The sequence below is a fragment of the Pelomonas sp. Root1217 genome (assembly GCF_001425705.1).
Classification (GTDB): domain Bacteria; phylum Pseudomonadota; class Gammaproteobacteria; order Burkholderiales; family Burkholderiaceae_C; genus Pelomonas.
In genome coordinates this window covers 345,252-399,658 of sequence record NZ_LMDC01000027.1, presented here as the reverse complement: position 1 = coordinate 399,658, position 54,407 = coordinate 345,252, and the positions used below count along the sequence as shown (strand labels likewise).

Annotated in this window: 58 protein-coding genes (2 of these 58 cut by a window edge); 31 read left to right on the top strand and 27 right to left on the bottom strand. The window is 67.1% G+C overall.

The window, feature by feature from the left end; translation table 11 throughout:
- The 3 genes in view from ASC95_RS19520 to ASC95_RS19510 are tightly spaced (at most 13 nt apart) and all read left to right on the top strand, a layout consistent with a single transcriptional unit that may run on beyond the window.
- A protein-coding gene (locus ASC95_RS19520; protein WP_057299358.1) for an ABC transporter ATP-binding protein crosses the window boundary here: on the top strand, window positions 1–417 show its 3' portion. The gene continues 354 nt to the left of window position 1, outside the view; 417 of the gene's 771 nt are visible here — the last part of the coding sequence; its start codon lies off the left edge, out of view; the stop codon is at window positions 415–417.
- A 5-nt stretch (window positions 418–422) separates the two neighbouring features.
- The gene (locus ASC95_RS19515; RefSeq protein WP_057299357.1) at window positions 423–791 is read left to right on the top strand and encodes a YbaN family protein; all 369 of its coding nucleotides are present in this window, start codon (window positions 423–425) and stop codon (window positions 789–791) included.
- Window positions 792–804: 13 nt separating this feature from the next.
- Window positions 805–2,046, top strand: coding sequence for a serine hydrolase (locus tag ASC95_RS19510; protein WP_057299356.1), 1,242 nt, complete (start codon window positions 805–807; stop codon window positions 2,044–2,046).
- A 45-nt stretch (window positions 2,047–2,091) separates the two neighbouring features.
- Here ASC95_RS19510 and ASC95_RS19505 read toward each other — a convergent pair whose 3' ends face one another.
- Complete coding sequence (locus ASC95_RS19505; protein ID WP_157256405.1) at window positions 2,092–2,997, bottom strand: LysR family transcriptional regulator; 906 nt, start codon at window positions 2,995–2,997, stop codon at window positions 2,092–2,094.
- A 119-nt stretch (window positions 2,998–3,116) separates the two neighbouring features.
- Between ASC95_RS19505 and ASC95_RS19500 the strand changes: the two genes are divergently transcribed.
- The 5 genes from ASC95_RS19500 to ASC95_RS19480 are packed head-to-tail and all read left to right on the top strand — an operon-like array spanning window position 3,117 to window position 7,858.
- Window positions 3,117–4,433 (top strand): NAD(P)/FAD-dependent oxidoreductase, encoded by a 1,317-nt coding sequence (locus tag ASC95_RS19500; protein ID WP_057299354.1) that lies wholly within the window; start codon window positions 3,117–3,119, stop codon window positions 4,431–4,433.
- 12 nt (window positions 4,434–4,445) lie between these two features.
- The gene (locus ASC95_RS19495) at window positions 4,446–5,228 is read left to right on the top strand and encodes a 3-hydroxybutyrate dehydrogenase (protein WP_057299353.1); all 783 of its coding nucleotides are present in this window, start codon (window positions 4,446–4,448) and stop codon (window positions 5,226–5,228) included.
- Window positions 5,229–5,268: 40 nt separating this feature from the next.
- Window positions 5,269–5,769: a cupin domain-containing protein gene (locus ASC95_RS19490; RefSeq protein ID WP_157256404.1), complete on the top strand. Its 501-nt coding sequence runs from the start codon at window positions 5,269–5,271 to the stop codon at window positions 5,767–5,769.
- Between the two features lie 53 nt (window positions 5,770–5,822).
- Window positions 5,823–6,944, top strand: coding sequence for a patatin-like phospholipase family protein (locus tag ASC95_RS19485; RefSeq protein ID WP_057299352.1), 1,122 nt, complete (start codon window positions 5,823–5,825; stop codon window positions 6,942–6,944).
- The gene (locus ASC95_RS19480) at window positions 6,941–7,858 is read left to right on the top strand and encodes a YeeE/YedE thiosulfate transporter family protein (RefSeq protein WP_057299351.1); all 918 of its coding nucleotides are present in this window, start codon (window positions 6,941–6,943) and stop codon (window positions 7,856–7,858) included. Before ASC95_RS19485 ends, ASC95_RS19480 begins: the two co-directional genes overlap by 4 nt.
- Window positions 7,859–7,862: 4 nt before the next feature.
- Here ASC95_RS19480 and ASC95_RS19475 read toward each other — a convergent pair whose 3' ends face one another.
- The 3 genes from ASC95_RS19475 to ASC95_RS31455 form a co-directional block, all read right to left on the bottom strand.
- The gene (locus ASC95_RS19475) at window positions 7,863–8,894 is read right to left on the bottom strand and encodes a hypothetical protein (protein ID WP_057299350.1); all 1,032 of its coding nucleotides are present in this window, start codon (window positions 8,892–8,894) and stop codon (window positions 7,863–7,865) included.
- Between the two features lie 63 nt (window positions 8,895–8,957).
- On the bottom strand, window positions 8,958–10,997 hold the full coding sequence (locus ASC95_RS19470; protein ID WP_057299349.1) for a M3 family metallopeptidase: 2,040 nt from the start codon (window positions 10,995–10,997) through the stop codon (window positions 8,958–8,960).
- Between the two features lie 79 nt (window positions 10,998–11,076).
- Window positions 11,077–11,739 (bottom strand): hypothetical protein, encoded by a 663-nt coding sequence (locus tag ASC95_RS31455; protein WP_200960169.1) that lies wholly within the window; start codon window positions 11,737–11,739, stop codon window positions 11,077–11,079.
- A gap of 115 nt (window positions 11,740–11,854) precedes the next feature.
- Between ASC95_RS31455 and ASC95_RS19460 the strand changes: the two genes are divergently transcribed.
- From ASC95_RS19460 to argG, 3 genes are read left to right on the top strand one after another with little or no spacing between them, the layout of a single operon-like run.
- A complete protein-coding gene (locus ASC95_RS19460) occupies window positions 11,855–12,415 on the top strand; it encodes a YaeQ family protein (RefSeq protein WP_057299347.1) in 561 nt (186 codons plus the stop codon).
- Window positions 12,412–12,675 carry a GNAT family N-acetyltransferase gene (locus tag ASC95_RS19455; protein ID WP_057299346.1) on the top strand — a complete coding sequence of 88 codons (264 nt, stop codon included), beginning with the start codon at window positions 12,412–12,414 and terminating at the stop codon, window positions 12,673–12,675. Before ASC95_RS19460 ends, ASC95_RS19455 begins: the two co-directional genes overlap by 4 nt.
- A 12-nt stretch (window positions 12,676–12,687) precedes the next feature.
- On the top strand, window positions 12,688–14,001 hold the full coding sequence (gene argG / locus ASC95_RS19450; protein WP_057299345.1) for an argininosuccinate synthase: 1,314 nt from the start codon (window positions 12,688–12,690) through the stop codon (window positions 13,999–14,001).
- Window positions 14,002–14,161: 160 nt separating this feature from the next.
- On the opposite strand, the gene ASC95_RS19445 is transcribed toward argG, so the two are convergent.
- Window positions 14,162–14,980 carry a DNA ligase gene (locus ASC95_RS19445; RefSeq protein ID WP_057299344.1) on the bottom strand — a complete coding sequence of 273 codons (819 nt, stop codon included), beginning with the start codon at window positions 14,978–14,980 and terminating at the stop codon, window positions 14,162–14,164.
- Window positions 14,977–16,050 (bottom strand): UDP-N-acetylmuramate dehydrogenase, encoded by a 1,074-nt coding sequence (murB, locus tag ASC95_RS19440; RefSeq protein ID WP_057299343.1) that lies wholly within the window; start codon window positions 16,048–16,050, stop codon window positions 14,977–14,979. The genes ASC95_RS19445 and murB overlap by 4 nt, the downstream gene beginning before the upstream one ends.
- Before the next feature lie 74 nt (window positions 16,051–16,124).
- On the opposite strand from murB, the gene ASC95_RS19435 reads away from it, so the two are divergent.
- The 10 genes from ASC95_RS19435 (at window position 16,125) to ileS (ending at window position 28,950) form a co-directional block, all read left to right on the top strand.
- Window positions 16,125–16,613 (top strand): YajQ family cyclic di-GMP-binding protein, encoded by a 489-nt coding sequence (locus ASC95_RS19435; protein ID WP_057299342.1) that lies wholly within the window; start codon window positions 16,125–16,127, stop codon window positions 16,611–16,613.
- Window positions 16,614–16,615: 2 nt separating this feature from the next.
- Window positions 16,616–17,284, top strand: a complete 669-nt coding sequence (locus ASC95_RS19430) for a TIGR02281 family clan AA aspartic protease (protein ID WP_057299341.1) — start codon at window positions 16,616–16,618, stop codon at window positions 17,282–17,284.
- Window positions 17,285–17,359: 75 nt separating this feature from the next.
- Complete coding sequence (gene prsT, locus ASC95_RS19425) at window positions 17,360–20,146, top strand: XrtA/PEP-CTERM system TPR-repeat protein PrsT (RefSeq protein ID WP_235537977.1); 2,787 nt, start codon at window positions 17,360–17,362, stop codon at window positions 20,144–20,146.
- 174 nt (window positions 20,147–20,320) lie between these two features.
- Window positions 20,321–21,229 (top strand): PEP-CTERM sorting domain-containing protein, encoded by a 909-nt coding sequence (locus ASC95_RS19420; protein ID WP_057299339.1) that lies wholly within the window; start codon window positions 20,321–20,323, stop codon window positions 21,227–21,229.
- Between the two features lie 154 nt (window positions 21,230–21,383).
- Window positions 21,384–22,583: an acyl-CoA dehydrogenase family protein gene (locus ASC95_RS19415; RefSeq protein WP_057299338.1), complete on the top strand. Its 1,200-nt coding sequence runs from the start codon at window positions 21,384–21,386 to the stop codon at window positions 22,581–22,583.
- A gap of 14 nt (window positions 22,584–22,597) precedes the next feature.
- Window positions 22,598–23,725 carry an acyl-CoA dehydrogenase family protein gene (locus ASC95_RS19410; RefSeq protein WP_057299337.1) on the top strand — a complete coding sequence of 376 codons (1,128 nt, stop codon included), beginning with the start codon at window positions 22,598–22,600 and terminating at the stop codon, window positions 23,723–23,725.
- A 16-nt stretch (window positions 23,726–23,741) separates the two neighbouring features.
- Entirely contained in the window at window positions 23,742–24,287 is a 546-nt protein-coding gene (locus ASC95_RS19405) for a DUF3617 domain-containing protein (RefSeq protein ID WP_057299336.1), read from the top strand.
- Window positions 24,284–25,021, top strand: a complete 738-nt coding sequence (locus ASC95_RS19400) for a pseudouridine synthase (RefSeq protein WP_057299335.1) — start codon at window positions 24,284–24,286, stop codon at window positions 25,019–25,021. Before ASC95_RS19405 ends, ASC95_RS19400 begins: the two co-directional genes overlap by 4 nt.
- 5 nt (window positions 25,022–25,026) lie before the next feature.
- The gene (locus tag ASC95_RS19395) at window positions 25,027–26,043 is read left to right on the top strand and encodes a bifunctional riboflavin kinase/FAD synthetase (RefSeq protein ID WP_057299334.1); all 1,017 of its coding nucleotides are present in this window, start codon (window positions 25,027–25,029) and stop codon (window positions 26,041–26,043) included.
- An 84-nt stretch (window positions 26,044–26,127) separates the two neighbouring features.
- On the top strand, window positions 26,128–28,950 hold the full coding sequence (ileS, locus tag ASC95_RS19390) for an isoleucine--tRNA ligase (RefSeq protein WP_057299333.1): 2,823 nt from the start codon (window positions 26,128–26,130) through the stop codon (window positions 28,948–28,950).
- Window positions 28,951–29,104: 154 nt separating this feature from the next.
- Here the strand turns inward: ileS and ASC95_RS19385 are convergent, their stop codons facing one another.
- Window positions 29,105–29,611, bottom strand: coding sequence for a hypothetical protein (locus tag ASC95_RS19385; RefSeq protein WP_057299332.1), 507 nt, complete (start codon window positions 29,609–29,611; stop codon window positions 29,105–29,107).
- A gap of 113 nt (window positions 29,612–29,724) precedes the next feature.
- Between ASC95_RS19385 and lspA the strand changes: the two genes are divergently transcribed.
- Window positions 29,725–30,219 (top strand): signal peptidase II, encoded by a 495-nt coding sequence (gene lspA, locus ASC95_RS19380; protein WP_057299331.1) that lies wholly within the window; start codon window positions 29,725–29,727, stop codon window positions 30,217–30,219.
- A gap of 82 nt (window positions 30,220–30,301) precedes the next feature.
- Entirely contained in the window at window positions 30,302–31,771 is a 1,470-nt protein-coding gene (locus ASC95_RS19375; RefSeq protein WP_057299330.1) for an ATP-binding protein, read from the top strand.
- Between the two features lie 6 nt (window positions 31,772–31,777).
- On the opposite strand, the gene ASC95_RS19370 is transcribed toward ASC95_RS19375, so the two are convergent.
- The gene (locus ASC95_RS19370) at window positions 31,778–32,767 is read right to left on the bottom strand and encodes a quinone oxidoreductase (RefSeq protein WP_057299329.1); all 990 of its coding nucleotides are present in this window, start codon (window positions 32,765–32,767) and stop codon (window positions 31,778–31,780) included.
- Window positions 32,768–32,830: 63 nt separating this feature from the next.
- Between ASC95_RS19370 and ASC95_RS19365 the strand changes: the two genes are divergently transcribed.
- From ASC95_RS19365 to ASC95_RS19340, 6 genes are all read left to right on the top strand, one after another.
- Complete coding sequence (locus ASC95_RS19365) at window positions 32,831–33,733, top strand: DMT family transporter (protein WP_057299328.1); 903 nt, start codon at window positions 32,831–32,833, stop codon at window positions 33,731–33,733.
- Window positions 33,733–34,323: a pseudouridine synthase gene (locus tag ASC95_RS19360; RefSeq protein ID WP_057299327.1), complete on the top strand. Its 591-nt coding sequence runs from the start codon at window positions 33,733–33,735 to the stop codon at window positions 34,321–34,323. The genes ASC95_RS19365 and ASC95_RS19360 overlap by 1 nt, the downstream gene beginning before the upstream one ends.
- Window positions 34,324–34,325: 2 nt before the next feature.
- The gene (locus tag ASC95_RS19355) at window positions 34,326–35,030 is read left to right on the top strand and encodes an SDR family NAD(P)-dependent oxidoreductase (RefSeq protein ID WP_057299326.1); all 705 of its coding nucleotides are present in this window, start codon (window positions 34,326–34,328) and stop codon (window positions 35,028–35,030) included.
- Between the two features lie 57 nt (window positions 35,031–35,087).
- Window positions 35,088–35,936, top strand: coding sequence for a Tim44 domain-containing protein (locus ASC95_RS19350; protein WP_057299325.1), 849 nt, complete (start codon window positions 35,088–35,090; stop codon window positions 35,934–35,936).
- Window positions 35,937–36,018: 82 nt separating this feature from the next.
- Window positions 36,019–38,031 carry a prolyl oligopeptidase family serine peptidase gene (locus ASC95_RS19345; protein WP_082567929.1) on the top strand — a complete coding sequence of 671 codons (2,013 nt, stop codon included), beginning with the start codon at window positions 36,019–36,021 and terminating at the stop codon, window positions 38,029–38,031.
- A 7-nt stretch (window positions 38,032–38,038) separates the two neighbouring features.
- Complete coding sequence (locus tag ASC95_RS19340) at window positions 38,039–39,238, top strand: acyltransferase (protein ID WP_082567928.1); 1,200 nt, start codon at window positions 38,039–38,041, stop codon at window positions 39,236–39,238.
- Here ASC95_RS19340 and ASC95_RS19335 read toward each other — a convergent pair.
- The 9 genes from ASC95_RS19335 to rpsP all read right to left on the bottom strand — a co-directional run bounded on the left by ASC95_RS19335 (window position 39,208) and on the right by rpsP (window position 45,597).
- Entirely contained in the window at window positions 39,208–39,723 is a 516-nt protein-coding gene (locus ASC95_RS19335; RefSeq protein ID WP_057299324.1) for a histidine phosphatase family protein, read from the bottom strand. The genes ASC95_RS19340 and ASC95_RS19335 overlap by 31 nt on opposite strands.
- Before the next feature lie 5 nt (window positions 39,724–39,728).
- Entirely contained in the window at window positions 39,729–40,490 is a 762-nt protein-coding gene (gene cobS / locus ASC95_RS19330; protein ID WP_057299323.1) for an adenosylcobinamide-GDP ribazoletransferase, read from the bottom strand.
- Window positions 40,491–40,494: 4 nt separating this feature from the next.
- The gene (cobT, locus tag ASC95_RS19325; RefSeq protein WP_057299322.1) at window positions 40,495–41,520 is read right to left on the bottom strand and encodes a nicotinate-nucleotide--dimethylbenzimidazole phosphoribosyltransferase; all 1,026 of its coding nucleotides are present in this window, start codon (window positions 41,518–41,520) and stop codon (window positions 40,495–40,497) included.
- Between the two features lie 168 nt (window positions 41,521–41,688).
- The gene (locus ASC95_RS19320; RefSeq protein WP_057299321.1) at window positions 41,689–42,678 is read right to left on the bottom strand and encodes a CobD/CbiB family protein; all 990 of its coding nucleotides are present in this window, start codon (window positions 42,676–42,678) and stop codon (window positions 41,689–41,691) included.
- A 23-nt stretch (window positions 42,679–42,701) separates the two neighbouring features.
- Window positions 42,702–43,385 (bottom strand): CoA pyrophosphatase, encoded by a 684-nt coding sequence (locus ASC95_RS19315; RefSeq protein WP_057299320.1) that lies wholly within the window; start codon window positions 43,383–43,385, stop codon window positions 42,702–42,704.
- Window positions 43,386–43,505: 120 nt separating this feature from the next.
- Window positions 43,506–43,859: a 50S ribosomal protein L19 gene (gene rplS / locus ASC95_RS19310; protein WP_056201923.1), complete on the bottom strand. Its 354-nt coding sequence runs from the start codon at window positions 43,857–43,859 to the stop codon at window positions 43,506–43,508.
- Between the two features lie 134 nt (window positions 43,860–43,993).
- Entirely contained in the window at window positions 43,994–44,734 is a 741-nt protein-coding gene (gene trmD, locus ASC95_RS19305; RefSeq protein WP_057299319.1) for a tRNA (guanosine(37)-N1)-methyltransferase TrmD, read from the bottom strand.
- An 8-nt stretch (window positions 44,735–44,742) separates the two neighbouring features.
- Window positions 44,743–45,333 (bottom strand): ribosome maturation factor RimM, encoded by a 591-nt coding sequence (gene rimM, locus ASC95_RS19300; protein ID WP_057299318.1) that lies wholly within the window; start codon window positions 45,331–45,333, stop codon window positions 44,743–44,745.
- 6 nt (window positions 45,334–45,339) lie between these two features.
- Window positions 45,340–45,597 carry a 30S ribosomal protein S16 gene (rpsP, locus tag ASC95_RS19295; protein ID WP_056201913.1) on the bottom strand — a complete coding sequence of 86 codons (258 nt, stop codon included), beginning with the start codon at window positions 45,595–45,597 and terminating at the stop codon, window positions 45,340–45,342.
- A gap of 180 nt (window positions 45,598–45,777) precedes the next feature.
- Here rpsP and ASC95_RS19290 point away from each other — a divergent pair, with 180 nt between their 5' ends.
- Together ASC95_RS19290 and ASC95_RS19285 are read left to right on the top strand one after the other, a co-directional pair.
- The gene (locus ASC95_RS19290; RefSeq protein WP_057299317.1) at window positions 45,778–46,326 is read left to right on the top strand and encodes a GNAT family N-acetyltransferase; all 549 of its coding nucleotides are present in this window, start codon (window positions 45,778–45,780) and stop codon (window positions 46,324–46,326) included.
- Entirely contained in the window at window positions 46,323–46,751 is a 429-nt protein-coding gene (locus ASC95_RS19285) for a hypothetical protein (protein ID WP_057299316.1), read from the top strand. The genes ASC95_RS19290 and ASC95_RS19285 overlap by 4 nt, the downstream gene beginning before the upstream one ends.
- Here the strand turns inward: ASC95_RS19285 and ASC95_RS19280 are convergent.
- From ASC95_RS19280 to murJ, 10 genes are all read right to left on the bottom strand, one after another.
- Window positions 46,745–47,755, bottom strand: a complete 1,011-nt coding sequence (locus tag ASC95_RS19280) for an inorganic phosphate transporter (protein WP_056201908.1) — start codon at window positions 47,753–47,755, stop codon at window positions 46,745–46,747. The two genes, ASC95_RS19285 and ASC95_RS19280, sit on opposite strands and share 7 nt — an antisense overlap.
- A gap of 90 nt (window positions 47,756–47,845) precedes the next feature.
- Window positions 47,846–48,493 carry a DUF47 domain-containing protein gene (locus ASC95_RS19275; RefSeq protein ID WP_056201905.1) on the bottom strand — a complete coding sequence of 216 codons (648 nt, stop codon included), beginning with the start codon at window positions 48,491–48,493 and terminating at the stop codon, window positions 47,846–47,848.
- A 48-nt stretch (window positions 48,494–48,541) separates the two neighbouring features.
- The gene (locus tag ASC95_RS19270) at window positions 48,542–48,898 is read right to left on the bottom strand and encodes a DMT family protein (protein WP_056201903.1); all 357 of its coding nucleotides are present in this window, start codon (window positions 48,896–48,898) and stop codon (window positions 48,542–48,544) included.
- Between the two features lie 15 nt (window positions 48,899–48,913).
- The gene (gene folK, locus ASC95_RS19265) at window positions 48,914–49,390 is read right to left on the bottom strand and encodes a 2-amino-4-hydroxy-6-hydroxymethyldihydropteridine diphosphokinase (RefSeq protein WP_057299315.1); all 477 of its coding nucleotides are present in this window, start codon (window positions 49,388–49,390) and stop codon (window positions 48,914–48,916) included.
- Entirely contained in the window at window positions 49,387–50,922 is a 1,536-nt protein-coding gene (pcnB, locus tag ASC95_RS19260) for a polynucleotide adenylyltransferase PcnB (protein WP_057299314.1), read from the bottom strand. The genes folK and pcnB overlap by 4 nt, the downstream gene beginning before the upstream one ends.
- Window positions 50,919–51,587, bottom strand: coding sequence for an HAD family phosphatase (locus ASC95_RS19255; protein ID WP_057299313.1), 669 nt, complete (start codon window positions 51,585–51,587; stop codon window positions 50,919–50,921). The genes pcnB and ASC95_RS19255 overlap by 4 nt, the downstream gene beginning before the upstream one ends.
- Window positions 51,584–52,282, bottom strand: coding sequence for a DnaA ATPase domain-containing protein (locus ASC95_RS19250; protein WP_057299312.1), 699 nt, complete (start codon window positions 52,280–52,282; stop codon window positions 51,584–51,586). Before ASC95_RS19250 ends, ASC95_RS19255 begins: the two co-directional genes overlap by 4 nt.
- 7 nt (window positions 52,283–52,289) lie before the next feature.
- Window positions 52,290–53,351 carry an AI-2E family transporter gene (locus tag ASC95_RS19245; protein WP_369820623.1) on the bottom strand — a complete coding sequence of 354 codons (1,062 nt, stop codon included), beginning with the start codon at window positions 53,349–53,351 and terminating at the stop codon, window positions 52,290–52,292.
- Between the two features lie 26 nt (window positions 53,352–53,377).
- Window positions 53,378–54,235 carry a SirB1 family protein gene (locus tag ASC95_RS19240; protein WP_057299311.1) on the bottom strand — a complete coding sequence of 286 codons (858 nt, stop codon included), beginning with the start codon at window positions 54,233–54,235 and terminating at the stop codon, window positions 53,378–53,380.
- On the bottom strand, window positions 54,235–54,407 hold the 3' end of the coding sequence (gene murJ / locus ASC95_RS19235; protein ID WP_057299310.1) for a murein biosynthesis integral membrane protein MurJ. 1,390 nt of this gene lie beyond the right edge of the window; the window shows 173 of its 1,563 coding nt (coding positions 1,391–1,563); its start codon lies beyond the right edge, outside the window — the gene reads right to left on this strand; its stop codon occupies window positions 54,235–54,237. Before murJ ends, ASC95_RS19240 begins: the two co-directional genes overlap by 1 nt.

Here is a 54,407-nt window from a genome sequence, read left to right as displayed (position 1 = left end):
CACGTGCTGGGCAAGCCCAAGGCCGAGGCCACTGAGCGCGCGCAGGCGCTGCTGGCGCGTGTCGGTGTCTCGCATCGTGCCAACGTCTACCCGGCCCAGCTGTCTGGCGGCGAGCAACAGCGCGTGGCCATCGCCCGGGCGCTGGCGGTCGATCCAGAGGTCATGCTGTTCGACGAGCCCACGTCGGCGCTGGACCCGGAATTGGTCGGCGAGGTCCTCAAGGTCATGCGCGACCTGGCGGCGGAAGGCCGCACGATGATCGTCGTGACCCATGAAATGGGCTTTGCGCGCGAGGTCTCCAACCACTGCCTGTTCCTGCACCAGGGCAAGGTCGAAGAGGAAGGCAACCCCAAGGAGATGTTGCTGCGCCCGCAGTGCGAGCGGCTGCAGCAGTTCCTCAGCGGCGGGTTGAAGTAGGCGGCATGCACCGCACGCTGGCCCGGCTGCTGTGGCGCGCGCTGGCGGTGCTGAGCCTCGTGCTGGCCCTGATCGGCGTCGTGCTACCGGTGCTGCCCACGGTGCCCTTCCTGCTGCTGGCCGCCTGGGCGGCCGGCAAGGGCTGGCCGGCGCTGGAGAACTGGCTGCTCAACCACGCGCACTTCGGCCCCGGCATCCGCCGCTGGCGCGAGCGCGGCGCCGTGCCGCGTCGCGCCAAGTGGCTGGCGGTCGTGATGATGGCCTGCAGTGCCGTCATGCTTGTGCTGACGCCGGCGCCGCTGGCCGTGAAGATCGCCGTGCCAGCCATGATGGCCGCCGTGGCGATCTGGCTGTGGCGCCGCCCCGAATCGTAGTCACGAAGCTCACATGCCCCGCCTCAGCCTCCGCGCGCTTCCCTTCGCCCTGATGGCCGCGGCCGCCGTCGCCGCTCCTGACGAAGAAGCGTTGGGCCGCGCCGCCGGCTACCCGCCCGGCCGCACCGCGGCGCAGGCCTTCGAGGAGCCCTACATGGTGGGTTCCTTCAGTGCGATGGACAGCTTCCTGCCGTCGTGCCCGCTGGCACCGGCGGCCGAGCCGCTGCCGTTGAAGAAGGCGGCCTCCGAGCCATGGATTCGCTACACCTTCCAGGGCCGCTCGCTGACGCTGGACGACTACATGCTGCGCCAGCGTGTCACGGGCCTGCTGGTGCTGAAAGACGGCGAGATCGTCGTCGAGCGCTACAACTACCAGCGCACGGCCGACATGCGCCTGCTCTCCAATTCCATGGCCAAGACGATCACCGCGCTGGCGGTGCTCAAGGCTCAGGAGGAAGGACTGATTCGCTCTCTCGACGACCCCGCCGAAGCCTATGTGCCCGAGCTCAAGGGCTCGCTCTACGGCCAGACCCGTTTGGTGAACCTGCTGCGCATGGCGTCCGGCGCACGCTACGTCGAAGACTACTCGGCCCACGACGACCGCCGCAGCTACAACGACGCGGCGCGCCGTGTGGGTATCGCCCAGGCCGCCCGCCTCGTCACCGAGCGCGCCGAGCCGCAAGGCCAGCACTTCAATTACGCCGGGCCGCACACGGATGTGCTCGGGCTGGTGGTGCGCGCCGCCACCGGACGCACGCTGTGCGACTACGTTGACGAGGCGATCTGGAAGCCCATTGGCGCCGAGGCGCAGGCGAGCTGGCTGCTCAATCCGGTCGACAAGGTGGAGAAGGCTCAAGGCGGCTTCAATGCCACGCTGCGTGACTACGCGCGCCTGGGGCTGATGCTGGCCAACGACGGGCGCGGCCCGCGCGCGGCAGTACTGTCGCGCGACCACGTGCTCGCGATGACCGACCCGGCGCAGCAGCCCGAGACCTTTCGCCCTGGCCGCATGGACTACCACGGCAGCAGCTACCACGGCTACGGCCTGCAGACGTGGATCCTGCCCGGCAGCCACCGTCGCTTTGCGCTGCAGGGTATCCATGGCCAGGCCATCTTCGTCGACCCGGAACTCAAGCTTGTCGTCGTGCACACCGCCGTTGGCAAGGACGCTGCGGGCGATGCCAGCGGCAACCACCTTGGGGCCGAGCGGGACGCGCTGCTGCGCGGCATCGTGGCCCGTTACGGCAACTGGTGAGACGCCGCCTTTGGCTGGCCAACATTTCGGATCGCCTCGTCGGCGTCAATGCGCTTCGGTCGCAGGGCGCCAGTCGTGCGCCACCAGCGAGTCGATCACGGCCTGCTGGGCCGGGCTCGGCGGCCGCTCCGACTGCACCAGCAGCTTGACCTCGCGCACGATGGGGCAGTCGGCCGTGCGCACATGCATGAGCCCGGCGGCGTCGGCGATGGACTGGGGCATGAAGGCGACGCCGAAGTTGGAACGCACGAAGGCCTGGATCCAGTCCTCGCGGTGCGACTGCTGCACCACCTCCAGGCGCACGCCGCGATCAATCAGCAGACGCTCGATGTAGCTGGAGAACTCGCAATAGATGCGCTCGCAGTAGCGCTCGCGGTCCAGCTCGGCCATCTCGATGGTCTGGCGGCCGCTGAAGCGATGGTCCTCGCCGATGGCGACCACGTAGTCCTCGCGGAACAGCATCTGCGCCTCGAAGCGGCGCGGCGTCTCGTAGGGCGAGCACATGATGCCGATGTCGACGTCGCCGCGGTCCAGCTCGTCGGTCAGTGCCTCCAGGTTGCCCTCGCGGAAGACCAGCTCGATGGCATGCTGGTCCTGGCTGTGGACGAAGCCGGGCAGCACCTGGTGGAAGTCGATGGTGCACATGACGCCGACGCGCACCACCTCGCGCTTGTCGCGCTTGAAGCGGCGCGCCTGCTCGCGGGCGGCCTGGGCGGTGTCGAAGATGTGGCGGAAATTGGGCAGCATGGCCTGGCCCAGCTCGCTGAGCTGCACGGAGTTCTTGGTGCGGTCAAACAGCCGCCCGCCGATGGTCTCTTCCAGCCGCTGGATGGCCTTGGTCAGCGCCGGCTGGGACACGAAGGACCGCTCCGACGCGCGCGTGAAGTTCAGCGTCTCGGCCACGGCCAGGAAATAGCGGATCTGGTAGAGCTCCATACGCGGCGGTCGCACGGGCCGGTGGTTTCCTTACACAACCCGCGATAACCGACACGCATCGGGTCATGAATTGATGAGATTTCACGGCTGACGCGGCGATCCAGACACTGCGGCCCTCGCTTCACCCAGCCACCATGTCCACCACAGCACCTAACCCGCCAGTCCGCACCATCGCCATCATCGGCGGCGGCTTTGCCGGCACCACGCTGGCCAAGTCGCTGCACGGCCGCATGCCCGCAGGCTGGCAGCTGCTGCTGATCAGCGAGGAGAGCTACACCACCTTCAACCCCATGCTGCCCGAGGTGGTGGGGGCTGGCGTCTTCCCCGAGCATGTGGTGGCGCCGATCCGCGAGATGCTGCCCGGTGTGCGCTTCGTGATGGGCGCCGTCAGCCGCATCGACAAGGCCGCGCAGCGCCTGACCTGCGACACCCTGCACGGCCCGCTTGAGTTCGCCTACGACCATCTCGTGCTGGCCCTGGGCCAACGCGCCCGCCTCGACCTGCTGCCCGGCATGGCCGAGCACGCGCTGCCGCTGAAGCTGGTGGGCGACGCCATGCACATCCGCAACCGCGTGCTGCAGGCCCTGGCCCGCGTGGAACTCTGCGATGACGCGACGCAGCGCCTGGCGCTCGCCCATTTCGTCGTCGTCGGCGGCGGCTTCTCCGGCGTCGAGGTGGCGGGCGCGCTGGCCGACTTCGTCAAGAGCGCCAGCCGCCATTACCCGCGCACCCGTGCCGCCGGCTTTGGCATCACGCTGCTGCATGACGGTGACCGGCTGCTGCCCGAGCTGCCGCCGGCCCTGGGCGACGCCGCCGAACGCTCGCTGTCGCGCCGCGGCGTGCACGTGCGCTGCGGCACGCGGGCGGCGCGCATCCATGCCGACGCGGTCGAGTTGTCCGATGGCCAGCGCCTGCCCAGCGCGACGGTGGTCTGCACCGTCGGCACTCGCCCCAACCCGCTCGTGGAAGCGCTGGCCCTGTCGCTGCAGCGCGGCCGCATCGCCACCGAGGCCGACGGCCGCGTGCGGGACGAGCCTGCGCTGTGGGCCCTCGGCGACTGCGCCGCCCAACCCAATGCCCGCGACGGCCTGATCTGCCCACCGACGGCGCAGTTCGCCGTCGCCCAGGCCAAGGCGCTCGCCAACAACCTGCTGCTCACACTGCGCGGCCAGCCCACCAAGCCCTTTGCCTACGCCGCCCGCGGAATGATGGCCACGACCGGTCACCTCAAGGGCGTGGCGCTGCTGTTCGGGCTGCGCCTGTCGGGCCTGCCCGCCTGGTTGCTGTGGCGCGGCTATTACCTGCTGCGCATGCCCACGCTAGGCCGCAAGACACGCATCTGGGTCGAGTGGACCTGGGGCCTGTTCTTTCCCCTCGACATCACGCATCTGCGCTTCACCCGCACGACCGAGGTCGACCGCGGCACCTCCAACTCATCCGTTCCCAAATAAGGAGAACCCACCATGTTCATCGGCAAGACCGCCCTCGTCACGGGCTCCACATCCGGCATCGGCCTGGGCATCGCCCGCTCGCTGGCCGCCCAGGGCGCCAACGTCGTGCTCAACGGCTTTGGCGACGCGCCGGCCATCGAGAAGCTGCGGCTCGAGCTCATGGAACAACACGACGTGCAGGTGCGCTACGACGCGGCCGACATGAGCCAGCCCGAACAGATCGAACGCATGATTGGCAAGGCGATTGCCGAGTTCGGTGCCATCGACCTGCTCGTCAACAACGCCGGCATCCAGCATGTGGCGCCGGTCGACGAATTCCCGGTCGACAAGTGGTACGCCATCCTGGCGATCAACCTCAGCGCAGGCTTTCACACCACCCGCCTGACCGTGCCGGCCATGAAGAAGAAGGGCTGGGGCCGCATCGTCAATGTCGCCTCGGCGCATGCGCTGGTGGCCAGCAAATACAAGTCGGCCTATGTCGCCGCCAAGCATGGCGTGGCCGGCTTCACCAAGACCGTGGCCCTGGAGCTGGCCGAGGCCGGCATCACGGTCAACGCCGTCTGCCCGGGCTATGTGCTGACGCCGCTGGTGCAGCAGCAAATCCCCGACACCGCCCGCGCCCGCGGCATCAGCGAGCAGGCCGTCATCCGCGACGTGCTGCTGGCCGCCCAGCCGACCAAGCAATTCGTCACCGTCGAGCAGGTCGCCGCCCTGACGTCATTCCTCTGTTCCGACGATGCCGCCTCCATCACCGGCGCCGTGCTGCCCATCGAGGGCGGCTGGACGGCGCAGTGATTTCTTCCTTTCCTTCCCCCCAACGCTCCAGGAGCAACCCATGAAGACCATCCGCACCCGCACTTCCCGCTTCAGCCACCTCGTGGCCGCTGTCGCCGCCCTCGTCGCCAGCCTGGCCGGCGGCAATGCCCACGCCGGCGAATGCCCGGCCGACAAGGTCATGGCCAACGCGCTGGCCGACGCCGCCACGGCACCCGTCGGCGTGACCGACACCGAGCTGTCGTCCATCGACCTGGCCAAGGAGAACGTGCACCTGGCGCAGCGCCGCCTGCGCCTGCGCCACATGACCATCGCGCCCGGGGGCGTCGTGCCCTTCCACAGCCACGAGGACCGGCCCGCGCTGATCATGGTCAACAGCGGCGAGATCTACGAGAACTCCAGCAAGTGCGGCGTGCCCATCCTGCACAAGGCCGGTGACATCTCGCGCGAGTTCCTGGGCACCAAGCACTGGTGGAAGAACAGCACCAATGCCCCGGTCGAGCTGACCATCGCCGACATCGTCAACGACGGCAAGCCGGCGACGATGAAGGAACACATGTAAGCCCGCGGCTTCATCCGCCGACCGACCCAAGCCACCCACCGCCGAGACAAGCCATGCCTGCCAGGAAACCACTCTCTTCCCCATCCGCAGCGCGACCCCAGGTCGTGCTCGTGCTTCAAGGTGGCGGGGCCCTCGGCGCCTACCAGGTCGGCGTCTACGAGGCGCTGCACGAGGCGGGCATCGAACCGGACTGGGTCATCGGCACCTCCATCGGCGCCATCAACGCCGCACTGATCGCCGGCAACCCGCCGGAGCGGCGCATGGAGAGGCTCAACGACTTCTGGCGCCACGTCGAGCAGCAGAACCGCATGGCCGGGCCGCTGGACTGGCTGGGCATGGGCAACCTGATGGCCAACATGACGACGGTGATGCGCGGCATCCCGGCCTTTTTCGAGCCCAACCTGGCCGCCCTGCGTGGCAGCCAGGCCCAGCTGGGCGTGGACAAGGCGTCCTACTACAGCACCGAGCCGCTGCGCGAGACGCTGCGCGGCCTGGTCGACTTCGAGCAGCTGCAGCACGGCGGCATGCGGCTCACGGTGGGTGCAGTCAACGTGCGCAGCGGCCAGATGCGCTACTTCGACTCGCGCGAAGAGCCCGTCGGCCTTGAGCACATCATGGCCTCGGGCGCCCTGCCTCCGGCCTTTCCGGCCGTCGTCATCGACGGCGAGGCTTACTGGGACGGCGGCCTGTACTCCAACACGCCCATCGAGGCTGTGCTGGACGACAACCCGCGCCGCGACGCGCTGATCTTTGCCGTCAACGTCTGGCACCAGACCGCACCGCAGCCCGAGTCCATCTGGCAGGTGATGGGCCGGCAGAAGGACATCCAGTACGCCAGCCGGGCCGACAGTCACATCACTCGGCAGAAGCAAATCCACCGGCTGCGCCACATCATTCGCGAGCTCGGCGGCCTGCTGACGCCCGCTCAGCAGAAGGCCGCCAGGGAGCTCACCGCCTGGGGCTGCGGCACGACCATGCACGTAGCCCATCTGCTGGCGCCTCGTGTCGAGGGTGAGGACCACACCAAGGACATCGACTTCACGCCGGCCGGCGTCAAGGCGCGCCGCTCCGCGGGCCTGGTGGACGCTCGCAGCATGATCGAGCGCGCGCCCTGGCAGGCGCCGGTGGACCCTATCGAGGGCGTCATCGAGCACATGCTGGAAGAGGCCGCATGAATCCGTTCGCCCTCATCGGCGCGGCGGGCTGCGCGCTGTTGATGGGCGCGGCCATCCAGCGCGGCGCCACCTGCACGGTGGCGGCCGTCAGTGAACTGGTCGACCAGCGCAAGGCCAGCCGCCTGCGCAGCCTGCTGGAAGCCTCGCTGTGGGTGGCCGGCGGCCTGCTGCTGTTGCGCCTGCTGCCCTTGCCCCAGCCAGCCTTGCCGGCGCCGTTTGCATTGACGGGTTGGACCCTGCTCGGCGCCGCGCTGCTGGGCCTGGGCGCCTTCGTCAACCAGGCCTGCGTCTTCGGCGCCATCGCGCGGCTGGGCAATGGCGAGTGGGCGTACCTTGCCACACCGCTGGGCTTTTATCTGGGCTGCGCCAGCGTCGACGGCCTGTTCGCCGCCACCCGGCCGCAGCCCCTGCCGGCTGGCTCGCCGCTGTGGCTGGCACCCGCAGTCCTGGGGCTGGCCTTCGCCGCACTCGCTACCTGGCGCGCCATCGCGCGCTGGCGCCAGCCCTGGTGGACGCCCCACACGGCCACCGTCTCCATCGGCTTGAGCTTTCTGGCCTTGCTGCTGCTCGAAGGCGCCTGGGCCTACACCGACGCGCTGGCCGAGCTGGCCCACGGCATGACCATGCGCAGTGCCACGCGCCTGGGCCTGTTCGCCTGCCTGCTGACCGGCGCGATGTTCGGCGGCTGGCGGGCCGGCCTGTTGAAGGGGCGCCGCCTTGAGGCCGCCGGCCTTGTGCGCTGCCTCGCCGGCGGGCTGCTGATGGGCTGGGGCAGCCTGCTGATCCCCGGCGGCAACGACGGCCTGATCCTGCTCGGCCTGCCGCTGCTGTGGCCCTATGCCTGGGCAGCGTTCGCGACCATGTGCGCTGCCATCGCCCTGGCCAAATTCGCCTGCCGGCCCGGGCCGCGCTGAGCCTTCAGCGCAACTCGGCCCAGGTCTTCACCACCTGCGTCTCGTTGACGCCATCACCCTGGGTGTCCAGCTCGAGGCGAGCCTGGGTCGCATTGAGCGAGGTGATGCGCAGCGTCGAATTCCCGCTGCCCTTGACCACCCACTGGCCGCCGCTCGGATAGGCGTCGCTGCCCGTGGCCACCAGGGGCAGGCGCGTCGTGATCAGCACCTGCTGGTTGCCAAGGTTGCTGCTGCTCAGCCCGCCGCTGTAGCTGAGGCTGCTTTTTCGGCCGCCAACCTGAGGCTCGACGCGCAAGGTCAGCAGGATGTCGGTCAGCGTGGTCGAGAAGGCCTGACCGCCCAGCTGGCCGCTGAGCACGAGGCGGGGTGTCGACAAGCTCAGCTCGCTGACACCGGCGGGTGTCTCGCTCAATGTGAGACTGAGGGTGCCATCGCCCTGCACGCTGTCGCCGCCGTGAGTGGCGCTGAAGGCGGTCAGGGTCATGGCCAGGGTCGCGTTGAAACTGTTGCCGTAGAAGACCCCGGTCAGCGCCTGCATGCTCAGGCTGATGCGGCCTTGCAGGATCGAGCCGTCCTCCTGGCAGGCCTGGGCGTCCAGGGTGACGGCGTCGCCGATGTCGATGTTGCCGTTGTTGTTGGCGTCGCTGATGCTCAGGACCGCTGCGCCGCCGCCGCTGCAGCTCAGCGTCTGGCGCAGATCCGCACCGCTCGACAGGCCAGGCTGGAACTGCGCCGCCCGGGCGCGCGCCTCACCCACCGCGCGGCGCGCGACATCCGCGGCCTGGCGCAGCAGGCGCAGATTGCCGCCGACCCCGGCGCCGCTGAGCGTGCCGCCGGCGTCCCCGAGGTAGAAAGCGCTGGACACCGTCGCCTGGCCGAGAGCCTGGTAGTTGCCGGCGTTGACGTTCAGCAGCGACGAGTCGGGGGGTGCCGGGTTGCCGGGGACGCCAGCGGAGCCGCCACCGCCGCCACAGGCGGCCAGGCCGAATGAGCCCGCCAGCACGGCGGCTGGCAGGAAAATGCGTTGCTTGATCATTTTGATGAGACTCCCTGGATAACGTCACGACCACGCGCAAGGCGGTCGTGCCAGGGTTTTACATCAGGCGGGCAACAGACCTCTATCCTTCAACATGGGCTCCACGACCGGGTCGCGGCCACGGAAGGCGCGGAAGGCTTCACCCGGCTCGCGGCTGTCGCCTGCCGCGTAGATGCAGTCGCGCAGGCGCGCCGCCACCGCCGTGTCGAAGACATTGCCCGCCTCGACGAAGGCGTCGAAGGCGTCGCAGTCCAGCACCTCCGCCCACAGGTAGACGTAGTAGCCCGCCGCGTAGCCGGCGCTGCTGAACAGATGCTGGAAATGCGTCAGCCGGTGATTGAGGCCGACTTCTGCCGGCAGGCCCCAACGGCTCAGCGTCTCGCGCTCGAAGGCGACCACGTCAGCGGGCGCAGCCGGCAGCGCATGCGCCGCCATGTCGACGAGGGCGCTGGCTGTGTAGCGCAGCGTCTCGTAGCCCTGGCCGAACTGGCGTGCGGCCTGTAGCTTCGCCAGCAGCGCGTCGGGCAAGGGTTCGTCGGTCTGCCAGTGCCGGGCGAACTGCTTCAGCACCGCGGGCTCAGCCATCCAGTGCTCGTAGAGCTGTGAGGGCAGCTCGACAAAGTCGCGCAACACCTGGGTACCCGCCAGACGTTCGTGCTCGACGTTGCTCAGCAGGCCGTGCAGGCCATGGCCGAACTCGTGGAAGAGCGTGCGCACATCGTCGAAGCTCAGCAGCGTCGGCTCGCCCGCGGCGCCGCGGGCGAAGTTGTTGTTGTTCAGGATGACCGGCGTCGCGCCCAGCGCGCGGCTCTGGTTGCGCATCGCGTTCATCCACGCGCCGCTGCGCTTGGTGGGCCGCGCGAAGTTGTCCTGCAGGAAGAGGCCGCGCAAGCTGCCATCGGCATTGAAGACCTCGTAGGCGCGCACATCGGCGTGATAACCGGCGATGTCCGGCCGCGCCTTGAACTGCAGCCCGAACAGGCGGCTGGCGCAGTCGAACATCGCCGCAACCATGCGGTCCAGCGAGAAATACGGCTTGACCTCGGCCTCGTCCAGCTCGAAGCGCGCACGCTTGGCCTGCTCGGCATAAAAGCGCCAGTCCCAGGGCTCCAGTTCGTGCGTGGCGCCAGCAGCGGCCATGGCGCCCTCCACGGCCTCGCGCTCGCGGGCCTGGGCGGCCAGCGCCGGGTGCCAGACGCGCTCCAACAGGCCCATGACGGCGCCCTGGCTGCGTGCCATGGTGTCCTCCAGCGCGTAGTCGGCATAGCAGGCATGTCCATGCAAGCGGGCCTGCTCGGCGCGCAGCGCCAGGATCTCGCGGCAGATTTCTCGGTTGTCAGTGTCACCGGTGTCGTCACCGCGGCCAATCCAGGCCCGCCAGGCCTGCTCACGCAGGTCGCGCCGGGCGCTGCAGGACAGGAAGGGCACGATCAACGAGCGCGACAGCGTGATGACGTGGGCACCCTCCGGAAGGCCACGGTCGACGGCAGCCTGGCGGGCGGCGGCACGCAGGAAACCGGGCAGGCCGGCGAGCTCATCCTCGGTCGCCAGCCGCAGCTGATAGCCGCTCTCCGCCGCCAGCACGTTTTGCGCAAAGCGCGTGTTCAATTCGGCCAGGCGGGCCATCACAGCGGCGTAACGGGCGCGCGCCTCAGTTGCCAGGCGGGCGCCGGCACGCAGGAAGTCTAGATGCACGCGCTCCAGAAGCCTGCGCTGCTCGGGCGTCAGGCCCAGGCGCTCGCGTTGCTCGAACAAGGCATCGATGCGGGCGAACAGTCCCTGGTGCATGTAGACCGCGCTGCCATGCTCAGCCAGGGGCGCGGCCAGGGCGCGCTGCACGGCCTGCAGTTCGGGCGAGGTGGCCGACGCAGCCAGCGTGTAGAAGAGGTGTTCGAGCCGGGTGAGCTGGCGGCCGCTGGCGTCGAAGGCGGCCACGGTGTTGGCAAAGCCCGGTGCCGCGGCCTGCGCAGCGATGGCGTCGATCTCGGCGCGGTGTGCGGCCAGCGCGGCATCGAAGGCAGGTTGGAAATGCGCCGGGCTGATGTCGGCAAAGGGCGGCAGGCTGTGTGGGCCAGCCCAGTCCTGCAGCAGCGGGTTGCTCATGCAAAGTCCTTCAGAAAACAAAAAAGGGCCGCTTCCTGCCGGAGGCGGCCCGCTTGCAAGGGTCAGTGGCCGGCGCGGATCACTTGCCCGCGGCCGCCTTTTCCTTGCGGATGGCCTTTTCGTCGTTCTCGTCGTAGGCCTTGTTCTGGCATTCGGCCTTCCACTTGTCGTTGGCGTCGAAGTGCTTCTCCGTGCGCTCCTCGATGGCCTTGAACTGGGCATCCAGCGCGTCGACCTTGTCAGAGAAGGCTTTGCGCTTGGTGGCCTGCTCGGCGTCTGCGGCCTTGACGGCCTCGACCGCCGTGCCGAAAGCCGTGGTGCGCGCCATGTAGGCTTCGTTGCGAGCCTTCAGTTCGGCCTTCTCGAGCTTGGGGGCCTCGGCCGTCAGCGCTTCGTGCGCCTTCAGGATGGCTTCCTTCTCGGCCTTCACGTCGGCGATCTGCTTGCCCAGCACGGCCTCGGCGGCCTCAAGGGTGGCTTTCTCGGACTTGAGCTTGTCGGCATTGGCCTTGTAGGAGGCCTGGTCGGCCTTGATGGCCTCGGCTTCCTTGCCGTTGTTGTCCTGCTGGTTGATGCAGGCGCGCAATTCGTCGCGCGACATCAGCTTTGCCTTGGGCTTCTCGACAACCGGGTTGCTGACCTTGTTGTTCTTCGGATCAACCTTGGCCTTGGAATTGGTGGTGACTTGTGCCTGGGCGGAGACAGCGAGACCCAAGGCCAACGTAAGAAGAATGCGTTTCATGAAGAGGGCGCAACCGGGTTGCGAAGGTTCAAAGCGGGAGGCGGAATGATGCCACGAGGCTTCGCCGCGATAATCCCCGGCTGCTCTTCGTTACAGGGGCTCCGGTCCCTACCCCATGGCGCTCAAAGCCACCATCCACAAAGCCCAGCTGCAGATCGCCGACATGGACCGCCATGTCTATGGTGACCATGCCCTCACGATCGCCCGCCATCCGAGCGAGACCGACGAGCGCATGATGATCCGGGTGCTGGCCTATGCGCTGAACGTGCCGGCCGACGACCTCAATGGCCGCCTCGAATTCACCAAGGGCCTGTCCGACGTGGACGAGCCCGATCTCTGGCAGCCCGACCTGACGGGCGAGCTGCAGCACTGGATCGACCTGGGCCAGCCCGACGAGCGCCGCCTGATGAAGGCCCATGGCCGCGCCCGCCGCGTCAGCGTCTACAGCTTCGCGTCCAGCACGCCGGTGTGGTGGAGCGGCATGGAGAACAAGCTGACGCGCGCACCACGCCTGGCCGTATGGCAGATTCCCGCCGAGCAGTCCCAGGCGCTGGCGGCCCTGGCCGAACGCAGCATGCAGCTGCAGATCAGCATCCAGGACGGCAGCGTCTACGTGTCGACCGCCAACGCATCGGTGGAGGTCCACCCGGTTGCCTTGAAGGCGCCCACCGAATGACGCCTCAGCACGAACCCGGCCGTCAGCGCTTCACGCTGCCGACCACGCCCCTGAGCGTGCTCGACTACGAGCTGAGCGCCGGCCGCGTCGTGTTCACCCACACCGGCGTGCCGCCGGCCTATCGTGGCCAAGGTCTCGCCGCCAAGCTGGTTGAGGCCGGCCTGCAATGGGCCCGCGAAGAAGGCCTCAAGGTCGTGCCCGCCTGCAGCTACGTCCAGCTCTACATCCAGCGCCACCCCGAGTGGCAGAACCTCGTCTAAGAGACCCTCACCATGTCCACGATCCTGCAATCCGTTCCCGTTGGCCAGAAGGTCGGCATCGCTTTCTCCGGCGGCCTCGACACCTCCGCCGCCCTGCACTGGATGAAGCTCAAGGGCGCCCTGCCCTATGCCTACACGGCCAACCTCGGTCAGCCCGACGAGCCGGACTATGACGAGATTCCCCGCAAGGCGATGCTGTACGGCGCCGAGAAGGCCGTGCTGGTGGACTGCCGCGCACAACTGGTCGCGGAAGGCATTGCCGCGCTGCAGGCCGGTGCCTTTCACATCAGCACCGCTGGTGTGACCTACTTCAACACGACGCCCATCGGCCGCGCGGTGACCGGCACCATGCTGGTGGCGGCGATGAAGGCCGACGGCGTCAACATCTGGGGTGACGGCTCGACCTACAAGGGCAACGACATCGAGCGCTTCTACCGCTACGGTCTGCTGACCAACCCGGCGCTGAAGATCTACAAGCCCTGGCTGGACCAAACCTTCATCGACGAGCTGGGCGGCCGCGCCGAGATGTCGGCCTTCATGACGGAGAAGGGCTTCGCCTACAAGATGAGCGCCGAGAAGGCCTACTCGACCGACTCCAACATGCTGGGCGCCACCCACGAGGCCAAGGACCTGGAGCACCTGAACAGCGGCATCAAGATCGTCAACCCCATCATGGGCGTGGCGTTCTGGCGCGATGACGTGGTCGTCAAGGCCGAAGCCGTGTCGGTGCGCTTTGAGGAGGGCGTGCCCGTGGCGCTGAACGGCGTCGAGTACCGCGACCCGGTGGCCCTGCTGGCCGAGGCCAACGTCATCGGCGGCCGCCATGGCCTGGGCATGAGCGACCAGATCGAGAACCGCATCATCGAGGCCAAGAGCCGCGGCATCTACGAGGCCCCGGGCCTGGCGCTGCTGCACATCGCCTACGAGCGCCTCGTCACCGGCATCCACAACGAAGACACCATCGAGCAGTACCGCGACAACGGCCGCAAGCTCGGCCGCCTGCTCTACCAGGGCCGCTGGTTCGACCCGCAGGCCATCATGCTGCGCGAGGCCGCCCAGCGCTGGATCGCCCGCGCCGTCACCGGCGAGGTCGCCATCGAACTGCGCCGTGGCAACGACTACTCGCTGCTGGACACCCAAAGCCCCAACCTGACCTACGCGCCCGAGCGCCTGAGCATGGAAAAGGTGGAAGGCGCCTTCAGCCCGGCTGACCGCATCGGCCAGCTGACGATGCGCAATCTCGACATCAGCGACACCCGCGGCAAGCTGGGCATCTACACCGGTGTCGGCCTGCTGGCCGGCGGCGGCCTGCCCAAGCTCGAGTGATTTCCCGCTGAACACTGGCGAGGCTCCGGCGAATACTGTATAAATCGACAGTATTCGCTTGAGGAGCCTGCCATGCACAGCCAGTACCGCCAGAACTATGTCCCCGGCCGCCCGTTGCCCCTGTGGTTGCAGAAGCTGCTGAGCTGGCTTTGACAAGCCTTCAGAACGCCTCGGCCACCCGCAGGAAGCTCGCAAAGCGCGGCTTGCCGCTAGGCGTCAGGTCGCGGTAGCGGTAGGTGACCGTGGCACCGATCGGTGGCGGGTCGCGGCGCTGGGCGTCGCTGAAGCCGGTGCCCAGCTTGAAGCGCAGGCCCTCGGGCGTTTGCACTTCGAGGGCGCCCAATTGACCGGCCAAGCGGCCTTTGCCCGGCTCATGGCCGACAACAAGGGCTTCGGCATCCGCCAGCGGCTTGAGCTTGAGCAGCAGATCGCTGCGGCCCGAGGCCAGCGGCGCGTCGGCCCGGTGCAGCATCAGGCCCTCGCCACCGGCGTCGACCACCTGCTTGAGCCTGGCCCGAAGTTCGGCGTTGGAGTAGAGGCGCTGCTGCTGCACCGGCATGACGACGCCGCCGGCCATCGTCGCGAGCTTGGCCGCGCGCCGTTCGAAATCTCCTTCTCCGGCCGGCAGCTCGAAGACGCGATAGCTGATCAGCCGCCATTCGGCGTCCACCGGCTCGGTGCGCCGTACGGCCGCTGATAGCGCATCAAAACTGCGCCGCCCCATCCACAGCTCACCGTCGAGCGGCTGCCTGGGCAGGTCGGCCAGGAACCAGGCCGGCGCCGTGACGGTACGGCCGCTGCGGAACTTCAAGGCCTGCCCGTCCCACAACGCGCGCACACCGTCGAACTTCTCGCTGACGAGATAGGGCCGCGGGTCGATGCCGGCCGGCGCATTGCGCGCCAGCAGCGGCTCCAGCGCCCAAGCTGGAAGCCCGGCAACCCCCAGCAGGCCCAAGAGTGCACGCCGGGTCAGCCTCATAGGACGACCGGCTCCGGCTCCAGCCGGATGCCAAAGCGCCCGTAGACGCTCTCCTGGATGGCCCGTGCCAGCGTCACGACTTCCGCGCCACGCGCATCCGCCTTGTTGACCAGCACCAGGGCCTGCTTCTCGTAAACCGCTGCTCCGCCCACTGTCTTTCCCTTCCAGCCGCAAGCGTCGATCATCCACCCAGCGGCCAGCTTCACGCTTCCATCAGGCATGGGATAGTGAACGATGCCGGGGTCGCGGCCGATGATGTCGCGGCACTGCTCGGCCGTGACGACCGGGTTCTTGAAGAAGCTGCCGGCATTGCCGATGACGGCCGGGTCAGGCAACTTGGCTCGGCGCACGGCGCAGATCCAGTCGTAGATCTGGCGCGCATCCGGCGCGGTGATGCCGGTCTCCGCCATCTTCCGTTCAATCTCCAGGTAGCCCAACACCGGCCGCCAGGGCCTGGGCAGCCGAAACCGCACCTTCGTGATGACGCTCTTGCCCGCCAGCCCGCCAAAGTCGCTGTGCTTGAACACGCTGTCGCGGTAGCCAAAGCGGCAGACTTCTGCCGGCAGCAGCGCCGGCCGGCCAGTGACGAGGTCCATGACCTCGACCGCCTCCAGCCTGTCCTTGACCTCGATGCCATAGGCGCCGATGTTCTGCACGGGTGCCGCACCCACCGTGCCTGGGATCAGCGCCAGGTTCTCCAGCCCGGGATAACCGTGATCCAGCGTCCAGGTGACCAGTTCATGCCAGACCACGCCGGCGCCGGCCTCGACGATCCAGGCGTCGTCGCGCGCTTCCAACAGCCGGATGCCGGTAATTTCCACCTTCAGCACGACGGCGTCGACATCCCGGGTCAGGACGAGGTTGCTGCCGCCGCCCAGCACGAACTTGGGCGCACGGCCCAGATCCGGGTGGTCGACCACGCGGCGTACATCGGCCGCCTCGCGAATGCGCACGAGGCGCTTCGCCACGGCCGGCAGGCCGAAGGTGTTGTAAGGCTTGAGATTAACGTCAGCCTCGATGTGGAGGGGGAGCGGCACTCCGTTCGAGGGGGTCTGTAACTGCGTGGACATGGGACAATTTTTTGGATGGTTTGCGCGGAGCGCAGACAGCAAAATTTTCGCAGACCCTTTCACCCCGACCGCAAATGCCCAGCTTCGACACCGTTCTCGAGCCCGACCACGTCAAGATCCGCAATGGCGTGGACAACGCGATCAAGGAAATTGGCACCCGTTTTGACTTCAAGGGCACGGGCGCCAAGGTCGAACTCAAGGACAAGGAAATCCACGCCACCGGCGACAGCGAGTTCCAGCTGGAGCAGATCGAAGCCGTGTTGTACGGCAAGCTGACCAAGCAGGACGTGGTGATCAGTTTCCTCGACAAGGCCGAGAAGATCGAGAAGCTCGGTGGTGACAAGGTGCGCCAGGTCTACAAGATCAAGGAAGGCATCGAGGCGACGCTGGCCAAGAAGATCGTCGCCTCGCTCAAGGAGAGCAAGCTGAAGGTCCAGGCCAGCATCCAGGGGGACGCCGTGCGCGTGACCGGCAAGAACCGCGACGATTTGCAGACCGGCATCGCCCACCTGAAGAAGAACTTCAGCGACACGCCGCTCACCTACAACAATTTCCGCGATTGAGCATGCACCGCTTTACGGGGCTCATTGCGCCCCTTCTCCTGTTGCTGGCCACGAGCCACGCCCCGGCGCAGCCGGTGCCACCCGCGCCATCGCAGGTCCAGCTCAATGGCATGCTGGGATCACGCGCGGCCCTGTTGGTCATCGACGGTGAGCCACGCACCGTCGAGGTTGGCGCCATGGTCAAGGGCGTCCGGTTGATCTCGCTGGAGGATAGCCGCGCTGTCGTCGAATACGGCGGTCGGCGCCAAGCTCTCGCCCTTGGCGCCGCACCGGGCCGAGTGCTTGCGCAGAATGCCGCGCCGCCCCGCCAGATCGTGCTGCCCGCAGGCCCCGGCGGGCATTTCACGACGCTGGGCATGATCAACGGCCAGGTCACGAGCTTCCTCGTCGACACCGGGGCGACCAGCATCTCCATCGGCCAGATCGAGGCCGAGAAGCTGGGCCTGCGCTATATGTACGGCCGGCGCATCGTCACCCAAACGGCCAATGGCGTCGTGCCGGCCTACCAGCTCCAGCTGGCGAGCGTGCGCATTGGCAGCGTCGAGGTTCGCGACGTCGAGGCCATCGTCATCCCCGGCCTGATGAGCCATGTGCTGCTTGGCAACAGTTTTCTGAACCGCTTCCAGATGCGACGCGAGAACGACGTCATGACTTTGGAGCTGCGCTACTGATTGCGGTGGGCGGCTTCTGCAAGAATCCGGCGCCCCTCCCTAGCCGGTTCCGCCTCGATGCCCCCTCAATCCGCCTTGCTGTCTGGCCTCCTGGCCGCCCTGTTGATTGCTGGTGCACCCACGGCGCTCGCCCAGGACGCTGCCAAGGCTTCGCGCTTCTACGAAGACGCCCTGCAGCGGTATGAAAAGCGGGACATCCCCGGGGCCATCCTGCAGCTGAAGAACGCGCTGCAGGCCGACAAGAGCCAGCTCTCGGTCCATGTGCTGCTGGGCAAGGCCTTGCTGGCCGACAGCCAGCCGGCAGCGGCCGAGTTCGAGCTGGGCGAGGCCATCCGCATGGGCGTCAACCGCGCCGAGGTCGCCGTTGCCCTGGTCATGGCGCTGAATGCCCAGGGCAAGCAGTCCCAGGCGCTGGAGGACCCGCGCCTTCAGCCCGCCGGCCTGCCGCCCGGCATCCAGCAGCAGTTGATGCTGGAGCGTGCCTTGGCTCAGTCCGACATGGGCGATACCAAGGCCGCACTGGCCAGCGTGCTGGATGCACGTGCGCTGAACACCAGCGATGTGAACAGCTGGATCGCCGAAGTCCCGCTGCGGGTGCGCGGGCGCCAGTTCAACGAGGCCCATGCCGCGGCCGACCAGGCGCTCAAGCTCGCGCCGGACAACGCCGAGGCTCTCTATCAAAAGGCGTCGATCTTCCATGCCAACGGCCAGGTCGCCCCGGCGCTGGCCGGCTATGAGCGCGCCCTCAAGGCCCAGCCCAAGCATGCTGAATCCCACCTGGGCCGTGCCGGCTTGCTGATCGACCTGAACCGCGACGCCGACGCGCTGGCCGAGGTCAACGAACTCCAGACCATCAAGCCCAACGATCCACGTGGCGCCTATCTGCGTGCCGTGCTGGCCGAGCGCGCCAACGACGCGCCCACTGCACGGGCCGCGTTGAAACGGATCACCGACCTGCTCGACCCCGTCCCTATCGAGTACATCCGCTACCGCACCCAGTTGCTGATGCTCAATGGCCTGGCGCATTACAGCCTGGGTGAGCTGGAAAAGTCCAAGCCCTTCCTGGAACTGGCCTCCCGCCAGCAACCCGGCAGCCCGCTGGTCAAGCTGCTGGCCCAGGTCGCATTGAAGGAACCCAACGTCAACCGTGCCGTCGAATTGCTGGACGCCTACGTGAAGGCCCGGCCGGGCGACGGCCAGGCGTTGCTGATGCTGGCTTCCGCCCACATGAGCCAGGGGCGGCACTCGCGCGCCGTCGCGCTGATGCAGGACGCGATCAAGGCCAAGGATTCGCCGGAGTACCGCACGGCTTTGGGCTTGTCGCTGCTGCAAAGCGGCAAGGCGACACCGGCGGCCGACGAACTTGCCAAGGCCTACAAGAGCGATCCCAAGCAGACCTATGCCGGGCTGGCGCTGGTCACCCTGTATCTGCGCGAAGGCCAGGCCCCCAAGGCCCTCGCCGTGGCCGATACCCTCGCGCGCGCCAACCCGAACAATGCAACCGTCCTCATGGTCCAGGCCTATGCCAAGACCCAGGCTGGCGACTATCCCGGCGGGCGCTCCGGCTATGAGAAGGCGCTCAAGCTCGATCCGCAGCTGATGGAGGCCCGCCTGGGTCTGGTTCGCATCGACACCGTGACGGGCAATTTCGAAGCCGCCAACAAGCGGCTGCGAGAGGTTCTGAAAAATGACGAGCGCAATACCAATGTGCTGTTCGAACTGGCCCTGCTGAACGAACTCTGGGGCAAGGATGACGAGGCACTCAAATGGCTGGAAAGTGCCGCAGAGGCCAGCAGCGCCCGCGAAACCCGCGCCAATTTCGCCCTCGTCGCCTGGCATCTGCGCAAGGGCCAGCCGGCCCGCGCGGTCGACGCGGCCAAGTCCTTGCTGGCCAAGCTGCCCGAGGATGTCGAAGCCCTGCAGGCCTATGCCAGCGCCCAGGCTGCCAACGGCGATGCGGCCGGTGCCAAGACCACATTGACCAATGCCGCCCGCCGCGCCGCCTTCGATGCACCGCGCCTGCTTGAAGTCGCGCGCCAGCAAGTCGGCATCAAGGACTACACCGGCGCGGCCTACAGCCTTGACAAGGCCCTGAGCGGCAACCCCGACTATCTGCCGGCCCAGGCCATGCTCGCCAGCATCGAGCTGACGCAGGGCGATGCGGCCAAGTCTGAGCAACGGGCCAAGCAGGTCGTCCAGGCAGCGCCCAAATCGGCGCTCGGCTACAACCTGCTTGCCGAAGTCGCCACGTACCGAGGCCAGGCCACGGCGGCCATCGACGCGCTGCGCAAGGCCCATGACATCGAGAAATCCCAGGCCAGCCTGGTGCGTTTGATGCGCGCCGTCGGCAACCAGAGTGGCCCGCGGGCCGCTGTCGAGCTGGGAGACGCCTGGCTCAAGCGCAACCCCAGCGATCTCGCGGTACGCAACGCCGTCGCCGTTCAGCACTTGCACGCGCGCGACTTCGCCGCTGCGCGTAAGCAGTACGAGGCCATCCTGAAGCAGCGCCCCAACCATGCCGAGACGCTGAACAACCTCGCCAACGTGCTGATGGAATCGAAAGACCCTGGCGCCCTGGAGATGGCCGAGCGCGCCTACAAGGTCGACATCCGCAACCCCATGTTGATGGACACCGCCGGTTGGGCCAACCACCTCGCCGGGAAACCTGATCGTGCGTTGCAGCTGCTGCGCGACGCCCGCCTGCGCGCGCCCGACAACCCCGACATCCGCTATCACTTGGCCGCGGTGCTGGCCAAGGCGGGGCGCAGCGGCGAAGCGCGCGAGGAACTCCGTGCCGCACTGCGCACCGTGAGTTTTGCCTCGGCCGAGGATGCCAAGAAGCTGCTGGCCACCCTTAACTGAGGGGGCGAAAGGCCTTAATTGCCTGTCGGTTGTTCTTACAATTTACAACAGTCACCACCCTGACCAAATTGGCAAGACGTTGAAAGTCAAGGAGTTTTCTGGTTTGGCATCAAGCTTGCTAGAAACCTCTCGATTGCGAATCAAAGCTGGTGACAGCCCAAAAGGAAAAAACCGATGAAAGCCCAAAAGTCCCGCTGGATTGCCCTGAGCGCCCTCGTCGCCGGCCTGGGTCTGGCATCGAGCGCCCAAGCCTACTGGGGCCTGGACACCACGCCCACCAACACGATCGGCGATAGTGGCAACGCTGCCTACACGGTAAAAATGTCGGGCTTCTATGCCAGCAACGACGTCAACAACAAAGTCAACGGCAACTGGACCAGCAACGCCCTCACCCAGTTCGCGGGCAACGGCCAGGGCATGTACACCGGCACTGACAACGGCTCGCCCTACCACGCACTGGACAATAACCAGAATACCGAGGCGGTGCTGCTGAGCTTCAGCGCTTCGACCGTGCTGAGCAGCGTCGGCCTTGGCTTCACGTCCAACGTCGAGATCAGCTGCAAGAACACCACCACGCAGGCGATGACGTACCAGAACGGCGGCACCTGCGGTGCAGGTACCACGCAAGTCGGCACCGGCCTGGTTGATGTGTCCGTGTTCCGCTGGACCGGCGCCGCAGCGCCCACGCTGACTGGCGCTGCAGCCGGCACGATGGCCGGCTGGGAACTGGTTGGCAACTATGGCGACATGGTTCAGGACACCAGCAATCCCTACAACCAGGTCAACACCGCGGGCAAAACCTCCAGCTGGTGGTTGATCAGTGCCTACAACTCCGGCTTCGCACAAACGGCCGGCGGCGCCAACAGCATTGCCACCGAAAACCGCGCCACGCTCACCAACGGCGACGACTTCTTCAAGCTCTACGCCGTGGCCGGCACCAAGTGCACGCAGGCCGTTGACAGCAAGGGTGTCTGCGGTGGCACCAACCTCAAGCTGCCGGAACCGGCGTCCCTGGCCCTGACCAGCGTCGCCCTGGTCGGCGTCGCCGGCCTGCGCCGCCGCAAGGCCAAGCTCACCGCCTGATCCGAGTCATCTCGACTGAAAGCCGCCTTCGGGCGGCTTTCTGCTTTCTGGGCGCCAATTCGCCGCCCTGTCCCTGGCCGGACAGCCAGGATGCGAACGACCGTGCTAAAACGCCCGGCATTCCATCACCACGACGCAGCGACGCGAGAGACAAATGGACCTCAACTTCACCGATGCGGAGCTGGCCTTCCGCGCCGAGGTACGCGACTGGGTGCGCGCCAATCTGCCGGCCGATATCGCCCACAAGGTACGCAACGCGTTGCGCCTGAACAAGGACGATCTGCAGCGCTGGGCGAAGATCCTCGGCGCCAAGGGCTGGCACGGCTGGGCTTGGCCCAAACAGTTCGGCGGCCCGGGCTGGAATGCCGTGCAGCGCCACCTGTTTGAAGAGGAATGTGCGCTGGCCTGCGCGCCGCGCATCGTGCCCTTCGGCCCCGTGATGGTGGCACCGGTCATCATGGCCTTCGGCACACCCGAGCAGCAGCGGCGCTTCCTGCCCGGCATCATGAGCGGCGAAGTCTGGTGGAGCCAGGGCTACAGCGAACCCGGCTCGGGTTCCGACCTCGCCTCGCTGAAATGCCGCGCCGAGCGCCAAGGCGACAAATACATCGTCAATGGCCAGAAAACCTGGACGACGCTAGGCCAGTACGGCGACTGGATCTTCTGCCTGGTTCGCACGTCGACCGAAGGCAAGCCGCAGACCGGGATTTCCTTCCTGCTGATCGACATGAAGTCGCCGGGCGTGACGGTCAAGCCCATCATCATGCTCGACGGCGAGCACGAGGTGAACGAGGTCTGGTTCGACAACGTCGAGGTGCCCGCGGAAAACCTGATCGGCGAGGAGAACAAGGGTTGGACTTATGCCAAACACCTGCTTTCCCACGAGCGCACGAACATCGCCGACGTGAACCGCGCCAAGCGCGAGCTGGAGCGGCTCAAGCGCATCGCCAAGGCGGAGGGGCTGATGGACGACCAGCGCTTCCGCGACCAGATCGCGCTGTGCGAGGTCGATGTCGTCGCGCTTGAGATGATGGTCCTGCGCGTGCTGTCCGGTGAGCGCACCGGCAAGCAACCCCTGGACGTCGCGGGCCTGCTCAAGATCCGCGGCAGCGAACTTCAGCAGCGCTACACCGAGCTGATGATGCTGGCCGGCGGCCCGCTCGCGCTGCCCTACATCCACGAGGCCATGGAGGCCGGCTGGCAAGGCGACCAGTGGCTGGGCGGCGCCTGGATCGGCGGCGCGCTGCATGCGATTCCGCTGACCGGCAACTACCTGAACGTCCGCAAGACGACGATCTACGGCGGCTCGAACGAAGTGCAACGCAACATCGTCGCGCAGACAGTGCTCGGCTGAGGGGGAGAGAAGACATGGATTTCGATTTCTCTGAAGACCAGGAAGCCCTGCGCGACGCCGTCCGCCGCTTCGTCGACAAGGACTACACCTTCGAGCGAAGGGTCAGGATAGAGCGCGCCGGCGGCTTCGACCGCGCCGTCTGGGACGGCTTGGCCGGCCTGGGCCTGACCGCGCTGGCCGTGCCCGAGGCCCATGGCGGCTTGGGCTTTGGCGCCGTCGAGGCGATGGTGGTCATGGAAGAGCTCGGTCGCGGCCTCGTCATGGAGCCGGTGGCGCAGGGCGCGCTGATCGCACCGGCGCTGCTCGGACGCGCGCCCGATGAACTGCAGGCCGCTTGGCTGCCACGCATCGCCGGTGGCGAGGCCCTCGTCGTGCTCGCTCACCAGGAAGCCAGATCGCGCTACCGCCTGAATCAGGTTGCCACGCGTGCCGTCGACGGCAAGCTGACCGGCGTCAAGAGCCTGGTGCCGGCCGGCGACGTCGCCGACGCCTTCATCGTGCCGGCCCGCGTTGCGGGTGCCGATGACGCCGCCGAAGGCATTGCCCTCTACCTGGTCGAGCGCTCGGCCGCCGGCGTTCATACGCGCCCCTATTCGCTCTACGACGGCTCCCGGGCCGCTGAAGTGCACCTGGACAACACACCTGCCCAGCTCATTGCCGGGCCTGATGACGGGCTGGCACTGCTGGAGCTGGCCGCCGACATCGGCATTGCCGCACAGGCGGCCGAGGCGGTCGGCGTCATGGAGAAATATCTCGCACTGACCGTCGAGTACATGAACACGCGCAAGCAGTTCGGCGTGGCCATTGCCAGCTTTCAGGCGCTGCGCCACCGCGTCGCCGACGTGAAGATGCAGCTGGAGCTGGCGCGTTCCATGAGCTACTACGCGACGCTGCGCCTGGGCGATGGGCCGGCCATGCGCCGCCGGGCGGTTTCGCAGGCCAAGGTACAGCTCGGCAACGCCATGCGTTTCGTCGGCCAGCAGTGCACGCAGTTGCACGGCGGCATCGGTGTCACCGATGAATATGTCGGCAGCCACTACTTCAAGCGGCTGACCGTCATGGAGATGCAGTGGGGCGACACCCTGCATCACCTCGGTGAAGTCAGCGCCCGGATGCATGACACTGCGGGGGTGTTTGCCTGACCGTGGAGGTCACCCGATGAAATTCCCTACCATCCTGTTGCTCGCCGGTCTCGCCACCGGTGCTGCCCATGCCCAGCACATGAAGCCGGGCTTGTGGGAGTTCAAGCAGACGCCCCAGCTCGACCCTGCCCGCCAGGCCCAGATGGCTCAGGCCCAGAAGGCCATGGAGAGCATGCCGCCCGAACAGCGGCAGATGATCGAAAAGATGATGGCCCAGAAGGGCGTCAACGTCAGCATGGCCGACGGCGCCATCACGATCAAGACCTGCGTCACCAAGGAGCAGGCCGAGCGCAACATGGCCCCGGTCCAGCAGCACGGCAACTGCACGCAGGACTCCAAGCGCAGCGGCAATGTCATCCAGACCCATTTCGTCTGCACCGACCCGGCCTCCGAGGGCGACGCCACCGTCACACTGCGCGGCAACGAGGGCTTCACCAACGACGTCACCATCCGCCATCAACGCCAGGGCAAGACGGAGGTCACCAAGGTCAGCGGCGAAGGCCGTTGGCTGGGCGCCAACTGCGGCGACGTGCAACCGATGAAGTCCCAGGCCAAGCCTTGAAGCAGAAGCTTTCGCAGATCCTGTTCAGCCAGGGTTTTGGTACACGCCGCCTGTGCGCGGGTCTGGTGTGGCACGGTGAAGTCAGCGTCAACGGCGAAGTTGTCGAGGAACCCGATACCGAGTTCGAGACCGAGGGGCTGCGCTTCGCCGTCAACGGCCAGGAGTGGCCGTTCTTCGACAAGGCGCTGGTACTGCTGAACAAGCCCGCCGGCTTCGAGTGCTCGCAAAAGCCCAAGCACCATCCCAGCGTCCTGAGCCTGTTGCCGGCGCCGCTTCGTGAGCGCGGCGTGCAGCCCATCGGCCGGCTCGACGAGGACACGACCGGGCTGCTGCTGCTGACCGACGACGGCACGCTGATTCACAGGCTGACCTCGCCCAAGCACCATGTGCCCAAGGTCTACGAAGCGCGCTGCAAGCATCCACTGACGGCGGCAATGGTCGAGCAGTTGCTCGCTGGCGTCGAGTTGAAGGAGCCAGAAAGCAAAGTGCCCAGCAAGTTCCAGCGCCCGCCCGAGATCAGCAAGGCGGAGGGCGCGGAAATCGTCGACGAAACGCTGCTGCGCCTGACGCTGGTCGAAGGTAAGTACCACCAGGTCAAGCGCATGGTGGCTGCCGTCGGCAACCGCGTTGAGACGCTGCACCGGCCGCGGTTTGGCGCGCTGACCCTGTCCGCCGATCTCAAGCCCGGCGACTGGCGCTGGGTCTCCAGTCCTGCCGAGGTCTGGGGACAATAGCGCCCATGCGAGTTTTCAGAGGTTTTCACCACCGCGGCATTGCACCCGCCTGCGCACTGACCATCGGCAACTTCGATGGCGTCCACCGCGGCCACCAGGCCATGCTCGCGCTGCTGCAGTCGGAGGCCCGCCATCGCGGCCTGCCGACCTGCGTGCTGACCTTTGAGCCCCACCCGCGTGACTTCTTCGCCGCCAAGGCCGGCAAGCCTGAACTCGCGCCTGCACGCATCGCCAACCTGCGCGACAAGCTCGGCGAACTGGAGCGCTGCGGCGTCGACCAGGTCGTCATCCTGCGCTTCGACGAGGCACTGGCCTCCCTGCCGGCCCAGGACTTCATCCGCCAGGTGCTCGTCGATGGACTCGGCGCGCGCTACGTGCTGGTCGGCGACGACTTCCGCTTCGGCGCCAAGCGCCAGGGCGACTATGCGACGCTGGATGCCGCTGGCCAGGCACGCGGCTTTGATGTCGCCCGCATGATGAGCTACGAGGTGCATGGCCTGCGCGTCAGCAGTTCCGCCGTGCGCGAGGCGCTGGCCGCAGGCGACATGGCCGCCGCCGCGGCGCTGCTGGGCCGGCCCTATGCCATCTCCGGCCACATCACGCACGGGCGCAAGCTGGGCCGCCAGCTGGGCGAGAGCGCCCCCGGCGCGGCCGACGGCTTTCGCACGCTGAACCTGCGCTTCGCCCATGAAAAGCCAGCCGCCCATGGCATCTTCGCCGTCCTCGTCCATGGCCTGGCGCCCGAACCCCTGCCCGGCGTCGCTAGCCTGGGCAACCGCCCCACGGTGGAAGACGCCGGGCGCGTGCTGCTGGAGGTGCACTGCCTCGACTGGCCGCTGGGCGCCGAGGGGGGCTACGGTAAACTCGCCCGCGTGGAACTGCTGCACAAACTTCGCGACGAAGCCAAGTACGACGGGCTTGAAGCGCTCACGGCTGCCATCGCGGCCGACACGGCCGCAGCGCGCGCCTTCCTGGCCACCCACGCCGCACAGCGACGCCAGACCACGCGCGACCGAATTTGAAGCGGCTCCCCGCCGCTCTTCGCTCCGCCCTCCCTCGCCTTCTGAACCGCCAGACCCGCCAGACTTTTCGTCTGGCCGCACGCCATGACCACCCCGGACTACCGTTCCACGCTCAACCTGCCCGACACACCCTTCCCGATGCGCGGCGACCTGCCCAAGCGCGAACCGGGCTGGGTCAAGGCTTGGGATGAGCAAGGCCTGTACAAGCGCCTGCGTGACGCGCGCTGTGGCGCGCCGAAGTTCGTGCTGCACGACGGCCCGCCCTATGCCAACGGCCAGATCCACATCGGCCACGCCGCCAACAAGATCCTGAAGGACATGATCGTCAAGGCCCGCCAGCTGGCGGGCTTTGATGCGGCCTACATCCCCGGCTGGGACTGCCACGGCCTGCCCATCGAGAACCAGATCGAGAAGACCTTCGGCCGCGGCCTGCCGCGCGACGAAGTGCAGGCCAAGAGCCGTGCCTACGCCACCGAGCAGATCGACGGTCAGCGCACGGACTTCAAGCGCCTGGGCGTGCTGGGCGAATGGGACAACCCCTACAAGACGATGAACTACGCCAACGAGGCCGGCGAGATCCGCGTGCTGAAGCGGATGTTCGAGCGCGGCTTCGTCTACCGCGGCTTGAAGCCTGTGTACTGGTGCTTCGACTGCGGCTCGTCCCTGGCCGAGTTCGAGATCGAGTACGCGGACAAGCAGTCGCCGGCCGTCGATGTGGCCTTCCTGTCGGCCGAGCCCGAGAAGCTGGCCGCTGCGTTTGGCGTGGCGCCGCTGACGAAGGACGCCTTCACCGTCATCTGGACGACCACGCCCTGGACCATCCCCGCCAACCAGGCGCTGAACCTCAACCCCGAGCTGCCCTACGCACTGGTCGACACGGCCAAGGGCTACTTCGTCGTCGCCGAGGCGCTGGTGGAGAAGTGCCTGGCGCGCTGGCAGCTGGAAGGCAGCGTCGTCGCCATGGTGCCGGGCCGCAAGCTGGAGCTGCTGAAGTTCAAGCATCCGCTGGCCCACGTCGACCCGGGCTACGACCGTGAAAGCCCGGTCTACCTGGCCGACTACGCCACCGCCGAAGACGGCACCGGCGTCGTTCACTCCGCGCCGGCCTACGGCCTGGACGACTTCCAGTCCTGCGTCGCCCACGGCATGGCTTTCGGCGACATCCTCAACCCGGTGCAGGGCAACGGCGCCTATGCCGCCGACCTGCCGCTGTTCGGCGGCCAGCACATCTGGAAGGCCAACCCCGTCATCGCCCAGGCGCTGCAGGACGCCGGCCGCCTGATGGCCCAGAGCAAGCTGACCCACAGCTACCCGCACTGCTGGCGCCACAAGTCGCCCGTCATCTACCGCGCCGCGGCGCAGTGGTTCGTACGCATGGACGAGGGCGACGGCCTGTTCACGACGAACAAAGCGCCTGACAGCCTGCGCAAGACGGCCCTGGCCGCCATCGAGGCGACGAGCTTCTACCCCGAGAACGGCCGTGCCCGCCTGCACGACATGATCGCCGGTCGGCCTGACTGGTGCATCTCGCGCCAGCGCAGTTGGGGCGTGCCCCTGCCCATCTTCCTGCACAAGGACACGGGCGAGGCGCACCCCGACACGCTGGAATTCATCGAGCGCGCCGCGCAGCTCGTCGAGCAGAACGGTATCGAAGCCTGGTCCAAGCTCGACGCCGCTGAGTGGCTGGGCACGGAAGCCGCCCACTACACCAAGGGCCAGGACATCCTGGACGTCTGGTTCGACTCCGGCTCCACCTTCGAGCATGTGCTCAAGGGCAGCCACAAGGGTGCCGGGCACGAGACCGGCCCCGAGGCCGACCTCTACCTCGAAGGCCACGACCAGCACCGCGGCTGGTTCCACTCGTCGCTGCTGATCGCCTGCGCGCTCTACGGCCGCGCGCCCTACAAGGGCCTGCTGACCCACGGCTTCGTCGTCGACGGCCAGGGCCGCAAGATGAGCAAGTCCATGGGCAATGTCGTCGCGCCGCAGGCCGTGTCGGACAAGTTCGGCGCCGAGATCCTGCGCCTGTGGACGGCCGCGACCGACTATTCGGGCGACCTCGGCCTGGACGAGAAGATCCTCGCCCGCGTCGTCGACAGCTACCGCCGCATCCGCAACACGCTGCGCTTCCTGCTCGCCAATGTCAGCGACTTCGACCCGGCGACGGACGCGGTGGCGCCTGATCAGTTGCTGGAAGTCGACCGCTATGCGCTGGCGCGCGCCGCCGAGCTGCAGGCTGACATCCTGGCCCACTTCGAGCGCTACGAGTTCCACCCGGTCGTCTCGAAGCTGCAGGTCTACTGCTCCGAAGACCTCGGCGCCTTCTACCTCGACGTACTGAAGGACCGCCTTTACACGACGGCGCCCAAGTCCCTCGCGCGGCGCTCGGCCCAGACGGCGCTGTGGCAGATCACGCACGCCATGCTGCGCTGGATGGCGCCCTTCCTCAGCTTCACGGCTGAAGAGGCCTGGGCGATCTTCGGCAAGGGCGAGAGCATCTTCACGGAGACCTATTGGGACTTCGGCAAGACGGATTCAGCGCTGCTGGCCAAATGGCATCGCATCCACGAGATCCGCGACGAGGTCAACAAGGCCATCGAGGCGGTGCGCACGACGGGCGCTGTCGGCGCCTCGCTGCAGGCCGAATTGGTGCTCAAGGTGAACGAGCAGGACCAGATGCTGCTGTCCAGCTTGGGCGACGACCTGCGCTTCGTCTTCATCACGTCAGCGGTGCGACTTGCGTCGGCAGGCGAGCTGGGTGTCGTCGTCACGCCGAGCTCCCATGCCAAGTGCGAACGCTGCTGGCACTACCGCGCCGATGTCGGCAGCAATGCCGAGCACCCGACGCTGTGCGGGCGCTGCGAAAGCAACCTATACGGCGCAGGCGAGACCCGCACCGTCGCGTAAGCACGCGCTGGCTTCTAACGCGGACCGACGCCGGGCCGTCCCAAGTCGGCCCGCAGGCGATGTGCATGCGGCTCAATGCCGCATGCATCGCCGTCCCCTCGGGGGACCGGCTGGCCTCACCGGCGTTCAGCCGGAGTGAGGCCGGACGAGGGGCCTACGGGAACGCAGGCACGTTCGGCTCCATCCCCTCGAAGTGCGCTTCGGGGTGGGTGCGTTCCAGCAGCTGTTCGATCTCGCTGATGCGCGAGCGGGGCACGTCGACGATGAGCAGGTATTGGCCTTGCTCGATGGCCGCCTCGAAGCGTTTCAAGCGCCGGCTCGGCGTGGAGCTGCCGATCATGCTGGACGACCAGGTGCCCAGCATGGCGCCTACCGCCGCCAGGCCGATGACGACCGCCGCGGGAGAAGCCGCACTGATTGCCAGAGCCGCCGCAACGCCGCCCGCCGCGCCCAGGCCGGAGCCGATCAGCGCCCCGTTCTGGGCCGCCTCGACCAGGTCCGATGTCTGCAGCACGTTGGCCGCATGAAGGCCATCCATCGCGGCACCTTCGGCGGCGACGAAATGGATATGGTGTTCGGTGATGCGGGCGAGCAACAGCTCGTCCATCGTGCGCCGCGCGCTGCTCAGGTGGGGTAGCAACCAGTAGATGCGCTTTCGCATGGGGTCCTCCAGCGAACAGGGAGAGTTCCGCTTCTACGCCGCTTCTCCTGCGCCTACAAGCCCCGGCTCAGCGGCAAGTTACATTGGCGGCCCTCGCCTCGCGACCCCATTCCATGCCTCCTCGCTCGTCGTCCTCGTCCTCCGGCCTGACTCCCTGGCTGCTGATTGCCGCCCTCATCATCCTGGCCGACCAGCTCACCAAAGTGCTCATCCTGCGCACCTTCCAGCTCGGTGATGTGCACCCCGTCACCAGCTTCTTCGACGTCGTGCGTGCCCACAACTTCGGCGCCGCTTTCAGCTTCCTGCATGGCGCCTCGGGCTGGCAGCGCTGGTTCTTCCTGGGTCTGGGCCTGGCCGCGGCCGGTTTCATCATCTGGATGCTGCGCCGCCACGGCCACCAGAAGCTGTTCGCTTGGGCGTTGACGCTGATTCTCGGTGGCGCGCTAGGCAACGTCATCGACCGCGCCATCCACGGCTACGTCGTCGACTTCATCCAGGTTCACGCTCGAAGCTGGTATTTCCCCGCCTTCAACGTCGCAGACAGCGCCATCACCGTCGGCGCCATCCTGCTGATCCTGGACGAATTGCGCCGAGTGCGCCGCGGTTGAACCCGCGCGGCGTGGCCGCGCAGTAGTTCACGGCGACAGATGTGACGAGCGGTGACAATCGCGCGCCTCTCAACGCGCCTTCATGCTCCTCGATTTCGCCAGCCTGAGCCATTACGACTGGCTCGACGTTCCTTTGTGGGTCTTCGACCCCGAACAACAACGCAACCTCTGGGCCAATGCCGCGGCCCTGCGGTTCTGGCATGCCGACAGCGCCGAGGAGTTCCTGTCGCGCGATTTTTCCGAGCATGGCGACGCCGTACGCGAGCGCCTGGCCGTCACGGCGGCCGACCATGCCCAGGGCAAGATCGTCCGCGAGCAGTGGACCCTCTATCCCAAGGGCGAGCCGACGACGGTCATGCTGGTGTCGCGCGGCATGCGCACGCCGGAACGTCGCCAGGTGATGTTGTTCGCAGCCGATTCGCTGGGTGGCGGTGCCGACCTTGCCATGCTGCGCGGCGTCGAGGCCCTGCAGCACACCTCGGTGCGCATCGCCGTCTTCGGGCTCGGCCAGGGCGATCTGCTGATGCGCAACCCTGCCGCGGCCCTGACGTTCGGCGACACGCCGCCCCGCCCCAACCAGACCGAGTTCACCCGCTTGTTCGCCCACATTGGCGATGCCGCCAGCATCCTGGGCCGCGTGCAGCGCGGCCAGACCTGCCACCAGGACGTCGAGTTGCAGACGCTGGCCGGCCTGCGCTGGCATGCACTGGACGCGCGGCCCATGCGCGATCCGGTCACTGGCGACACGGTCATGCTCTTCAATGCCCACGACATCGCCGATCTCAAGGCCAGCCAGGCCGCCCTGGTCGCCGCACGCGAGGCCGCAGAGACCGCCAGCCAGGCCAAGAGCAGCTTCCTGGCCAATATGAGCCACGAGATCCGCACGCCGATGAACGGGGTGCTCGGCCTGACCGAACTGGTGCTGCAAACGGAACTTAACGAGCGCCAGCGCCGCTTCGTCGGCATGGCCCACCAGTCCGCCAAGGGGCTGATGACCATCATCAACGACCTGCTGGACGTGGCCAAGATCGAGGCCGGCCGTATCGTCATCGACGAGCAACCCTTCAGCCTGCACGACTGCCTCGGCGAATCCCTGCAGCCGCTGCTGCTGCAGGCGCATGACAAGGGCATCCAGCTGCATGCCCGCGTACAGCCCGGCGTGCCGTCGTGGCTGGTAGGTGACGCGCTGCGGCTGCGCCAGGTGCTGATCAACCTGATTGGCAACGCACTGAAGTTCACCGAGCGCGGCGAAGTGCGCATCGAGATCGCCCTGGCCGATGCGCGCGACGGTGACGGCCCGGACCGCCTGCGCTTGCGCGTGGCCGTCACCGACACCGGCATCGGCATGACGCGCGACCAGATCGGCCAGATCTTCGATCCCTTCACCCAGGCCGATGGCAGCATCACGCGCCGCTACGGCGGCACAGGCCTGGGGCTGACCATCGTGCAGCGCCTCGTCAGCCTGATGAGCGGCGACATCACCGTCGAGAGCGAGCCCGGCGTGGGTTCGTCCTTCAGCTTCGAGCTGCAACTCGGCCAAGTGCCGGCTTGAAGGTTCTCAGGGCAGCAGCACAGCACTGCCAAGCAACTGGCGGGCTTCCAGGTCGCGGTGGGACTGGGCCGCGTCGGCCAGTGCATAGCGCTTGTCGATGCGGATGCTGACCTGGCCGCTGGCCACCATTTCGAACAGCTCGTCGCCCATGGCCTGCGTGGCTTCGCGCGTAGCGATGTGCGTGAACAGCGTCGGCCGGGTCACATAAATGGAACCCTTGGCCGCCAGCGTGCTCACACTGAAGGGCGGCACGGGGCCCGAGGCGCCGCCGAAGCTGGCCAGCAGGCCGAAGGGCGTCAGGCTGTTCAACGAGCCCTCCCAGGTGTCGGCGCCAACCGAGTCGTAGACCACCTTCACACCGCGCCCGCCAGTGATCTCGCGCACCTTGGCAGCGAAGTCCTTATCACGCCGGTAGTTGATGGCATGCGTCGCGCCGTTGTCCAACGCCAGCTGGCATTTCTCGTCGCTGCCGGCGGTGCCGATGAGCTGCAGGCCAAGCGCCCGCGCCCATTGGCAGGCGATCAGCCCGACACCGCCGGCCGCCGCGTGAAAGAGCACAAAGTCGCCCGGCTGCAGGCCACCTTGGGGCAGGGTCTTGCGCAGCAGGTATTGCACCGTCAGGCCCTTGAGCATCATGGCCGCGGCGGTCTCGAAATCGATGGCGTCAGGCAGCCTGAGCACGCATTTAGCCGGCATGACGCGCGCCGTCGCATAGGCGCCCGGCGGGTTGCTGGCATAGGCCGCCCGGTCACCCACCTTCAAGTGGGCAACCCCCTCGCCCACCGCCTCGACAATGCCCGCACCCTCCATGCCCAATCGGGCCGGCAGCGGCAGCGCATAGGTGCCATTGCGGTGGTAGACGTCGATGTAGTTCAGCCCGCAAGCCTCGTGGCGGATGCGGATCTCGCCTGGACCGGGGGCGCCGACCTCCACGTCCATCAGCTTCAGTTGCTCGGCCCCGCCCGGGGCTTCGATGACAACGGCTTTTTCACTCATGCGGCGTCTCCTGTTCGCGAGTCCGGTATCGTGCCAGCCCTTTGGCCCACGCGGCGGCGCCTGATGAAACTGACCCCACGCCTTGCTCTGCTGTTGACGCTGCCACCACTGCTGTGGGCCGGCAACGCCGTCATCGGCCGCATGGTGCGCAACGACATCCCGCCGATGGCGCTGAACGCGCTGCGCTGGCTGCTCGCCTTCGTGCTGCTGGCACCGCTCGCGCGCCGTCTGCTGGCCGACCCGCGGGAAGCGCTCAAGCGCTGGCGTGGTCTGGCCTGGCTGGGCTTTCTTGGCATGGGTTGCTACAACTCGCTGCAATACCTGGCGCTGCACACCTCGTCGCCGCTGAACGTCACGCTGATCACCGCCAGCATGCCGGTCTGGATGCTTGGCGTGGGTGCCGTCTTCTACGGCGTGAAGCCGGCTCGTCGCCAACTGGCCGGCGCAGCCCTGTCGTTGCTCGGCGTGGCCGTCGTCATCGCACGCGGCGACCCCGCCGCCCTGCTGGCCGTGCAATTCGTACCCGGCGACCTGTTGATGCTCCTGGCCCTCTTCACCTGGGCCATCTACTCCTGGATGCTGGCGCGGCCGGTGCGCGGGCTGCGCTCCGGCGAACGGCCGGACTGGAACTGGGCCGAGATGCTGATGGCTCAGCTGATGTTCGGCGTGGTGTTCTCGGGCGTGGCGGCGGGCGTGGAACAGGGCGTTGCACCGGCCTCCATCCACTGGAGCCCGACCCTGGTCGCCGTGCTCGCCTATGTCGCCATCGGACCGTCGCTGATCGCCTACCGCTGCTGGGGCCTGGGCGTGGCCGAGGCCGGGCCGGCGTTGGCCGGTTTCTTCGTCAACCTGACGCCGGTGTTTGCCGCCATCATCTCGGCGGCGCTGCTGGGCGTCGCGCCGGCCTGGTATCACGGCGTCGCTTTCGCGCTGATCGCGGCCGGCATCCTCGTCTCATCACGTTGATGCGAGTGCTGCACGCCGACGATCGCCTGGTCGTCATCGACAAGCCCGCCGGCCTGCTCAGCGTGCCGGGCCGCACCGAAGCCGATTGCGCCAGCGCCCGCGTGCAAATGCTCTACCCCGATGCGTTGGTCGTGCATCGCCTCGACCAGGCCACTTCGGGCCTGCTGCTGTTCGCCCGCGGCCTCGATACCCAACGCGATCTCAGCGCCGACTTCGCCGAACGCCGCATTGACAAGCTCTATGTCGCCGTCGTCGCCGGCCATCTGGAGGGCGAAGGCTTCATCGACCTGCCGGTCGGCGCGGACTGGCCCAACCGGCCGCGCCAGCAGGTCGACCTTGAACACGGCAAGCCCTCGCAGACGCGCTGGCGCGTGCTGGCCCATGATTGCGGCCGCACCCGCGTCGCACTGCAACCGCTGACCGGCCGCACCCATCAACTTCGCGTTCACCTCGCCGCCATCGGTCATGCCATCCTGGGCGATACGCTGTACGCGCAGCCCGACCTCGCCGCCGCCAGCCCGCGCCTGCTGCTGCATGCCAGCGAATTGCGCCTCGCCAATCACCGCTTCATCTGCGCCCCGGAGTTCTAACCATGCATCTCTACATCGTCACCGGCAGTTCGCGTGGCCTGGGCGCCGCGTTGGTTCAGCGACTCACACAAGCGGACAATATCGTCATCGGCATTGCACGCAAAGCCAATCCGGCGTTGCAGGCCGAGCAATGGACCCTCGACCTTGCTGATCCCGTTGCCGCCGCCGAGCGACTGCAAGCCTGGCTGCGCGCCAACAAGCACTGGGACAGTGCGACGCTGATCAACAACGCGGCCTTGCTCAGCGAGCCGGGCCCATTGGCCGCCTCGCCCCTCGATGGCCTTTCCTCAGCGCTGCGCGTCGGCCTGGAGGCACCCACACTGCTGAGCCGCGTCTTCCTGGCCGAGACGGCCGGCATACCGATACGCCGCATCCTCAACATCTCCTCGGGCCTGGGCCGTCGCGCCATGGCCGGCAGCGCAGCCTATTGCGCCATCAAGGCCGGGCTGGACCATCTCAGCCGTGCGCTGGCCCTGGAAGAGCCTAGCGTCGGCGTCGTCTCGCTGGCACCGGGCGTCATCGATACCGACATGCAAGTTCAGCTGCGTGGCGCCGACCCCACCCGGTTCCCCGAGCAGACCCGCTTCCAGGGCCTGAAGGATGGCGGCCAACTGCAGACTGCGGACGACACGGCCGCGGCGATTGTTCGCTTTCTCATGCGGCCAGACTTCGGGAAAACCGTCGTTTCCGACATCAGAGACGCTTGAAAATCCTGATCCGAACCTGCATCTGCCGGCTCGTTTCCAAGCTTCTGGAGAACTCGCTTGAACCGCATCTTTGCTGTGACCCTCGCCACCCTGCTGGCCGTCACGCTGCCCGCCCATGACGCCGAGGCCAAGCGCCTCTCCAGTGGTGGCCTGAAGCGCAGCGTGCCCACCCAGACCACGCCACAAACGCCGCCGGCCCAGCAGCCTGCGCCCCAACAAGCCGCTCCGGGCAAACAGGCTGCTGCAACACCCGCGGCCGCTCCCGCTGCGGCGCCCAAACGCTCCTGGCTTGGCCCCATTGCCGGCCTGGCCGCAGGCCTGGGCCTGGCCGCGCTGGCCAGCCACTTCGGTTTTGGCGGCGAACTGGCCAGCATCATGACGATGGTGCTGCTCGGCCTGGTGGCGGTCTTCGTGATCCGCTTCCTGGTGCGCCGCTTCGCCGCGCCGAAGCCGCAGCTCGCCGGCGCCAACGGCGCCAACTTCCGGGCGGCCGAACCGGCGTGGAATCCGGCAGCGGCCACGGCTTCCGGCGCTGCCGCCGCCCCCGCAGGCTTCGACGCCGCGGGCTTCGAGAAGCTCGCCAAGCAGGTCTTCATCCGCCTGCAGGCCGCCAACGACGCCGGCGACCAGGCCGACCTGCGCCGCTTCACGACGCCGCAGATGTACGCCAACATCCAGCACGACCTGCTGGAGCGCGGCGCACAGGCTCAGCGCACCGAGGTGCTGCAGCTCGATGCCAGCGTCGTCGACGTCGCGACAGAGGCCGGGGAACAGATCGTCTCCGTGCGCTTTTCGGGCCTGGTGCGCGAGAAGAGCGAACAAGCCGCGGAGGACTTCGATGAGATCTGGCATCTGGTCAAGGCCGGTGACGGCTGGCTGATTGCCGGCATCCAGCAGACCGCATGACCCAAGTCATAGCGGGTTAGACCCGAGTCCGGGCCAGTCGAGAATGGGCGCTTCGAGCGCCCATTTCCTTTTGAGGCCCCACATGATTCGTTTGCGTCTTTCTCTTTGTGCACTCGGCACGGCGTTGCTGGCCGCCTGCGCCTCTTCTCCTGCGCCGGCGCCGGTCTCCACGGCCGTCATTGCGCCCAATGCGAACCTGGTCATCCAGGGCATCCCGCCCGTGCCCCAGAGCCTGGCTGACGCCATCGGCCGCTACAACGACTTCCGCGGCCACGCCTTCGCCGACTGGCACCCGACCCAGCGCGAGATGCTGGTCAGCCACCGCAAGGCCGGTGCCAACACGGCGCAGATCTTCCGCGTGACGACGCCGCTGACCGACGGCGAGCAGCTCACCGACGGTATCGACCCGGTCGTGCGCGCGAGCTACGAGCCGCGCAACGGTCGGTACATCGTCTTCGAGCGCGCCACAGGCGGCAACGAAGTCGCGCAGCTCTATCGTCTGCCGCTGAACCAGGCTGGCGCTCAGCCAGTGCTGCTGACCAACCCCGACGAGCGCCACTCGATCAACACCTGGCTGCGCAGGAGCGGCCGACTCGTCTATTCCTCGGTACCCATCGACCGCACCGCCCAGGGCGGTACGCGCACCAAGATCACCACCACGCTGTGGCTGATGGACCCCGAAAAGCCCGAGGCGCGGCGCAAGCTGGCCGAGCTGGACGGCGGCGGCTGGTTTGCTGGCCGCCCCTCGCCCGACGAGCGTCTGGTGTCCTTGACGCGCTATCTGTCGGCCAATGAATCGCAGATCTGGATGCTGGACCTGGACAGCGGCGTGGCCAAGCAAGTCGCGCCGACGGCGGGCAGCCAGGAGGCCAAGGCCACCTACGCGCCGACCGGATGGACGCCTGACGGCCGCTCGCTGTGGATCGCCAGCGACCGCGCGGGCGAGTTCCGCGAGCTGATGAAGCTGGATCTCGCCAGCGGCCGCATCGACCGTGTCAGCGGCCATATCCCTTGGGACGTCAGCGGCGTCACGCTGACCGAGGACGGTGCCAGGCTGGCGGCCCAGTTCAATGTGGATGGCCGCGACGAGCTGCATTTTTTCGATGCGGCGACTGCCAAGGAAGTGCCTGCCACCGCCCTGTCGAAACTGCCCGATGGCAATGTCGGCGCCGCTTCCTACCACCACGGTCGCGGTGAGCTCGCTTTCTCAATCAGCAATGCCCAGGGCCCCAGCCAGATCTATTCGCTGGGCACGGATGGCAAGGTCCAGCAATGGACCCGGGCGACGGGCGCCGTCGACACCGCGGGCTTCGGCGAGCAGAAGAGCGTGCGCTGGAAGAGCTTTGACGGCACGACGATCTCGGGCCTGCTGACCGCCCCGCCCAAGAAGTTCTCGGGCAAGCGTCCGGTGCTGATCTCCATCCACGGCGGGCCCGAGTCCCAGGCCAGCTTCGGCTTCCTGGGCCGCAATGCCTACTATGTGCAGGAGCTGGGCATGGCGCTGATCCAGCCCAATGTGCGCGGTTCCAGCGGCTACGGCAAAAGTTTCCTGGCGATGGACAACGGCTTCAAGCGCGAAGACTCGGTGAAGGACATCGGCGCCCTGCTCGACTGGATCGCGACCCAGCCCGACCTCGACGCTTCCCGTGTGCTCGTCACCGGCGGCAGCTACGGTGGCTACATGACGCTGGCCGTGTCGACGAACTATGCCGACCGCATCGCCGGCTCCATCGACGTCGTCGGTATCTCGCACTTCGTGACCTTCCTGAACAACACCGAAAGCTACCGCCGCGACCTGCGCCGCGTCGAGTACGGCGACGAGCGCGACCCGGCGATGAAGGCCCATCTGGAGAAGATCTCGCCGCTGACCAACGCGGCCAAGATCAAGAAGCCGCTCTTCGTCATCCAGGGCAAGAACGACCCGCGCGTGCCCTACACCGAGGCCGAGCAGATCGTCGCGACCGTGCGCCAGGGTGGCACGCCGGTCTGGTATCTGCGCGCCGAGAACGAAGGCCATGGCTTCCAGAAGAAGGACAACCAGGACTTCCAGTTCTACGCCACCGTGCTGTTCATGCAGCAGACCGTGCTGAAGTAGGCCCGGCTTGGACCTGCTTGGACCCGTAAGCCCCCTGCCTGCGGTGGCGGCGCTGCTGCTGGCCTTTGCCACGGCGGCGCTGCTGCAGCGGCATGCCGGCGCCTCACCGGCGCCGGGCCGCTTCGCCAGCATCGACGGACTGCGCGGCTACCTGGCCCTGGGCGTTTCCCTGCATCACGGCTGCATCTGGTACTTCTATCAGCACAGTGGTGAGTGGAAGCTGCCGCCATCGCGGCTCTACACCCATCTGGGTCACAGCAGCGTCGACCTGTTCTTCATGATCACGGGCTTCCTGTTCTTCTCCAAGCTGATCGCCGCCCGCCAGCGGCCGCTGGACTGGCTGCAGTTGGTCGTGTCGCGCGTGCTGCGCCTCGTGCCGCTGTATCTCTTCGTCATGCTGCTGCTGTTCACGACGGTCGCCGTGCTGTCGGGCGGCGAGTTGCATGAGCCGGCCCGCACCGTCGCCAAGCAGGCCCTGCGCTGGCTGGGCTTCACGATGTACGGCAATCCACCGATCAACCAGGTCGAGGTGACCGAAATCATCGTGGCCGGCGTGACCTGGTCCCTGCCTTACGAGTGGTTCTTCTACGGCGCCCTGCCCCTGCTGGCGCTGACGGTCGGCGTGCTGCCACGCTGGCCCTATCTGTTGCTGGGACTGGTGTCTGTCACCGCCTTGCTGAACTGGCCCGCGCAACCTATGTACCTGTGGGCGTTTGCCGGCGGCATTGCGGCCGCGGTGGGCTGCCGCTCGGCACAGCTGTGCCGCTGGGCCGCCAGTCACTTTGCCAGCGTGTTGATCCTGGCATGCCTGGCAGCGGCTGTAACGCTGTTCCCCCTTGGTACGGACTATGGTTCGCTTGGGCTGATGGCACTGGCCTTCGTGCTGATCGCCTGCGGCAACAGCCTTTTCGGCCTGCTGCTGCATCCGGTCTCGCGCCTGCTGGGGGAGTCGGCCTACAGCATCTATCTGCTGCATGGCTTCCTGCTGTTCAGCCTCTTTCATTTGGTGCTTGGCGTTGATCGGCCAGGTGCCGCCTTGCCGGCAGCCGTGCACTGGGGCTGGGTGCTGGCGCTGACGCCGGTTCTCGTGCTGGCCAGCCACGCCAGCTATCGCTTCATCGAGGCGCCGGCGATGCGGGCCACCTCGGCAGCCACGGCGGCCCTGCGCCGCCGGCTTCAGAAATCGCCGGACCGGCTGGCTGCATAGGCCAGCGCCTTGGGCCAGCCGGCGGGCGTGGGCGGATCGCCGCGCCAAGCCCAGGCATTGATCCAGCCGCCGTGGCCCACGGCCAGAGCGCACGGTGGCTGCCAGGCGGCCGCGCGCAGCAGCAGCGCATTGAGGGATTCGCCACCATCGAATTCGAAACCGCAGAAGTCGCGCGTCCAGCGCTCGAATTCCACCGCCGAGATTGCGCTCCAGAGCTGGCCGTCCCAGCGACCGAAGTCCATCTCCGCCAAGGATGGATCGACACGCCACAGGAAGCCCCATCGCTTCAACCAACGCCCTACCGATGCGGCACGGGCCAGCGGCGAGGTCACGACCTCGCGCGGCAACCCGTGCCGGCGGGCATGGGCGCGAATGCGATGAGCCAGGCGCTTGGCCTTGCGGGGGTTGATGGGCAGATCGGTGCGATTGCCGATGCAGCGGCCCTCGGCGCCGACGGGCCTGGGGTGGCGCCAGATCGTGAACACGGGATTCAGAGCGAGGCCGTGAAAGCCAGAAGCACGGCAATCTCAGCCAGTTGCTCGGTCGCGCCCAGGCCGTCGCCCGTGTAGCCGCCAAGACGGCGCTTCAGCCACTGACGCATCAGCAGTGCGGCGAAGACCGCCGCACCTGCAGCAACCAGCAGGCGCGGCAGATACACGCCACCGGCCGCGAGCATCAGCAGCAGTAAGCCACACCAGGCCAGCGCAATGGCGAAATTGCCGGGCGCCACGGCCATTGCCAGTGGCTTGGCCTTGGCATGCTCCGCATCGCCGCCGTAGGGCAGGCTGACCATCACACCGACGGCCGTAGCGCGAGCAAAGGCGTGGCTGGCCAGCAAGGCAGCCACGGCAATCAGCAGCGGTCGCGTTGCCAACACGGCCAGCAGCGCCGCGCGCAGCAGCAGGCTCAGGCCCAGCGCCAAAGCGCCAAAGCTGCCGATGCGCGAGTCCTTCATGATCATCAGCGCCTTGTCGCGACTGACCACGCCACCCAACGCATCGAAGGTGTCGGCCAAGCCATCTTCATGGAAGCCGCCGGTCAGCACGACGGTGGCCGCGAGCGCCAGCACCGCGGCCACCCAGGCCGGCCACAACTGACCGGCCCCCGCCAGCACCAGTGCGCCGACACCACCGACCAGTGCACCCACGAGCGGGAAGTGCCGCACGCAGTCGTTCAGCCAGGCCGGCTCGAAGCGCTCCAGCCGCACCGGCAGGCGCGTCAGGAATTGCAGCGCGACGAGGAAAAGCCGCACAGGGCTACTCGCGGTTGCTGACGCCGGCGCTGTCGAAGCTGGCCATGTCGGCCAGCAGCGCACAGGCGGCCGTCAGCAGTGGCCAGGCCAGCGCCGCACCACTGCCCTCGCCCAGGCGCAGGTCCAGGTCCAGCAGCGGGCGCACACCCAATTGTTGCAGCCAGCGCGCATGGGGCCCCTCGGCCGAGCGATGGGCGAACACGCAAGCCACAAGCACGCCTGGGTGCAGCGCCTCGGCCAGCGCGACGGCCGCGGTCGTGATGAAACCGTCGACGACGACAACGCGCCGTTGCGCGGCGGCGGCGATGACGCTGCCGGCCATGGTGACGATTTCGAAGCCGCCGAAGGCAGCGGCCAGCTGCAGCGTGCCCAGCGCATGCGCATTGGCGGCCAGGGCCTCGCCGAGCACTTCGAGCTTGCGTGTCAGGCCAGCGTCGTCCAGCCCGGTGCCGCGGCCCACGCAATCCGCCAGCGGCAGCCCGGTCAGGCGCTGCATCAGCAGGCTCGCCGACGAGGTGTTGCCGATGCCCATTTCGCCCAGCAGCAGCGCGTTGCCGGGCAGGCGTTCGACGAAGGCCACGCCGTTGCGCAGCGCACGCTCGGCTTGTTCGCCCGTCATCGCCGGCCCGGCGCTTGCGTCAGCCGTGCCCGCTGCAATACGCAGGTCGACGGCCCCGTCGGCAAGCGGCGCATCGACCCCGCAGTCGGCGATCGTCAGCGTCAGACCTTGTTGACGCGCCAGCACGGACACGGCCGCGCCGCCGGCCAGCATGTTGGCGACCATCTGCGGCGTGACTTCACGCGGGTAGGCCGACACGCCGCGCCGGGACAGGCCATGGTCGGCAGCATAGACCGCCAATTGGGGTTCGCGCAGCGTGGGCCGCTCGACGCCCTGGATCAGTGCCAGTTGCAGGGCCAGGGTCTCAACGCGGCCGAGGGCACCCAAAGGCTTGGTCTTGTGATCGATGGCGTGCTGCACGCGCGCCGCAAGTCCGGGCTCGGCCAGGGCCGGCAGGTCAGGGAAGTTCATTTCAATTGCTTTGCTTGATATCGGCGAGCCGAGCGCTGGGCCGCTCCCGAGCCGGCCCGCTCAGGCGATGTGCTTGCCGGTCAAACCGGCAAGCATCGCCGTCCTCTTGGGGGACCGGCCAGGCTCGCCCGCGTTCAGCGCGGCGAGACTGGACGAGGGGCACCATGACTAGCCGACGAGGTTGGCCAGGGTCAGCAACGCGAGCAGCAGCATCCACAGCACGACGGAACGCCAGACCAGGCCGACGACGCTTTGCAAATGACCCAGCTGCGGCGGTGCGCCCGCCGTGGAGCCAGCGGCGCCGGTGAACTCGGGTTCGGTGCCGGCATCGAAGGTCTTGCTGCGATCCGGCGTGACGCCAGGCGCTGCAGCGCCGCCCAGCTGCAGGCCCACAGCGCCAGCAGCAGATGCGAGGATGATGCCCTCGTTGGAATGCAGCCAGAGGCTCGCGTCGCGGCGCCAGCCATTCACAGCCTCTTCGAAGTTGCCGACGATGGCAAAGCCCGTCGCTGTCAGCCGCGCGGGCAGGTGGTCAATCCAGGTGAAAGCCTGACGCGACAAGGCCAACAGGCGGGTGTTGGTCGGTGCGTCCAGTGTGCGGCTCTTGAAGGCCCAGTAGCGGCCAGCGAATTCGGCCATGCGGTAGACCACCGCGCCTGCCGGCCCCAGGCCGACGGTCGAGCAGACGATGAACCAGAAGAACACGCCAAAAACGTGGCGATGCGCGGCGAGCAGCGAATGCTCGATGACATGTCGGATCAGCTCGGTGCGCGGCAACTCGCTGGCATCCAGGTGGCGCCATTCGGCCAGCAACTGGCGCGCGGTCGCGTCGTCGCCGCGCTCGAGGGCATCACGGATGTCGGTGTAATAGTGGCTGAACTGCCGGAAGCCCAGCGTCAGGTAGAGGATGAGGACGTCCAGCCCAAGGGCAAGCAGCACGCTGAAATGGCGCAGCGCCCAGTAGATCAGCGCAACGGCCAGGCCCGGCACCAGAACCGTGATGGCCCAGACGACGGCGGCATGGTGCTCGTCGCCAGCGTCGAAGTTGCGACCCGTCCAGCGCACCCAGCTGATGACCGACTGGTGCACGCGGTTGCCATGCCTCAGGGGCTTGAGTTGCTCACACAACAGGGCCAGCAGCACCGCGAAGAAATTCATGGGCCGGGATGATAGTGGCGCGTTCAGGCGCCGCTGAGGAGACGGTAGAGGTTGCGCAACATTGCAGCCGTCGCGCCCCAGATAAAGTACTCGCGTTCGGCGCCCTGCCAAGGCATGGACAGGAAGCGCCGCTCTGCACCCGCGAACTCGAAACGGTGGTGGCGATGGTGGGCCGGATCCATCAGGAAGGCCAGCGGCACCTCGAAGGCTTCGGCGACCTCGAAGTCATCCAGAGTCAGCGTGAAGCCCGGCTCCACGAGGGCCACCACCGGCGTCACCTGGAAGGCCGTCACGGTCGAATAGACCGGCAACTGGCCAATGATCTCGATGTGCTGGCGCGACAGGCCGATCTCCTCCTCGGTCTCGCGCAGGGCGGTCGCGACGGGGTCATCGTCCTCGGGCTCGACACGGCCGCCGGGGAAGCTGATCTGGCCAGCGTGGTCGCGCAGGTGGTCGGTGCGCCGGGTCAGCAGCAGATTCAAGCCCGTCTCTCGCTGCACCAGCGGGATGAGCACGGCGGCGCCAGACGGCTCGCGATTGGCGAAAAGGCCCCCGTCGCCGACGAACTCAGGCGTCCAGGCCGCCACCTCCGCCAAGCGCGCCCGTATGGCTGAAGCCGTCAGCGCCAAGTCGGGCACCGCAGGAAGATGATCGTCGATGCTCGTGACCGGCACGAGTTGGGGCTGGGTGATGGCGGGGCGGGTCATGCGACAAAAAACAAAAGCCGCCGAGAGCGTACGCCCTGGCGGCTTTGGCTGGAGTGAACCCAGCTTTTGCCTGCGTTAACGGCAGCGCCAGCGGCGCCATTAACTTCGGCGAAAGTTGGCTTAGGCCAACTTTTCTTTGATTCGAGCCGACTTGCCCGAACGCTGGCGCAGGTAGTACAGCTTGGCGCGGCGGACATCACCGCGGCGCTTGACTTCGATCGTGGCGATCAGCGGGCTGTAGAGCTGGAAAGTCCGCTCGACGCCTTCGCCGCTGGAGATCTTGCGGACGATGAAGCTGCTGTTCAGGCCTCGGTTGCGCTTGGCAATCACGACGCCTTCGTAGGCCTGCACGCGCTTGCGGGTGCCTTCAACGACGTTGACGCTGACGATCACCGTGTCGCCAGGGGCGAAGGGCGGGATGGTCTTGTTCAGGCGAGCAATTTCTTCTTGCTCAAGGGTTTGGATCAGGTTCATCTGTACTCCTGGGGATCTTGGCGGGGCGCTATTTATCGGGATGTTTGCAGCTGACTCCTGTGAAGGTAATCCAGCCACTCGACCCGCCAGAGGATCGGACAGCCCGCTATTGTAGCCTGGAGTGCGGGTTTAGCCTAGAGCTTGGCCAGGAAGGATTCATCGGCCTTGCTGAGGCGGCCGGCGGCGCGGGCTGCGGCAATCAGGTCGGGCCGGCGCGCGGCTGTCAGCGCCAGGGACTGCTCGCGGCGCCAGCGCCGGATGTCGGCGTGGTGGCCCGACAGCAGCACGGGCGGCACGCCGCGACCATCGGCCAGGACTTCGGGGCGGCTGTAGTGCGGGCAGTCCAGCAAGCCGTCGGAGAAGCTGTCCTGCTCGTGGGATTTAGCGTCGCCAAGGACTCCCTCCTGTAGCCGTGCGACGGCGTCCAGGAGAGCGAGTGCCGGGAGCTCGCCGCCCGAAAGCACGAAGTCGCCCAGGCTGAGTTCCAAGGTCACATGACGGTCCAGCACGCGCTGGTCGATGCCCTCGTAGCGGCCGCAAAGCAGGATGGCACCCTGACCCGCGGCGAGATCCTGCACGCGGGCCTGATCGATGCGCGCGCCGGTCGGGGTGAAGTGGATGACGACGGGCGCCGCCTCGCCACGATCGGCCTTGACGGCGGTGAGCGCCTTTTCAAGCGGCTCGGCCAGCATGACCATGCCTGGACCGCCGCCGTAGGTGCGGTCGTCGACACGGCGGTAGTTGTCATCGGCGAAATCACGCAGCGGCCACAGGCGCACGTCGACCTGACGGCTCTCGAAGGCGCGCCGCGTGACGCCGTGCGTCAGATGCGGCGCGAACAGCTCCGGGAAGATCGTCAGGACATCGAAGCGCATGGCTTCGATCAGAAGTCCAGGCCCCAGTCGACGCGGATACGCCGGTCTTCCAGGCTGACGTCGTCGATGAAACTCCCGACGAAGGGGATCAAGCGCTCCTGGTCCGGCTTGGCGGGCTCTTCCACGCCGGGCGGCAGGATGCGCAGCACGGCGTGCGGGCCGGTATCGATCAGGCCGATCACTCGTCCCAAGGCCTCCGACTCGCGATTGACGACGTCCAGGCCGATCAGGTCGACCCAGTAATACTCGCCGTCGGGTGTGCGCGGGAAGTCGCTGCGGGGAATGTGGATCTCGTGGCCCCGCAACGCCTCGGCAGCATTGCGGTCGTCCACCCCTTCGGCGATGGCGACGATGCCCTCGCCCTGTTCTCGCACCGATTTCACGGCCAACACCAGTTGCCCGGGCTTGGGGCCGGTCGACTTCAGATACCAGCGCTTGGCGCTGAACAGCGCATCCGCATCGGCCGAGTAGGCCTGCACCTTGAGGCCGCCCTTGATGCCCCAGGCGTCGAGGATGCGGCCCACCGGCAGCAGATCTTCGGGCCAGGAAGCAAAAGACGGCGCCGAGGCGCCGTCTTGCTGAGGCTTGTTGCCTGCCACGAGTGCTTAGGCGGCGACAGCGGCCGTCTTGGCATCGCCAACCAGGCGGGCCACCGTGGGCGACAGCTGGGCGCCGACACCGATCCAGTAGCTCACGCGGTCCTGCTCGACGCGCAGCTTCTCGGCGGAACCGGAAGCGACGGGATTGTAGAAGCCGACGCGTTCGATGAAGCGGCCGTCACGACGCTGGCGGCTGTTGGCGACGACGATGTTGTAGAAGGGGCGCTTCTTGGAGCCGCCGCGGGCCAGACGAATCACAACCATGATGTTTCCTAAAAATTGGGCGACCACTGCACGAGGAGACACTCAGGGCGAGCAAGTCGAATGGCAGGAACCCCTGCCGGGGGAGGCTCTGTAGATACGCCGCAGCCATCTGCGACCAGCGCCAAACCCAGCATTATAAACTCGATCCGCTCTACGCTGAGCAGTTCTCGAAACCGCCAAATGTCACAGCTCACCTCTGCTGCCCTTACCTTGACGATCCGTCCTAGCACCGACGCCGACTTGGGCGCCATCCAGGCCATCTACGGCCAAGCCGTGTTGGAAGGCACCGGCACCTTCGAGACGGAGGTGCCGGGCGCCGACGAAATGGGACGCCGTCGCCAGGAGGTTTTGAGCCGAAATCTGCCCTGGCTGGTCGCCGAACGTGGCGGCGAAGTGCTGGGATATGCCTACGCCAACTACTTCCGCCCTCGCCTCGCTTACCGCTTCTGCGTCGAGGACTCGATCTACCTGTCGCCCGCGGCTCAAGGCCAGGGCCTCGGCCGCCTGCTGCTGGCCGAGCTGATGGCGCGCTGCGAAGCCGCCGGCGCTCGCCAGATGCTCGCTGTCATCGGCGACGCAGCCAACGCCGGCTCGATTGGCGTGCACAAGGCGTTGGGCTTCGAACACACCGGTGTGCTGAAGAGCGCCGGCTGGAAGTTCGGCCGCTGGCTGGACGTCGTGCTGATGCAGCGCACACTCGGCCTGGGCGACAGCGCCGCCGCCGAATGAGCGGCGCCACGAGACACAAGGCCGTTGCGACCTGGCTGGCCTTGCTGGTTGGCGTCTTCGGCCTGCATCGCTTCTACCTGCATGGCTTGAAGGATCGCTGGGCCTGGGCCTTCCCGCTGCCTACCTTGCTGGGCCTGACGGGGATGCATCGCATGGACCAGCTCGGTCAGGATGACCGCCTGGCGTGGGTGCTGATCCCATTCCTTGGCCTGAGCCTCGTCGCCGCCCTGCTCGGCGGCATCGTCTACGGGCTGATGCCGGACGAGCGCTGGAACGCCCGCTTCAATGCCGGCCGGCCGGCCAGCACGGGCGGCTGGGCCGCCGTCATCGGCGTCGTGCTCTGCCTGCTGTTTGGCGGCACGGCGCTGATGGCGACCATCGCCTTCAGCGCCCAGCGCTACTTCGAATCGCAGGCCGGTCAGTAGAGAATGAAACTGACCCAGTAGCAGATGCCGGCCATCAGCGCCGCGGCCGGGATCGTGAAGATCCAGGCCCAGACGATGCTGCCGGCCACGCCCCAGCGCACGGCCGACGGACGCTGCACCGAGCCCACGCCGACGATGGCGCCGGTGATGGTGTGCGTCGTCGACACCGGGATGCCCAGAGCCGTCGCCAGGAACAGCGTGATGGCCCCGCCCGTCTCGGCGCAGAAGCCGCCCACCGGTTTGAGCTTGGTGATGCGCTGCCCCATCGTCTGCACGATGCGCCAGCCGCCAAACATCGTGCCCATGCCGATGGCGATGTAGCAGGCGACGATGACCCAGCTGGGCGGTGCCTTGTCGCCGACGCTGACCATGCCGGCGGCGATCAGCAGCATCCAGATCAGGCCGATGGTCTTCTGCGCGTCGTTGCCGCCGTGGCCCAGGCTGTACAGGCCAGCCGACACGAGCTGCAGCCGCCGGAACCAGCGGTCGATGCGTATCGGCGACTTGTGCCGGCAGACCCAGGCCACGATGACCATCATCAGCGAACCCAGCAAATAGCCCAGCAACGGCGACACGATGATGAAGGCGACGGTCTTCCAGATGCCGCCGGCGACCAGGGCCGACGGCCCCGCCTTGGCGACGACAGCGCCGGCAATGCCACCGATAAGCGCATGCGAGGAACTCGACGGAATGCCCCACCACCAGGTGATGAAGTTCCAGGCGATGGCGCCGATCAGCGCACCAAAGACGACGTGGTGATCCACCACCCCCGGCTCGACGATGCCCTTGCCCACGGTGGCCGCCACCTTGAGCTGGAAGATGGCGATCGCGACGACGTTGAAGAAGGCGGCGAACAGCACGGCCTGCTGCGGCTTCAGCACGCCGGTGGACACCACCGTGGCGATGGAGTTGGCCGCATCGTGGAAGCCGTTCATGAAGTCGAACAGCAGGGCCAGCACGACCAGCAGGGCCACCACCCAGAAGGCGATCTCAGCGGATGCCATGTCAGCGGTGCCCGGCCGCCCGAAGGCGCTGACGCACCCCCTCGGGGGGCAACGAACGAAGAGAGTGTTGGGGGCGGTTCATCGCGGCGGTCAGGAGTTCTCGAGGACGATGCCCTCGATCAGATTGGCGACGTCTTCACAGCGATCGGAAATCGATTCGAGCTGCTCGTAGATCGCCTTGAGCTTGATCAGCTCGCGCACGTCCTCCTGCTCGCGAAACAGACGAGACATCGCCGAGCGCATGACGCGGTCGGCATCGGACTCCAGGCGGTCAATCTCCTCGCAGGTCTTGAGGGCCGCCTCGGTCGTGGCCGGTTTGCTGAGGTGAGGCAGCAACGTCACGGCATGCTGCACGCGCTCGCAACAGCGCACCGACAGCGTGCACAACTGCAGCACCTGCTCAGGCACGGCGCGCACGTCGTAGAGCGACAGCGTCTCGGACGAATCCTGCAGCAGGTCGACGATGTCGTCCATCGCGTTGATCAGGCCATGGATCTGCTCGCGGTCGATGGGCGTGATGAAGGTGCGGTGCAGCAGCCGGTTCACCTCGGCGGTGACGCGGTCGGCAGCATGCTCTGCCTTGTCGACCTCATCGGCGTACTGCGCGCGCAGCGCGGGGTCGGCATAGTTCTCGATCATTTTCTGGAAGGCGCGCGCACCTTCCAGAATGAAGCCGCCGTGCTCATTGAACAGCTCAAAAAAATTGCCCTCTCGGGGCAGCAGCTTGCCAAATAGCATGGCCATCCTTGGATCTCTCGAAGGCGCGGAGTTTACCGGGCGCCGTCATCAAGCCGACCTGAAGATGAAGTAGACGGCCCCCATCAGACACAAGCCCGCCCAAAGGAAGTCCAGCTTCAGCGGCTCGCCCATGTAGTACAGGCTGAAGGGCACGAAGACGGCGAGCGTGATGACTTCCTGCGTGATCTTCAACTGGGCCAGGCTGAAGCCGGCGCCGTGGCCGATGCGGTTGGCCGGCACCTGCAGCAGGTATTCAAACAGCGCAATACCCCAGCTGATGAGGGCCGCGATCCACCAGGGCTTGGTCGCCAGACCCTTGAGGTGGCCATACCAGGCGAACGTCATGAAGACGTTGGACAGCAGCAGCAGGCCAACGGTCTGCCAGCCGGCGAGGGTCGAGAACATCTTCGTATCTCCAGGTCAGAGGGACAGCGGGCCGAGCCGCTCGACGCGCTGGATCTGCCAGCCCTTTCCCGCCGCCAAATGCACCAGCTCCGGCGCTATCTCCAGCAGCGGGCGCAACACGAAGGCGCGTTCGCCCAGGCGCGGGTGGGGCAGCGTCAGCCGTGGTGTGTCAAGGGTCAGCTCGTCATAGAGCAGCAAGTCCAGATCCAGCGTGCGCGGCGCATTGCGATAGGGCCGCTCCCGGCCGTGTGCCAGTTCGATGGCCTGCAGTGCGTCCAATAGTTCAATGGGTAGAAGCGTCGTGTCCAGTGCCACGACGGCGTTCAGGAAGTCCGGACCGCCAGCATCCACCGGCGCGCTGCGCCAGACGCTGGACAGCGTCGCGACATGGCTGCCCGGCAGCGCCGCAAGGCGCAACGCTGCCTGCGTCAACGTGGCAGAAGGGTCGGCGCCCAGGTTGGCGCCCAGTCCGACGTAGGCGCGCGAGCTCACTCGGCGGCAGTTGCGGGCGCTGCGGCGCCCTCCCCGCCACCCGGCTTGCGGCGGCGACGGCGGCGTTTCTTGGCCGGCGCGTCATCGGCCGCCGGCTCGGTTTCTTCACCGGCCGGCGCCTCGGGACGCGGTGCACGCACGACGCGAGGCTGCTTCTGCTGGGTCGCACGGGCGTCGGCCAGCAGGGCCTGACGATCGTCATCGCTGCCCAGCGCGAAGTCTTCCCACCAGTCCGCAAGCGCGGGGTCGATTTCGCCGACGTCGGCGCGCAGACGCAGGAAGTCGAAGCCGGCACGGTAGCGCGGCTGCTCGATGAGGCTGAACACGCCGGAGCCGGTGCGGCGCTCGAAACGGGTCTGCATCATCCAGATCTCGCGCATGTCGGCCGCCAGCTTGCCGCGACCCGAGATGTCGCCGATGCGGGCGTCGAAAACGGCGTCGATCGCCTGGGCCAGGGCCGGCACAGGCGGCTCACCGCCGTTGCGGATCTTGGTCCAACGGTCCAGCACCTCGTGCCAGAGCATGCAGGCGAGCATGAAGCTGGGGCTGACGCCGCGGCCTTCCTGCACCCGCCGGTCGGTATCCTCGAAGGCTTTGCGCACGAAGTCGCCACGCACGCCTTCATACAGGTCGCCGGTTTCGGTCAGCATGGCGTCCAGCACGGCGAACACGCCACGGCCCAGGCCCAGCTTCTTCAGCTGCGCGATGCTGGCCAGCGAATGGCCGGTCTGCAGCAGCTTGATCATTTCGTCGAACAGCCGCGAGGCCGGCACATTGGCCAGCAGGGCCGACGAGGCCTTCACCGGTGCCAGCGTCTTGGGCTCTAGCGTGAAGCCCAGCTTGGCGGCGAAGCGTACGGCGCGGATGATGCGGACCGGGTCCTCGCGATAGCGGGTCTCCGGGTCACCAATCATGCGCAGCAGCTTGGCTTTGGCGTCGGCGAGGCCGCCGTGGTAGTCCACCACCAGTTGGCGCTGCGGGTCGTAGTACATCGCGTTGACCGTGTAGTCGCGGCGGGCAGCATCCTCGATCTGCGGGCCCCAGACGTTGTCGCGCAGCACGCGGCCGCTGGCATCCACGGCGTGGTGCTTGCCATCCAGCTCGGCCTTGCCCGTTTTCTCGTTGCCGGCGATGGCTTCCGATTCCGTCGGCAGCGCGCGGAAGGTTGAGACTTCGATGACCTCGTGCTCACGGCCGCGGCCATAGACGACGTGGACGATGCGAAAGCGCCGGCCGATGATGAACGCACGGCGGAACAGCCCCTTGACCTGCTCGGGCGTCGCATTGGTCGCGACGTCGAAGTCCTTGGGCCGCATGTTCAGCAGCAGGTCGCGCACGGCGCCGCCAACGATATAGGCCTCAAAGCCGGCGTCGGTCAGCGTCTTGACGACCTTGACGGCGCGCTCGTCGAGCAGGTCCGGGTTGATGCGGTGAACCTCGGCCGTCACCTCCATCCGCTTGCCCAGCGGGCTGGATTTCTTGGGAGCTGCGGCGGGCTTGCCAAGCAGTTTGTCGATGAACTTTTTGATCATGCGAAGAGGTGCAACTGGGGCCAGCCCCGTTCGGCGGCGATCGCAGCGAGAGTCGGGCTGGGATTGGTCGCCACAGGGTGGCTGACGCGTTCAAGCAGGGGCAGATCGTTGGTCGAGTCGCTGAAGAAGTTCACGCGCTCGAAATCGCGCCATTGTGCCCCCAGGCCCTGCAGCCACGCCTCCACGCGTGCGATCTTGCCCTCACGGAAGCTCGGGATGCCGCGAATGGCTCCGGTGTAGCGGTGCTCGGCGTCGCGCTCCAGCTCGACAGCGATCAGGTGCTCGATGCCAAAAGCCGCGGCGATTGGCGCTGTGACGAATTCATTGGTTGCCGTGACCAGGGCGATGAGGTCGCCGGCGGCGCGGTGCTTTTCGACCAAGGCCACAGCCTCGGGCCGCAGCGCTGGCCGCATGACCTCGGCCATGAAGCGCTCGCGCATTGCCAGCGCCTCATTCAACGGTCGGCTGCGAAATGCCGAGGTCGCGAAGTCGACATAGGCCGGTAGATCGAGCGTGCCAGCGTTGTACTGGGCAAAGAACTCATCGTTCCTCGCGCCCCAGACCTCGCCATCCACCCACTCGACCTCGACCATGAAGGCGCCGAAGGCGTGATCAGAGTCCACCGGGATCAAAGTCCCGTCCAGGTCAAACAGCGTGAGATTCATAAATTAGGGTCAGAGTCGATTTTTTCTTCAACAGCCTCATCGGCCAGCATGGCCTTCAACAGCGGCAGCGTCAGCGCGCGCTTGGCTGACATGGCGAATTCATCCAGCCGCTCAAGCAAGGCCATCAAGCCTTTGAGGTTGCGCTCAAAGCGGCTCAGCAGATAGGACAGCACTTCGTCGCCAAGCAGCAGGCCGCGGCGGTCGGCTTCGCGGCGCAGCACGGCGCGCATTTCGGCCTCGCGCAGCGGTTCAAGCGCAAAGCTTGGGCCCCAGCCCAGGCGCGTGCGCAGGTCTTCGCGCATGGCCAAGTCCACGGCCGGCACGTCGGCCGTTGCGACAACGGTATAGCCTTGCCCCGCGGTCGCTACGAAAAGGGCGAAGGCGGCATGCTGCTGGCCGGCGTCAAAGCGCTGGCAGTCGTCCAGCAGCAACAGGCTTTCGTGGGCCGGCAGCTCCCAGGGCAAGGCAGTCTCGGCGTCGTACCAGGCAACGCGCTGGCCGGCAGCCTGCCAACGCTCGGCCAAGGCCTGCAGCAGATGGGTCTTGCCCGAGCCGGTCGGCCCCCAGAGCAGCGCGGGTGGATCGCCCGGCTGCAGGCCCATCAGATAGGCCAGAGCCTCGGCATTGGCGCCGGGCAGGAAGTTGTCGAAGCTGTGCGCGGGCGGCGCCAGCAGCGCAAGCGGGATCTGCCTCATTGATCGGCTAACGGAACAGCGAACTCTCGAGATAGGCGCGATGCAGGCGCTTGACCGCAACAGCCGCCACCGCCGACAGCGGCAGCGCGATCAGCACGCCGACGAAGCCGAGCAGGTGGCCGAAGGCCAGCAGCGCGAAGATGACCATCAGCGGGCTCATGCCGATGCGCTCGCCGACGAAGCGCGGCGTCAGCACGAAGCTCTCCAGCAATTGGCCGATGCCAAAGACGATGGCAACGGCGAGGACGCCATAAAGATTTGCGAATTGCAGCAAGCCTGCCAACAGCGCCAGCACCAGGCCCAAGCCAAAACCCAGATAAGGAATGAAGACCGCCAGGCCGGTGAAAACGCCGATGGGCAGGGCCAGATCGAAGCGCGCCAGTGCCAGCCCAACGCTGTAGAAGATGGCCAGAGCCCCCATGACGAGCAATTGGCCGCGCAGGTATTGGCCGAGCGTCTCATGGCATTCGTCGAGGAAGCTGCCAACAGTGTCCCGTGCCGCCGGCGGCACCAGGGCGCGCATGCGCTCGACCAGGCCTGGCCAGTCATCCAGCAGATAGAAAAGCACGACGGGCAGCAGCACCGCATTGCCGATGAAGGCGAGCAGAAAGCTGCCGCCGATGCGGGCGGAGCTCAGCGCCGTCGCCAGCCATTCCTCCAGATTGGCGTCCAGGTACTTCAGCACGAAGGCCTTGATGCTGGCCGGATCGAGCTGCATGTAGATGCCGTGCTCGGCCAACCAGGGCGCGAGCTTGTCATTGGCCAGCTTCGCCAATGCAGGAATCTGCTCGCGCAGCGCCGGCAGCTCCTTGCTGAGGATGGGTAGCACCAGCAGCAGCAACGCCAGCAGGGCCATCGCAAACAGCAGCTCGACCATCAGCACAGCAAGCGAGCGCGGCACACGGCGGTTCACCAGGGCCTGCACAACGGGCGCCAATGCATACGCCAACACCAGTGCAGCGATGAAAGGAGCCAGCACGGGCGACAACAGCCACAGCAGAAGAATGGCGCCCAGGGCGACGCCGCCCCAGGTCAGGGCGGTGCGTTGGTGCTTGCTGAGCTTCATCATGGTGATCGGCGGGCGGGCGCGGATTGTCACTGAAGCGGCCGCCTGGCCTGGTCACGCAGCACCGCCAGGCGGGTTCGCAATCCCGGAGCATCGGATGCATCACCCCGCTCGGCAAGATAGAAGGCCAGATCGTCGGCGGCAGCGGCAAGGGCACCCAGCGTCGCCAGCACCAGACCGCGATCGCGGCGCTCCACCGGGTCGCCCGGCAGCAAGATGACGAGGCGCTGTTGCACGGCCAGCAGCCGCTGCCAGTCTTCGGCGGCGCGGTGAACTTCCTTCAGATTGCGCAGCATGCGTGCCAGGATCTGGCGCTTGCTTGCAGCGCGCAGGAAGAACTCCAGCGGCAAATCGAGGTCGGCGGGCAGCTCACTGCCATGGCGGTAGACGGCCAGGCGCTCATCCAGCCGCGTGGCTGACAGTGATTCGCCCGTGAAGGGGTCGATGACGACCTCGCCAAGCCCGATACGGCACTTGACGAGGAAATGCCCCGGGAAAGCCACGCCCGCAGCGCGCAGACCCGCCTGCTCGGCCAGTTCCAGCAGCAACACGGCCAGCGTGATCGGAATGCCGCGCCGCGTCTCCAGCACCCGATGCACGAAGCTGTTCTCGACCGCGTAGTAATTGTTGAGATTGCCGGCAAAGCCGAGTTCGCCGTGGAAGAAACGTGTCAGCTGGTGCAACCGCTCGGCCGGCACAGTCTCCGGCGTGATGCGTTCGCGCAGGCGGCGCGCCAGCGCGTCCACCTTGGACAGCGCAGCCTGAACATCCAGCTGGGGGTATTCGTCCTGGGCCAGGCTGATGGCGGCCTCAAGCAGATTGAGGCTTTCATCCTCCGCCACCAGCGTGGCGAAGTAGTCCAACGGAGTCGGTGCCGCGTATTTCATCAGCTCGGCCGTCCGAGCGCGCGGGGCCGCATGCCGACGAGCAGCAGCACCGCGAAATAGACGATGGCGCTTCCGGCCAAACTGGCCGCCATCACGAGCCCGCGCTGGATTTCGTGCGCGCCCAGGCCGAGCCAGTCAAGCCTGGTGGCCAGCTGCCATTGCAGTAGGCCCA

Excerpts from the sequence above, each read along its gene's own strand:
- ASC95_RS19515 (WP_057299357.1), top strand. The coding sequence starts at position 423 with ATGCACCGCACGCTGGCCCGGCTGCTGTGGCGCGCGCTGGCGGTGCTG.
- ASC95_RS19510 (WP_057299356.1), top strand. The coding sequence starts at position 805 with ATGCCCCGCCTCAGCCTCCGCGCGCTTCCCTTCGCCCTGATGGCCGCG.
- ASC95_RS19500 (WP_057299354.1), top strand. The coding sequence starts at position 3,117 with ATGTCCACCACAGCACCTAACCCGCCAGTCCGCACCATCGCCATCATC.
- ASC95_RS19495 (WP_057299353.1), top strand. The coding sequence starts at position 4,446 with ATGTTCATCGGCAAGACCGCCCTCGTCACGGGCTCCACATCCGGCATC.
- ASC95_RS19490 (WP_157256404.1), top strand. The coding sequence starts at position 5,269 with ATGAAGACCATCCGCACCCGCACTTCCCGCTTCAGCCACCTCGTGGCC.
- ASC95_RS19485 (WP_057299352.1), top strand. The coding sequence starts at position 5,823 with ATGCCTGCCAGGAAACCACTCTCTTCCCCATCCGCAGCGCGACCCCAG.
- ASC95_RS19480 (WP_057299351.1), top strand. The coding sequence starts at position 6,941 with ATGAATCCGTTCGCCCTCATCGGCGCGGCGGGCTGCGCGCTGTTGATG.
- ASC95_RS19475 (WP_057299350.1), bottom strand. The coding sequence starts at position 8,894 with ATGATCAAGCAACGCATTTTCCTGCCAGCCGCCGTGCTGGCGGGCTCA.
- ASC95_RS19470 (WP_057299349.1), bottom strand. The coding sequence starts at position 10,997 with ATGAGCAACCCGCTGCTGCAGGACTGGGCTGGCCCACACAGCCTGCCG.
- ASC95_RS31455 (WP_200960169.1), bottom strand. The coding sequence starts at position 11,739 with ATGAAACGCATTCTTCTTACGTTGGCCTTGGGTCTCGCTGTCTCCGCC.
- ASC95_RS19460 (WP_057299347.1), top strand. The coding sequence starts at position 11,855 with ATGGCGCTCAAAGCCACCATCCACAAAGCCCAGCTGCAGATCGCCGAC.
- ASC95_RS19455 (WP_057299346.1), top strand. The coding sequence starts at position 12,412 with ATGACGCCTCAGCACGAACCCGGCCGTCAGCGCTTCACGCTGCCGACC.
- argG (WP_057299345.1), top strand. The coding sequence starts at position 12,688 with ATGTCCACGATCCTGCAATCCGTTCCCGTTGGCCAGAAGGTCGGCATC.
- ASC95_RS19445 (WP_057299344.1), bottom strand. The coding sequence starts at position 14,980 with ATGAGGCTGACCCGGCGTGCACTCTTGGGCCTGCTGGGGGTTGCCGGG.
- murB (WP_057299343.1), bottom strand. The coding sequence starts at position 16,050 with ATGTCCACGCAGTTACAGACCCCCTCGAACGGAGTGCCGCTCCCCCTC.
- ASC95_RS19435 (WP_057299342.1), top strand. The coding sequence starts at position 16,125 with ATGCCCAGCTTCGACACCGTTCTCGAGCCCGACCACGTCAAGATCCGC.
- ASC95_RS19430 (WP_057299341.1), top strand. The coding sequence starts at position 16,616 with ATGCACCGCTTTACGGGGCTCATTGCGCCCCTTCTCCTGTTGCTGGCC.
- ASC95_RS19420 (WP_057299339.1), top strand. The coding sequence starts at position 20,321 with ATGAAAGCCCAAAAGTCCCGCTGGATTGCCCTGAGCGCCCTCGTCGCC.
- ASC95_RS19415 (WP_057299338.1), top strand. The coding sequence starts at position 21,384 with ATGGACCTCAACTTCACCGATGCGGAGCTGGCCTTCCGCGCCGAGGTA.
- ASC95_RS19410 (WP_057299337.1), top strand. The coding sequence starts at position 22,598 with ATGGATTTCGATTTCTCTGAAGACCAGGAAGCCCTGCGCGACGCCGTC.
- ASC95_RS19405 (WP_057299336.1), top strand. The coding sequence starts at position 23,742 with ATGAAATTCCCTACCATCCTGTTGCTCGCCGGTCTCGCCACCGGTGCT.
- ASC95_RS19395 (WP_057299334.1), top strand. The coding sequence starts at position 25,027 with ATGCGAGTTTTCAGAGGTTTTCACCACCGCGGCATTGCACCCGCCTGC.
- ileS (WP_057299333.1), top strand. The coding sequence starts at position 26,128 with ATGACCACCCCGGACTACCGTTCCACGCTCAACCTGCCCGACACACCC.
- ASC95_RS19385 (WP_057299332.1), bottom strand. The coding sequence starts at position 29,611 with ATGCGAAAGCGCATCTACTGGTTGCTACCCCACCTGAGCAGCGCGCGG.
- lspA (WP_057299331.1), top strand. The coding sequence starts at position 29,725 with ATGCCTCCTCGCTCGTCGTCCTCGTCCTCCGGCCTGACTCCCTGGCTG.
- ASC95_RS19375 (WP_057299330.1), top strand. The coding sequence starts at position 30,302 with ATGCTCCTCGATTTCGCCAGCCTGAGCCATTACGACTGGCTCGACGTT.
- ASC95_RS19370 (WP_057299329.1), bottom strand. The coding sequence starts at position 32,767 with ATGAGTGAAAAAGCCGTTGTCATCGAAGCCCCGGGCGGGGCCGAGCAA.
- ASC95_RS19365 (WP_057299328.1), top strand. The coding sequence starts at position 32,831 with ATGAAACTGACCCCACGCCTTGCTCTGCTGTTGACGCTGCCACCACTG.
- ASC95_RS19360 (WP_057299327.1), top strand. The coding sequence starts at position 33,733 with ATGCGAGTGCTGCACGCCGACGATCGCCTGGTCGTCATCGACAAGCCC.
- ASC95_RS19355 (WP_057299326.1), top strand. The coding sequence starts at position 34,326 with ATGCATCTCTACATCGTCACCGGCAGTTCGCGTGGCCTGGGCGCCGCG.
- ASC95_RS19345 (WP_082567929.1), top strand. The coding sequence starts at position 36,019 with ATGATTCGTTTGCGTCTTTCTCTTTGTGCACTCGGCACGGCGTTGCTG.
- cobT (WP_057299322.1), bottom strand. The coding sequence starts at position 41,520 with ATGAACTTCCCTGACCTGCCGGCCCTGGCCGAGCCCGGACTTGCGGCG.
- ASC95_RS19320 (WP_057299321.1), bottom strand. The coding sequence starts at position 42,678 with ATGAATTTCTTCGCGGTGCTGCTGGCCCTGTTGTGTGAGCAACTCAAG.
- ASC95_RS19315 (WP_057299320.1), bottom strand. The coding sequence starts at position 43,385 with ATGACCCGCCCCGCCATCACCCAGCCCCAACTCGTGCCGGTCACGAGC.
- rplS (WP_056201923.1), bottom strand. The coding sequence starts at position 43,859 with ATGAACCTGATCCAAACCCTTGAGCAAGAAGAAATTGCTCGCCTGAAC.
- trmD (WP_057299319.1), bottom strand. The coding sequence starts at position 44,734 with ATGCGCTTCGATGTCCTGACGATCTTCCCGGAGCTGTTCGCGCCGCAT.
- rpsP (WP_056201913.1), bottom strand. The coding sequence starts at position 45,597 with ATGGTTGTGATTCGTCTGGCCCGCGGCGGCTCCAAGAAGCGCCCCTTC.
- ASC95_RS19290 (WP_057299317.1), top strand. The coding sequence starts at position 45,778 with ATGTCACAGCTCACCTCTGCTGCCCTTACCTTGACGATCCGTCCTAGC.
- ASC95_RS19285 (WP_057299316.1), top strand. The coding sequence starts at position 46,323 with ATGAGCGGCGCCACGAGACACAAGGCCGTTGCGACCTGGCTGGCCTTG.
- ASC95_RS19280 (WP_056201908.1), bottom strand. The coding sequence starts at position 47,755 with ATGGCATCCGCTGAGATCGCCTTCTGGGTGGTGGCCCTGCTGGTCGTG.
- ASC95_RS19275 (WP_056201905.1), bottom strand. The coding sequence starts at position 48,493 with ATGCTATTTGGCAAGCTGCTGCCCCGAGAGGGCAATTTTTTTGAGCTG.
- ASC95_RS19270 (WP_056201903.1), bottom strand. The coding sequence starts at position 48,898 with ATGTTCTCGACCCTCGCCGGCTGGCAGACCGTTGGCCTGCTGCTGCTG.
- pcnB (WP_057299314.1), bottom strand. The coding sequence starts at position 50,922 with ATGATCAAAAAGTTCATCGACAAACTGCTTGGCAAGCCCGCCGCAGCT.
- ASC95_RS19255 (WP_057299313.1), bottom strand. The coding sequence starts at position 51,587 with ATGAATCTCACGCTGTTTGACCTGGACGGGACTTTGATCCCGGTGGAC.
- ASC95_RS19250 (WP_057299312.1), bottom strand. The coding sequence starts at position 52,282 with ATGAGGCAGATCCCGCTTGCGCTGCTGGCGCCGCCCGCGCACAGCTTC.
- ASC95_RS19245 (WP_369820623.1), bottom strand. The coding sequence starts at position 53,351 with ATGATGAAGCTCAGCAAGCACCAACGCACCGCCCTGACCTGGGGCGGC.
- ASC95_RS19240 (WP_057299311.1), bottom strand. The coding sequence starts at position 54,235 with ATGAAATACGCGGCACCGACTCCGTTGGACTACTTCGCCACGCTGGTG.